The organism is Nocardiopsis sp. NPDC101807, from assembly GCF_044766605.1.
GTDB classification, from domain to species: Bacteria; Actinomycetota; Actinomycetes; order Streptosporangiales; family Streptosporangiaceae; genus Nocardiopsis; species Nocardiopsis tropica.
Genome location: NZ_JBIWMK010000014.1, coordinates 56,109 through 111,906, shown reverse-complemented (window position 1 = coordinate 111,906; position 55,798 = coordinate 56,109). Strand labels below are relative to the sequence as shown.

At 73.5% G+C, this 55,798-nt stretch carries 49 protein-coding genes, 1 tRNA gene and 1 pseudogene (1 of these 51 running past the window's edge); 21 read left to right on the top strand and 30 right to left on the bottom strand.

Annotated elements, in window-relative coordinates:
• The 6 genes and pseudogenes from ACIRPH_RS30790 to ACIRPH_RS30765 form a co-directional block, all read right to left on the bottom strand.
• Positions 1 to 245: pseudogene (locus tag ACIRPH_RS30790) on the bottom strand (hypothetical protein); the annotation flags it as partial.
• 41 nt (positions 246 to 286) lie between these two features.
• Entirely contained in the window at positions 287 to 463 is a 177-nt protein-coding gene (locus tag ACIRPH_RS30785; RefSeq protein ID WP_402920837.1) for a hypothetical protein, read from the bottom strand.
• Positions 464 to 656: 193 nt separating this feature from the next.
• Complete coding sequence (locus tag ACIRPH_RS30780) at positions 657 to 1,844, bottom strand: helix-turn-helix domain-containing protein (protein WP_402920834.1); 1,188 nt, start codon at positions 1,842 to 1,844, stop codon at positions 657 to 659.
• Positions 1,845 to 2,071: 227 nt separating this feature from the next.
• The gene (locus ACIRPH_RS30775; protein ID WP_402920831.1) at positions 2,072 to 2,836 is read right to left on the bottom strand and encodes a protein kinase; all 765 of its coding nucleotides are present in this window, start codon (positions 2,834 to 2,836) and stop codon (positions 2,072 to 2,074) included.
• A gap of 19 nt (positions 2,837 to 2,855) precedes the next feature.
• On the bottom strand, positions 2,856 to 2,990 hold the full coding sequence (locus tag ACIRPH_RS30770) for a hypothetical protein (RefSeq protein ID WP_402920828.1): 135 nt from the start codon (positions 2,988 to 2,990) through the stop codon (positions 2,856 to 2,858).
• 279 nt (positions 2,991 to 3,269) lie between these two features.
• A complete protein-coding gene (locus tag ACIRPH_RS30765; protein WP_402920825.1) occupies positions 3,270 to 3,461 on the bottom strand; it encodes a hypothetical protein in 192 nt (63 codons plus the stop codon).
• A 294-nt stretch (positions 3,462 to 3,755) separates the two neighbouring features.
• Between ACIRPH_RS30765 and ACIRPH_RS30760 the strand changes: the two genes are divergently transcribed.
• Complete coding sequence (locus ACIRPH_RS30760; RefSeq protein WP_402920822.1) at positions 3,756 to 5,399, top strand: alpha/beta hydrolase; 1,644 nt, start codon at positions 3,756 to 3,758, stop codon at positions 5,397 to 5,399.
• Positions 5,400 to 5,671: 272 nt separating this feature from the next.
• Here ACIRPH_RS30760 and ACIRPH_RS30755 read toward each other — a convergent pair whose 3' ends face one another.
• The 5 genes from ACIRPH_RS30755 to ACIRPH_RS30735 all read right to left on the bottom strand — a co-directional run bounded on the left by ACIRPH_RS30755 (position 5,672) and on the right by ACIRPH_RS30735 (position 9,876).
• Positions 5,672 to 6,256: a septum formation family protein gene (locus tag ACIRPH_RS30755; RefSeq protein ID WP_402920820.1), complete on the bottom strand. Its 585-nt coding sequence runs from the start codon at positions 6,254 to 6,256 to the stop codon at positions 5,672 to 5,674.
• A gap of 231 nt (positions 6,257 to 6,487) precedes the next feature.
• Positions 6,488 to 6,970 (bottom strand): septum formation family protein, encoded by a 483-nt coding sequence (locus ACIRPH_RS30750; protein WP_402920817.1) that lies wholly within the window; start codon positions 6,968 to 6,970, stop codon positions 6,488 to 6,490.
• A gap of 432 nt (positions 6,971 to 7,402) precedes the next feature.
• Positions 7,403 to 7,475: transfer RNA gene (locus ACIRPH_RS30745), tRNA-Lys, on the bottom strand.
• A 138-nt stretch (positions 7,476 to 7,613) separates the two neighbouring features.
• Positions 7,614 to 7,799, bottom strand: coding sequence for a hypothetical protein (locus tag ACIRPH_RS30740; RefSeq protein ID WP_267946203.1), 186 nt, complete (start codon positions 7,797 to 7,799; stop codon positions 7,614 to 7,616).
• Between the two features lie 151 nt (positions 7,800 to 7,950).
• On the bottom strand, positions 7,951 to 9,876 hold the full coding sequence (locus ACIRPH_RS30735) for a BTAD domain-containing putative transcriptional regulator (protein WP_402920813.1): 1,926 nt from the start codon (positions 9,874 to 9,876) through the stop codon (positions 7,951 to 7,953).
• A 198-nt stretch (positions 9,877 to 10,074) separates the two neighbouring features.
• Between ACIRPH_RS30735 and ACIRPH_RS30730 the strand changes: the two genes are divergently transcribed.
• Positions 10,075 to 11,061, top strand: a complete 987-nt coding sequence (locus ACIRPH_RS30730; protein ID WP_402920810.1) for a MurR/RpiR family transcriptional regulator — start codon at positions 10,075 to 10,077, stop codon at positions 11,059 to 11,061.
• 76 nt (positions 11,062 to 11,137) lie between these two features.
• Positions 11,138 to 12,136: an N-acetylmuramic acid 6-phosphate etherase gene (locus ACIRPH_RS30725; protein ID WP_402920807.1), complete on the top strand. Its 999-nt coding sequence runs from the start codon at positions 11,138 to 11,140 to the stop codon at positions 12,134 to 12,136.
• Positions 12,137 to 12,479: 343 nt separating this feature from the next.
• On the opposite strand, the gene ACIRPH_RS30720 is transcribed toward ACIRPH_RS30725, so the two are convergent.
• Positions 12,480 to 14,048, bottom strand: coding sequence for a DUF885 family protein (locus tag ACIRPH_RS30720; RefSeq protein ID WP_402920804.1), 1,569 nt, complete (start codon positions 14,046 to 14,048; stop codon positions 12,480 to 12,482).
• Between the two features lie 132 nt (positions 14,049 to 14,180).
• Here ACIRPH_RS30720 and ACIRPH_RS30715 point away from each other — a divergent pair, with 132 nt between their 5' ends.
• The gene (locus ACIRPH_RS30715; RefSeq protein ID WP_402920801.1) at positions 14,181 to 15,005 is read left to right on the top strand and encodes a vancomycin high temperature exclusion protein; all 825 of its coding nucleotides are present in this window, start codon (positions 14,181 to 14,183) and stop codon (positions 15,003 to 15,005) included.
• 341 nt (positions 15,006 to 15,346) lie between these two features.
• On the opposite strand, the gene ACIRPH_RS30710 is transcribed toward ACIRPH_RS30715, so the two are convergent.
• The 3 genes from ACIRPH_RS30710 to ACIRPH_RS30700 all read right to left on the bottom strand — a co-directional run bounded on the left by ACIRPH_RS30710 (position 15,347) and on the right by ACIRPH_RS30700 (position 18,560).
• Positions 15,347 to 16,786 carry a hypothetical protein gene (locus ACIRPH_RS30710; protein WP_402920798.1) on the bottom strand — a complete coding sequence of 480 codons (1,440 nt, stop codon included), beginning with the start codon at positions 16,784 to 16,786 and terminating at the stop codon, positions 15,347 to 15,349.
• A 227-nt stretch (positions 16,787 to 17,013) separates the two neighbouring features.
• Complete coding sequence (locus ACIRPH_RS30705; protein ID WP_402920795.1) at positions 17,014 to 17,619, bottom strand: vancomycin high temperature exclusion protein; 606 nt, start codon at positions 17,617 to 17,619, stop codon at positions 17,014 to 17,016.
• A 317-nt stretch (positions 17,620 to 17,936) separates the two neighbouring features.
• Positions 17,937 to 18,560 carry a DUF1707 domain-containing protein gene (locus ACIRPH_RS30700; protein ID WP_402920792.1) on the bottom strand — a complete coding sequence of 208 codons (624 nt, stop codon included), beginning with the start codon at positions 18,558 to 18,560 and terminating at the stop codon, positions 17,937 to 17,939.
• An 801-nt stretch (positions 18,561 to 19,361) separates the two neighbouring features.
• On the opposite strand from ACIRPH_RS30700, the gene ACIRPH_RS30695 reads away from it, so the two are divergent.
• Positions 19,362 to 21,179, top strand: coding sequence for a UvrD-helicase domain-containing protein (locus ACIRPH_RS30695; protein WP_402920790.1), 1,818 nt, complete (start codon positions 19,362 to 19,364; stop codon positions 21,177 to 21,179).
• A 239-nt stretch (positions 21,180 to 21,418) separates the two neighbouring features.
• Here the strand turns inward: ACIRPH_RS30695 and ACIRPH_RS30690 are convergent, their stop codons facing one another.
• Together ACIRPH_RS30690 and ACIRPH_RS30685 are read right to left on the bottom strand one after the other, a co-directional pair.
• Positions 21,419 to 22,912 carry a DUF6114 domain-containing protein gene (locus ACIRPH_RS30690; protein ID WP_402920787.1) on the bottom strand — a complete coding sequence of 498 codons (1,494 nt, stop codon included), beginning with the start codon at positions 22,910 to 22,912 and terminating at the stop codon, positions 21,419 to 21,421.
• A 4-nt stretch (positions 22,913 to 22,916) separates the two neighbouring features.
• Positions 22,917 to 23,564 (bottom strand): DUF6230 family protein, encoded by a 648-nt coding sequence (locus tag ACIRPH_RS30685; protein WP_402920784.1) that lies wholly within the window; start codon positions 23,562 to 23,564, stop codon positions 22,917 to 22,919.
• A 212-nt stretch (positions 23,565 to 23,776) separates the two neighbouring features.
• Here ACIRPH_RS30685 and ACIRPH_RS30680 point away from each other — a divergent pair, with 212 nt between their 5' ends.
• Positions 23,777 to 25,681 (top strand): GMC oxidoreductase, encoded by a 1,905-nt coding sequence (locus ACIRPH_RS30680; protein WP_402920781.1) that lies wholly within the window; start codon positions 23,777 to 23,779, stop codon positions 25,679 to 25,681.
• Between the two features lie 328 nt (positions 25,682 to 26,009).
• Here the strand turns inward: ACIRPH_RS30680 and ACIRPH_RS30675 are convergent, their stop codons facing one another.
• Positions 26,010 to 26,795: a MerR family transcriptional regulator gene (locus ACIRPH_RS30675; protein WP_402920778.1), complete on the bottom strand. Its 786-nt coding sequence runs from the start codon at positions 26,793 to 26,795 to the stop codon at positions 26,010 to 26,012.
• A gap of 188 nt (positions 26,796 to 26,983) precedes the next feature.
• Between ACIRPH_RS30675 and ACIRPH_RS30670 the strand changes: the two genes are divergently transcribed.
• The 6 genes from ACIRPH_RS30670 to ACIRPH_RS30645 all read left to right on the top strand — a co-directional run bounded on the left by ACIRPH_RS30670 (position 26,984) and on the right by ACIRPH_RS30645 (position 33,215).
• Positions 26,984 to 27,895 carry a diiron oxygenase gene (locus tag ACIRPH_RS30670; RefSeq protein ID WP_402920775.1) on the top strand — a complete coding sequence of 304 codons (912 nt, stop codon included), beginning with the start codon at positions 26,984 to 26,986 and terminating at the stop codon, positions 27,893 to 27,895.
• 293 nt (positions 27,896 to 28,188) lie between these two features.
• A complete protein-coding gene (locus tag ACIRPH_RS30665; RefSeq protein WP_402920772.1) occupies positions 28,189 to 29,040 on the top strand; it encodes an SDR family NAD(P)-dependent oxidoreductase in 852 nt (283 codons plus the stop codon).
• Between the two features lie 11 nt (positions 29,041 to 29,051).
• Positions 29,052 to 29,963, top strand: a complete 912-nt coding sequence (locus ACIRPH_RS30660) for a diiron oxygenase (RefSeq protein ID WP_402920769.1) — start codon at positions 29,052 to 29,054, stop codon at positions 29,961 to 29,963.
• A gap of 326 nt (positions 29,964 to 30,289) precedes the next feature.
• Positions 30,290 to 31,861, top strand: coding sequence for a flavin-containing monooxygenase (locus ACIRPH_RS30655; protein WP_402920767.1), 1,572 nt, complete (start codon positions 30,290 to 30,292; stop codon positions 31,859 to 31,861).
• The gene (locus ACIRPH_RS30650; RefSeq protein ID WP_402920764.1) at positions 31,845 to 32,195 is read left to right on the top strand and encodes a DUF4873 domain-containing protein; all 351 of its coding nucleotides are present in this window, start codon (positions 31,845 to 31,847) and stop codon (positions 32,193 to 32,195) included. The genes ACIRPH_RS30655 and ACIRPH_RS30650 overlap by 17 nt, the downstream gene beginning before the upstream one ends.
• Positions 32,196 to 32,318: 123 nt before the next feature.
• Positions 32,319 to 33,215, top strand: coding sequence for an alpha/beta fold hydrolase (locus ACIRPH_RS30645; protein WP_402920761.1), 897 nt, complete (start codon positions 32,319 to 32,321; stop codon positions 33,213 to 33,215).
• 32 nt (positions 33,216 to 33,247) lie between these two features.
• Here ACIRPH_RS30645 and ACIRPH_RS30640 read toward each other — a convergent pair whose 3' ends face one another.
• From ACIRPH_RS30640 to ACIRPH_RS30625, 4 genes are all read right to left on the bottom strand, one after another.
• The gene (locus ACIRPH_RS30640) at positions 33,248 to 33,799 is read right to left on the bottom strand and encodes a PIN domain-containing protein (protein WP_402920759.1); all 552 of its coding nucleotides are present in this window, start codon (positions 33,797 to 33,799) and stop codon (positions 33,248 to 33,250) included.
• Positions 33,800 to 33,811: 12 nt separating this feature from the next.
• A complete protein-coding gene (locus tag ACIRPH_RS30635) occupies positions 33,812 to 34,282 on the bottom strand; it encodes a helix-turn-helix domain-containing protein (RefSeq protein ID WP_402920756.1) in 471 nt (156 codons plus the stop codon).
• A 203-nt stretch (positions 34,283 to 34,485) separates the two neighbouring features.
• Positions 34,486 to 35,844, bottom strand: coding sequence for a four-carbon acid sugar kinase family protein (locus tag ACIRPH_RS30630; protein ID WP_402920754.1), 1,359 nt, complete (start codon positions 35,842 to 35,844; stop codon positions 34,486 to 34,488).
• 221 nt (positions 35,845 to 36,065) lie between these two features.
• Positions 36,066 to 37,178 carry a Gfo/Idh/MocA family oxidoreductase gene (locus tag ACIRPH_RS30625; RefSeq protein WP_402920751.1) on the bottom strand — a complete coding sequence of 371 codons (1,113 nt, stop codon included), beginning with the start codon at positions 37,176 to 37,178 and terminating at the stop codon, positions 36,066 to 36,068.
• A 215-nt stretch (positions 37,179 to 37,393) separates the two neighbouring features.
• On the opposite strand from ACIRPH_RS30625, the gene ACIRPH_RS30620 reads away from it, so the two are divergent.
• The 3 genes from ACIRPH_RS30620 (at position 37,394) to ACIRPH_RS30610 (ending at position 40,803) form a co-directional block, all read left to right on the top strand.
• Complete coding sequence (locus tag ACIRPH_RS30620) at positions 37,394 to 38,749, top strand: ABC transporter substrate-binding protein (RefSeq protein WP_402920748.1); 1,356 nt, start codon at positions 37,394 to 37,396, stop codon at positions 38,747 to 38,749.
• Between the two features lie 81 nt (positions 38,750 to 38,830).
• Positions 38,831 to 39,808, top strand: a complete 978-nt coding sequence (locus ACIRPH_RS30615; RefSeq protein WP_402920745.1) for a carbohydrate ABC transporter permease — start codon at positions 38,831 to 38,833, stop codon at positions 39,806 to 39,808.
• Positions 39,805 to 40,803, top strand: coding sequence for a carbohydrate ABC transporter permease (locus ACIRPH_RS30610; RefSeq protein WP_402920742.1), 999 nt, complete (start codon positions 39,805 to 39,807; stop codon positions 40,801 to 40,803). Before ACIRPH_RS30615 ends, ACIRPH_RS30610 begins: the two co-directional genes overlap by 4 nt.
• A gap of 64 nt (positions 40,804 to 40,867) precedes the next feature.
• On the opposite strand, the gene ACIRPH_RS30605 is transcribed toward ACIRPH_RS30610, so the two are convergent.
• The 5 genes from ACIRPH_RS30605 to ACIRPH_RS30585 form a co-directional block, all read right to left on the bottom strand.
• Complete coding sequence (locus ACIRPH_RS30605) at positions 40,868 to 41,794, bottom strand: fructosamine kinase family protein (protein ID WP_402920739.1); 927 nt, start codon at positions 41,792 to 41,794, stop codon at positions 40,868 to 40,870.
• A gap of 23 nt (positions 41,795 to 41,817) precedes the next feature.
• The gene (locus tag ACIRPH_RS30600; RefSeq protein ID WP_402920736.1) at positions 41,818 to 42,345 is read right to left on the bottom strand and encodes a low molecular weight protein-tyrosine-phosphatase; all 528 of its coding nucleotides are present in this window, start codon (positions 42,343 to 42,345) and stop codon (positions 41,818 to 41,820) included.
• A 71-nt stretch (positions 42,346 to 42,416) separates the two neighbouring features.
• Complete coding sequence (locus tag ACIRPH_RS30595) at positions 42,417 to 42,851, bottom strand: response regulator (protein WP_267946228.1); 435 nt, start codon at positions 42,849 to 42,851, stop codon at positions 42,417 to 42,419.
• Between the two features lie 29 nt (positions 42,852 to 42,880).
• Entirely contained in the window at positions 42,881 to 44,848 is a 1,968-nt protein-coding gene (locus tag ACIRPH_RS30590) for an ATP-binding protein (protein WP_402920733.1), read from the bottom strand.
• Positions 44,845 to 46,104: a PP2C family protein-serine/threonine phosphatase gene (locus tag ACIRPH_RS30585; RefSeq protein WP_402920730.1), complete on the bottom strand. Its 1,260-nt coding sequence runs from the start codon at positions 46,102 to 46,104 to the stop codon at positions 44,845 to 44,847. Before ACIRPH_RS30585 ends, ACIRPH_RS30590 begins: the two co-directional genes overlap by 4 nt.
• Positions 46,105 to 46,610: 506 nt before the next feature.
• Here ACIRPH_RS30585 and ACIRPH_RS30580 point away from each other — a divergent pair.
• From ACIRPH_RS30580 to ACIRPH_RS30570, 3 genes are all read left to right on the top strand, one after another.
• Complete coding sequence (locus ACIRPH_RS30580; RefSeq protein ID WP_402920727.1) at positions 46,611 to 47,297, top strand: heme oxygenase (biliverdin-producing); 687 nt, start codon at positions 46,611 to 46,613, stop codon at positions 47,295 to 47,297.
• Positions 47,298 to 47,368: 71 nt separating this feature from the next.
• Positions 47,369 to 48,028 (top strand): TetR/AcrR family transcriptional regulator, encoded by a 660-nt coding sequence (locus tag ACIRPH_RS30575; RefSeq protein ID WP_402920724.1) that lies wholly within the window; start codon positions 47,369 to 47,371, stop codon positions 48,026 to 48,028.
• 150 nt (positions 48,029 to 48,178) lie between these two features.
• Positions 48,179 to 48,448, top strand: coding sequence for a hypothetical protein (locus tag ACIRPH_RS30570; protein ID WP_402920721.1), 270 nt, complete (start codon positions 48,179 to 48,181; stop codon positions 48,446 to 48,448).
• Here the strand turns inward: ACIRPH_RS30570 and ACIRPH_RS30565 are convergent.
• A complete protein-coding gene (locus tag ACIRPH_RS30565; protein WP_402920718.1) occupies positions 48,429 to 49,403 on the bottom strand; it encodes a PolC-type DNA polymerase III in 975 nt (324 codons plus the stop codon). The two genes, ACIRPH_RS30570 and ACIRPH_RS30565, sit on opposite strands and share 20 nt — an antisense overlap.
• Before the next feature lie 328 nt (positions 49,404 to 49,731).
• Here ACIRPH_RS30565 and ACIRPH_RS30560 point away from each other — a divergent pair, with 328 nt between their 5' ends.
• Both ACIRPH_RS30560 and ACIRPH_RS30555 read left to right on the top strand, forming a co-directional pair.
• Positions 49,732 to 50,694: an asparaginase gene (locus ACIRPH_RS30560; RefSeq protein WP_402920715.1), complete on the top strand. Its 963-nt coding sequence runs from the start codon at positions 49,732 to 49,734 to the stop codon at positions 50,692 to 50,694.
• Between the two features lie 41 nt (positions 50,695 to 50,735).
• The gene (locus ACIRPH_RS30555; RefSeq protein WP_402920712.1) at positions 50,736 to 52,004 is read left to right on the top strand and encodes an NAD(P)/FAD-dependent oxidoreductase; all 1,269 of its coding nucleotides are present in this window, start codon (positions 50,736 to 50,738) and stop codon (positions 52,002 to 52,004) included.
• Here the strand turns inward: ACIRPH_RS30555 and ACIRPH_RS30550 are convergent.
• Positions 51,988 to 52,179, bottom strand: a complete 192-nt coding sequence (locus tag ACIRPH_RS30550) for a ferredoxin (RefSeq protein WP_402920709.1) — start codon at positions 52,177 to 52,179, stop codon at positions 51,988 to 51,990. The genes ACIRPH_RS30555 and ACIRPH_RS30550 overlap by 17 nt on opposite strands.
• Positions 52,180 to 52,600: 421 nt before the next feature.
• Here ACIRPH_RS30550 and ACIRPH_RS30545 point away from each other — a divergent pair, with 421 nt between their 5' ends.
• Positions 52,601 to 54,865 carry a DUF4153 domain-containing protein gene (locus ACIRPH_RS30545; protein WP_402920706.1) on the top strand — a complete coding sequence of 755 codons (2,265 nt, stop codon included), beginning with the start codon at positions 52,601 to 52,603 and terminating at the stop codon, positions 54,863 to 54,865.
• Positions 54,866 to 54,971: 106 nt separating this feature from the next.
• Here ACIRPH_RS30545 and pip read toward each other — a convergent pair whose 3' ends face one another.
• Positions 54,972 to 55,798, bottom strand: the 3' portion of a protein-coding gene (gene pip, locus ACIRPH_RS30540) for a prolyl aminopeptidase (RefSeq protein ID WP_402920703.1). Its footprint extends 133 nt past the window's final position; 827 of the gene's 960 nt are visible here — the last part of the coding sequence; its start codon lies beyond the right edge, outside the window; it ends in the stop codon at positions 54,972 to 54,974.

The window sequence follows — 55,798 nt, the reverse complement described above, 5'->3', positions numbered from 1 at the left end:
GCGACGCCGACCAGGAACGGGTTGACGTCGACGACCACCCGCACGGTCCCGCCCGGGTCCCCGGAACGGGTGTGCTTGCGGGCGTTCGACACCAGCGCTTCGGCCACCAGGAAGACCGGTTTCCTCGCCCGGCGGGGGACCACGGTGGGCACCCAGGCGGCCAGGGCGGTGCAGCCGCGCTCGTGGCCCAGGAGGATGCCGTGCCGGTGGGGCTCGCAGAACCCGATCCGGTGCGGGTACGGCACAGCGGGTTCAATGTCTGCACTGCCCAGATCCGTGTCGGGCCTCACCGGCCCGCCTCCACGATCCGCTCACGCAGTTCCTCGGCTGTGGCCGCGGACAGCCGGGTCGGGGCACCCTCGGTGTCGACGCGGCGGGCACACCAGTCCCTGTTGGTCCGTTGCGCGCTCAGCGCTCGCCAGATGGTCCACTCGCCCGCGAACTCCCCCTGGAGAGCATCCATCCTTTGGGAATCCGGGTCGGGAGCGGACTCGGGCCAGGAAACGTACATGCACCGAAGCCGCTCGCACTCAGTGCCATCTGTCGCGACGGGGGACGGCGAAGCCCCCGATGAGGTGTCCATGCGTCCACGATCACGATTCCGGTGCCCACTGGTGTTCCAACGAGAAACATTCCACGCTTGACACCGGGACCGCTCATCCCATTCGTGTCAGCAGCCCGCGGAGCCTCTCCGGCACATCCCGATGGGAGTCGGCCAGACAGCGGGCGGTCGCACGCGCCATCGGGTGGTACCGGACCATCTGGGGGGCGTCCTTCTCAGCTGTGAGAAGCCGTTCGAGGGCCTGCCTCCGATCTCCCAGCTCCATTCGTACCCGCGCCATGTCGATGCCGTGGTGAGCCCGCCGTTCCGGTGCCAGTGACACCAGCATCGCCTTGCTGATCCGCGCGTCCCTCCTGGTGGCGTCGTCGTAGTCCCGCAGCTCAGCGGAGATCGCCGCCCCGTGGATCACCAGATTCCCTGGGTTGAAGTCCGTCCCGTGTTCGTCCAGTGAAGGCCGCCCGGCACGCTCGCTGACCTCCTCCGCCTGCCCGAAGTGCTCCCACGCCGACGAAGCGTCCCCGTTCCGCGCCGACACGATCGCCGCCCTCAGGTGGAGCGACCCCAGGACCTCCACCGCGTCCGCACGGGATAGGTCCACCTGGGCCATGGAGCGCCGCAACAGCTTGACGGCGGGCGCCCATGCAGCCACAGCCATCATCAGCAGTGCCCGACGATGGGTGACCATCAACGGAAGGTGTGGGTCCTGGGAACGCAGCGCTGAGACGGCAGACCTCTCCTGGACCATGGAGGCGAGATCGGTGAAACCGAGGCGACGGGTGAGGGAGGCCGTGATGGAGTGGGCGGTGTGCAGCATCCGCCAAGCGCTCGGCTCGTCTTCCTCGTAGGCGTGCCACATGAGCTCTGCCAGCAGGGCGGGGAGGCGGGCTCCGAGCTTCGCGTGCTGGGAGGCGTGCCGTAGCCGCTGCGCGGTCGCCAGTTCGGCGGCGAGTGCCGCGATCGGACGCGGAGGTCCATCCAGATCGGGAGCGACATCGGTGACTGTAAGGACTCGCCGGATTTCGGACAGGGGTGCGTACACCGCCCGGTCGGGCTCGGTCTCCTCTTGGAAGGGCTGCCCGTACAGGCGCGCGGGGTCCACTCCGAGGGCAGCGGACATAGCGGCCACGAACGCACCTGTCGGGGCTTTGTGACCGGCTTCGACCTGCGCGATGAGGGAGCGGGAGTAGTTACTGCGACCTGCGAGTCCATGCTGGGTCAGCCCGCGCAGCTTCCTTGCACGCGCGACCCGTCGGCCGATGGTGTCCGGGGCATCCTGGCTCACGTTCGCCCTGCCCTTCCTGTTGCGATGCTGGCTCCAGGGTACGGCGGGGCTTTTTGCATGTCAGGTGTGCGACAGGTTCGTGACCGCCCCGCCTTGGACCTCCTTCCCCCTTCTCCCACACCACACCGGACCCCGCCGAAGCAGTCGTGGGGGTCCGGTTTCGTGTTCAGCGGGTTCAGGCTGCCCCGGCGGTCGGGTGCATCACCAGGGCCGAAGGCCCCACCCTCCTACCGGCCGCCCAGGTGTTCCGCCCACGCCTCAGCGGCCACCAGCATCGCTTTCAACCACTCCTCCTCCGGCCTCATCTCGACCATCCACTCGTGCAGGCGAACGTTGGCACGGGCGAACGCCCTCGCGCTCTCCGGCGAAGACGCCTTCCACGCCTCCAATTGCCCCACCCACCCCTCGGCGGACTCCGGGGAGTGGTGGGCGGAAACGAGTTGGACAGCCAGGTCCGTGGGCATGATGATCGGCGCCCCGTGCGTGGGCCACGCCCAGTCCAGGAGCCACGTCCCACCCTCGGAGAGGAGGAAGTTGTGTCCGTGAACGTCGGTGTAGGTCAACGCGTCCCCGCGCAGAAGGGCCTTCTCCTCCTCGGTGGCGAACCGGTCCCACCGGGTCTCCTCCCACCCCCGGGCCACAGCGGGCAGGGGGATCTCCGACACCCTGTTCAGGGCCTCCACGACCCGGCCAAGGTCGGGTGAGCCCGGCCGGAAGTCGGCCGGCCTGCCCTCGATGGCGTCGAAGCCCATCACGAACCAGTGCTCGTCCTCGGCCTGCCATCGCATCGTCGGGGTGACGTCCCGGACGAACGGGTTGACGGTCGCTTCCCGGTGGGCGGAGTCCAGGCGCCCGCCGGGCCGGTTCGGGACCCCTTTGACGAAGAACTCGCCCTGCTCGCTGCTGATGATGGCTGTGGTGCTCCAGCTGTAACTTTTACCAGCGGGGCGGACCCGGCTGATGTCCCCGGTGTGGGGGCGGATGAGGTCCATGAACGGGACCGTGGTGTCCTCAGTAGCGGGGGTCGCACACGCTTCCGGGGCTTCCGGGGGAGCACCAGTGGTCTGGTTCGCAGGTGATGATGGTGTGTTCGTCATCGTCGTCCGGTCCCTTGGCTTCTTGGATGGCGGTCCTGGCGTTGCTCATGTCCGGGCCGGTCAGGACGGGCAGGGCCGGTGCTGTTCCCGGGGAGGTTTTCCGTGGACCCGAGAAAGGGCAGAGCCGGACTCCGGACGCCCCGGGCGTGCCTGCCCCAGTGGCCCGGGAGGTCCGTGGTGGATCGGACACGACAGTGGGCCTCGCGGCTCGGGTGGCAGAACCCGCACCACGGTAGCCACGCCACAGCTGGGACGGCAGGGAAACAACGAAAGGAGCCGACGCCCACGGGGGCGTCGGCTCCTCGGGTTCCGCCTGGACCGCCGGTCCTCAGGAGGCTGCGCGGTTGAACTGCAGCCCCCCGGAGGCGCCCGGGTCTCCCCCGCCGAAGAGGATCGCGTCGACGACCTGCTGCGCGTAGGCGACGTACGGAAGACCGTCGAGGTCGTGGGCGGCGGCGGGCGCGGCGGACGCCCCCAGGACGACCGTGCTCAGGGCGAGGGCGGCGAAGGTCCGGCGCATGGGACTCCTCAGTAGTGCAGTGATCGGTTCCGACACTCGCGTTGATCCCCTGCCCAGGAGCACAGCAACCCTGTGACCTGCGAAGAAGAAAACCGCGGCGTCTCCCCTCCCCCGGATCGGGGTCGGCCGGCGTCTCCCCTCCCCCGGCGCGGGGCGTGACTGTCCGCATCCGGCCATGGACCGAATCCATGACATTCGTCAATGTCGCCCCCGTACGTCCGGTTCGTACCGTGGTGCCTCCGAAGCACACGACCCCGTTCCCCCGGAACGAGACCGAAAGCGGAGGCCACCCCTGTGCGCCGAGCACGCACGATCCCCTTGGCCGCGAGCGTCCTGACGGCCGCCCTGACCACCTCACTCGCGGCGGCGTCACCCGCCGCGGCCGATCCCGCCGCCCCCGCCCCCGCAGCCCCCGCCCTCGCGCGGTTCTACGACCAGGACGTCGCGTGGGCCCCCTGCACCGAGGCCGAACTCCCCGGCCTGGAGTGCGCCGACATCGAGGTCCCCCTCGACTACGCGGACCCCGATGGCACGCGCATCACCGTGGCCGTCAGCCGCGGGACCGCCTCCGACGCCGAACGGCGGCGCGGCATCCTCCTCACCAACCCCGGAGGCCCCGGAGGCCACGGGCGCGCCGTCCCCCTCTCCCTCGCGGACAACCCCGGAGCCGGCTGGGCCCTCGGGGACACGCGCGCGGCCGAGGTGTACGACATCATCGGCATGGACCCCCGCGGCACCGGCGCGTCCTCGCCCCGCATGAACTGCGGAGCGGACCCGCTGCCCTTCCTCACCCGCCCGACCGACGCCGAGTTCTCCGCCCTGACCAGGGCCGCGATCGACTACCAGCGCACCTGCGAGCGCACCCAGGGCGACCTGCTGCCGCACATGAGCACCGCGAACACCGCCCGGGACATGGACGTCATCCGCGCCGCGCTGGGCGAGGAGAAGCTCAACTACCTGGGCGGCTCCTACGGCACGTACCTGGGCGCGGTGTACGGCACCCTCTTCCCCGAGCGGATGGACCGCAGCGTCCTGGACTCCGCCACCCGCCCCGAAGGCGTGTCGCGCGACGCCCTCATGGGCCAGGCCCCGGCCTACAGCGCCAACATGGACCGGTACACGGCCTGGCTCGCCGAGCACGACGACCTGTACGGCTTCGGTACCACCGCGGACGACGTGCGCGAGACGCTCGACGCCACCTCCGCGCGGCTCCGGGAGGAGCCGCTCGGCGAGGACTCCCCCATGCCGGGGTACGAGAACAACTACTTCGACATGGACATCGGCTTCCACGCGCGACTCCAGGCCTCGTGGGACGCGTTCGCCTCGTTCCAGTGGTTCCTCGTCAACGACGAGCCGCTGCCCGAGGGGTACGAGTCCCTGAGCATCGCCTACAGCACCGTGGCGGGCGACATCGTCACCCCGGACCTCCAGACCGCGGTCCTGTGCGAGACGGAGTGGCCCACCCGGCTCGGCGTGTACCGGGAGGACACCCGCGTGTACCGGGAGGAGCACCCCTACGGGAGCGGCGCGTGGTGGGCCTCCCCCCAACCGTGCGGGTTCAGCACCCTCGACCGGCCCGAGCCCGCGGTCGACGCCGAGCGCGACGGCTACCCGCAGGGCCTGGTCATCGCCGGTGAGCTGGACGCCAACACCCCCTACGAGGACGGTGTGGCCATGGCCGAACGCCTGGACAACCCGCTGGTCACGGTGGCCGGGGACGGCGGGCACGGCTTCTACCACTCCTTCGGCCTGCCGTGCGTGAGGGACGCCGTGGACGCCTACCTGGTGGACGGCGAGGCCCCGGCCGACGTCACCTGCCAGGGCCTGCCGCCCGCGGAGCCCGCCCCCGCGGCCGAGACCGCCGAGGCGTTCGCGCAGGAACCGGCCGAACCCGCCGCCCCGCTGCTCCTGCCCGCCACGGGCGGCGCCGGGGTCTGACCGGGACCGGTCCCGGGGGCGGCCGGCGACCTCCCCCGGAGCACGCGAACGGCCCGCACCGTGCGGTGCGGGCCGTTCGTCATGCGGTGCGGACCGGGACCGGTAGGGCCGGGTCCCGTGCTCGTCGTGCGCCTGCCGGAGGCATGTCCGGGGCCGTGGACGAGGTCCGCCGGGAAGGATCCTGTGCTTGTCGCGGGGTTCGTCGCAGTTGCCCGCGACAAGGACAGGAGCCGGGTCGTGCCGCCGGACCGGAGCGCTGTCCGGTCCCGGCGCTAGTAGCCGGCGCCCTCGAGGGTGCCCTCGACCTGTCCGGCCATGTCGTAGGCCAGGCAGAGGACCTCGCGGTCGCCCAGGTTCCAGCCCTCCTCGACGGGGTACAGCGGCGTGTAGTCGATGCCGGACTCCGCCCACGCCATGCCGACCCAGGCGTCGAAGGCGTCGCGGCAGATGGTGTCGGCGGCCTCCTGGACGGCGGTGTCGCCCGGGTACTCGCCCGACTCCGCGATGTCCTCCACGTGGTAGACCTCGTAGTCGTGGGGCTCGGCGCAGTCGATGATGGGAACCTCGGAGATCTGGTCGTCCGTGTTCTGCGTCATCTCGTTCAGGCAGTCGCCCAGACCGACGTTGAAGACGTCCGTGTCGGAGGCGCCGGCGGGCTCCTCGGACTCCACCGGCTCCGGGGCGGGGGTCTCGGGCGTCTCGCTGGTCTCGACCGGTTCGGGGGAGACCTCGGTCCCGCCGGTGAGGGCGGGGGGCAGCAGGGGAAGCTGGCCACATGCGGAGAGGGACAGCGAGGCGCCGACGGCCAGGATCCCGATAGTGATGCGGCCGAGCAGCGGGCGGCGCGTTGCGGACATGAGTAGTACTCCACCAGTTCGAGGGTTGCTTGCTGCCGACGTGGGGGAGGGTCGGCGACATGTATCAAGATGCACGTCACACGGAGAAGGTTTCAGCCCAAGACGGGGCGAATCAGAATTTTTAGATTCTCCGGTCGCGACGTGCTCTCCATCGCCGCAGGTGAACGGCGGCACGGGACGGCGCGGGCTGGAGCAGGGCCCGTCACCGGAAGGCGTGCGGTACGCGGGGATCTAGCGGTTGGCGCCGGAGAGGGTGCCGGTGACCATCTCACCGTCGGTGAACAGGTAGCAGGCGACCTCGCGGTCGTCCAGCTGGTTCCAGCTCTCCTCGGTCGGGTAGAGCGCGCCGGCGTAGATCTCGGACTCGTCGTAGGAGACGCCGACGAAGTCGGTGAAGTTGTCGCCGTAGCAGATCTCCTCCGTGGAGGCGTCGACCGACTCCGTGCCCGGGAAGTCGCCCTCGGGCAGGTCCTCGGTGTAGTAGACCTCGGCGTCGTGCTCCTCGGTGCACTCGACCAGGGGGATGTCGCTGACCTCGCCCGTGGCGAAGGCCGCGTTCATCTCGGACTCGACGAAGCAGTCGCCGACGCTGATGTCGAAGACGTTGCCGCCGCCGATGAGGGAGGTGATGGCGCCGCAGCCGCTGAGGGCGAGGGCGGAGCCGATGGCGAGCGCGGACAGGCCCGTGGCGCGCAGGACGGGGGAAACAGACATGGGGATTCTCCGGGGTTGGTGCAAGGGGTTCTTGCCTCTCCGAGAGAGGCGGCAGAAACGCAACATTTCCCCACCAGGGGGTTTATGTCAATCTCATTAGAGAGGTCACCTCATGAGACCGAACGGTCACGTTGTGCACCGCCTGAGCTGCGATGCCGTGACCCGAGGGGGATTTCGGGCACAGAATGCAGGAGACCATCCGGCTACGACAGTTCGAGGTGCCGCACATCACCGCCGGTCGCCGCCGGAGTCGGCGGACCGTCCCCCGAAAGGGACGCCGTTCCGCTCGGGACTCCAAGGGGACAGAATGCGTCAGCGCGAATTCGGGGAGTAGGGAAAGGAGGGAGCGGAAGGGCACTCGCGAATCTCGCGAATGCGGTCCCGGGAAAGCACGAAGGCCCCGATCGGAATCGATCGGGGCCTCGGATCGTGTGCGTCATCAGGGACTTGAACCCCGAACCCGCTGATTAAGAGTCAGCTGCTCTGCCAATTGAGCTAATGACGCCCGCCGCTCCCGGGTGTCGGACCGTGGCCCGTACCCCCTGGCGACGTCGTTAACTCTAGCAGGACCGCGGGGTGGTCGCGAACCGGTTCCGGAGCGACCGGCGGGCCCGCCCCGTGCCGCCAGAGCCCGACAGAGGTCCTAGGAGAAGGCCAGGACCAGCGCGACGACCACCGCGATCGCCAGGACCACGCCGACGCCCGCCAGCACCAGCGGCAGGATCGGGCGGCGCGCGGGCTCCTCGGGCTCCGGGTTCTCGTCGACGAAGCGGCGGAAGTGCTGGGTGTTGCCCGCCGGGTCCAGGTTGGGATCATTGTTCTGTGTCATGGGGTTGACACTAGCGACTCGTGCGACCGCAGCGGACCCCCGTAGACAAATCCGACCGATTTCACCACCGGTGCTTGGTTTTCCGTTCGCGCCGCGTCTCCGGGACGCCACGCTCCGCCCACCTCCCGGCCAACCGCAGGGCGGATGGTCCTCATCCGGGTGAAAGCCGAACGTAAGACGCCTGTCCCACACTTGTGCCGGGCGGGTCCGCTCCGACCGGTACTTCCCCGCGGCCGTGGCGTCCCGTCCCGGGCCCGGTACGCAGCACGGCGGCCATCCGGGCCGTGGGAGTGACGCCGCGTGCCGGGTCCGCCTCCTCCAGGCTCCGCACCAGCTCCGAGCCGGACGCGTGCGGGTTGGTGTCGAACCAGGCCACGGCCATCCGCAGCGGCAGCGGCAGGTATCCCGACAGGTGGGCGAGGCGCCGCAGCACCGTCTCCCTGCACCGGTCCGCGCCGATCTGCGAGCGGAGCAGTTCGACGGCGGCCCCCGGCGGCAGCGCCCCCACCGGGAGCGCGCGGAGCCCGTCGCGCACCAGCAGGTCGGTCAGCCAGTTCCGGCTGGTGACCACCGCGGCGCAACCGGCGCCGCCGGGCAGCAGGGGCCGCACCTGGCGGCTGGTGGCCGCGTTGTCCAGGATCAGCAGGACGCGTCTGCGCGCCAGGAGCGTGCGGACGCGGGCCGCGGCGTCCTCGGTGTCCAGGGCGCCGGCGCCGTGCCACTCCGAGGACAGGGAGCGCACCAGCCGGCGCAGGACCTCGGCCGGGTCGCGCGGGGAGCCGTCGCCGTCGCGCAGGTTGACGTACAGCTGGCCGTCCGGGAAGTGCGGCGCCGCCGCGTGCGCCCAGCGCAGGGCCAGGGCGCTGCTCCCCGCCCCGGCCGGGCCGCGCACGAGCACGCTGCCGGGGGCTCCCCCGCGCGGGTCGACGAGACGGTCGAGTTCGGCCAGTGCCCCGTCGCGCCCCACCAGGACGGCGGGTGCGGCGGGCAGCTCCGAGGGCGTGACGGAGCCGGGCACCCTGGCGGGGGGCCGGACCGGGTCGGGGGCCGGTTCCGCGTCCCGGACGCACCGGCCCGCGGGTCCCCCCGGTTCCGCGTCCGCGCCGGCGCAGGCCCCGGCGCCCCCGGCGGGCGTCCCCTCGCCGCGGACCAGGGCCCGCTGGCGCGGGATGCGCGCGAGCGGGTCGCGGTGCGCGTCGTGCCCCGGGGGCCGCGCGGTCCCGTGCTCCGACGGGGGGTCCAGGTCCCCGCGCAGGATGCCGTGGAAGGTCTCCTGGAGCTCGCGTCCCGGGTCGGCGCCGAGGCGCTCGACCAGGGCGTCGCGGGTGCGCGCGTACACGCGCAGGGCCTCGCTGGGACGGCCGCTGCGGTAGAGGGCGATCATCTGGACGCGGATGAGGGGCTCGCGCTCGGGATGGTCGGTGGCGATCGGCCGGATCTGGTCGGCCACCCGCTCGTGGTCACCGCGCGCCAGGGCCCCGCCGAAGCCCTCCTCCGCGGCGCGCAGCAGCTCCTCGGTGAGGGGCGGCACGTCGCGGGAGTGCAGGACCGGGCTGGCCACGTCGGCCAGGACGGGGCCGCGCCACAGGCCCAGGGCACGGATGAGGAGTTCGGTGCGGGACTCGCGGTCGCCCCGCGCCGCGGCGTCGGCGGCGCTCCCGACCAGTGCCCGGAAGCGCAGGAGGTCGGACTGCTCCTCCGCGAGGTCGATGCGGTAGCCGCCGTTCCCGCCGCGGATGAGCGGCGTGCCGCAGTGGTGCTCGAACAGGGCGCGGGCACGGGCGACGTGGACCTGGAGGGCGCTGCGGTTGGCCTGGGTGGGCGGGGCGCCCCAGATCCGCTCGACGAGGTGGGCGGTGGGGACGGTGCTCCCCGCGTTGAGGAGGAGCGAGGCGAGCAGGGCGCGGCGCTTGTCCCCGCGCAGGTTCAGCGGCACGCCCCCGACCTCGACGCCGAACTGCCCCAGCAGCCCCACGTGGAGCCCGCCGGCCCCGCGGTCGACCGGCCGTGCGCCGGCCGTCGCACCGCTCCCGGCGGCCGATCCGGACCGCCGTCCTTCCGGGTCGCTCGGCGACACGGCACCATCCCCCCTGGCGGGTTGCGCGCGTGACGGATGAGCCGCGACGCCCCCGCCCCCAGGGTGCCGCCTGAGCTGGGATCCCGCAATCGGAGGGTGGATACTTGCTGCCGCGACCGTCCCTTGAAATCCTTGATTCTCCCGCTTTTTCCCTCCACCGCGTTGACTCTGCACCACGACCGAAAGAAACTTTCCTCCATGGCGCAAATTCCGAAGCCTTCGGGCGACCGACCGGAGACCGGGGCGCTCTCCGCCTCGCCCGTCCCCACGACGGTGCTCCGCATACGGTCGCTCCTGCCCTCCCTCGCGCCCGCCGAGCGCCGGGTCGCCCAGCGCGTCATCGACGACCCCGAGAGGGCCGCGGCCTCCTCCATCACCCAGCTCGCCAAGGACTGCGCGACCTCCGAGGCCACGGTGATCCGGTTCTGCCGCACCATCGACTTCAGCGGCTACCGGGAGCTGCGCCTGGCGCTGGCCACGGAGGCCGGGCAGGCCCGCGGCGCCCGCTCCGGCTCCCCCGAGCTGTCCAGCGACATCAACCCCGACGACACGCTCGTCACGGTGGTCCAGAAGATCGCCTACACCGACGCACGCGCCGTCGAGGAGACCGGGGCGGCCCTGGACGTGGACGTCCTGCGCACGGTCATCGACACGATGGCGGGCGCGCGGCGCATCGACGTGTACGGGGTGGGGGCGAGCGCGTTCGTCGGGGCCGACCTCCAGCAGAAGCTGCACCGGATCGGGATGACCTCGTTCGCGTGGTCCGACGCGCACGTCATGCTCACCAGCGCCGCCCTCCTCGACGAGCGGGACGTCGCCATCGGCATCTCCCACTCCGGTTCGACCATCGACACGGTCCAGGCGCTGACCGAGGCGGGCAGGCGCGGGGCGCGGACCGTCGCCATCACCAACTTCCCCCGGTCCGCGATCGGGTTCGCCGACCACGTGCTGACCACGGCGGCGCGGGAGACCACGTTCCGGTCCGGGGCGACGGCGAGCAGGCTCGCCCAGCTGACCGTCGTGGACTGCCTGTTCGTGGGCCTGGCCCAGAGCCGCTACACCGACAGCCGCACAGCGTTGGAGACCACCTTCGAGGCTGTGCGGGGCCTGCGGATCAACGACGACCGCAGACGCCGCCGCGGGGACTCCCCCGGCGGCAGGAGCACCGACGGAAACGACGACTGACCGGCACGCGTCGGCCCCGCCGCCCGGTTTCCCCGGCGGTGGGCCGGGCGCGGCCCTACGGAAAGGAACGGCACGGGTGCGGACCGAACAGGAGAGCGCGGTACACGGCGGCGGGGAAGACGTCCCCCGGCCCCCCGGCGACCCGGAGGGCGGTGGGGCCGTGATCGTGCGCGCTCCCACCGAGGAGCGCAACTCCGGCACGTACGACATCGACCTGCTCCCGGCGCTCGACATCCTGCGGCAGATCAACGCCGAGGACACCACGGTCCCCGCGGCCGTGGGCGCGGTCCTGCCCGAGCTGGCGCGGGCCGTGGAGCTGGGGGTGGCCGCCCTGGAGAGCGGGGCGGCCATCCACTACTTCGGCGCGGGCACCTCGGGGCGGATCGCCGCGCAGGACGCCGCCGAGCTGCCGCCGACGTACGGCGTGCCGGCCGAGTGGGTGGTGGCGCACCACGCGGGCGGCGGCGAGGCGCTGTCGCGGGCCGTGGAGGGGATCGAGGACGACTGGGAGTCGGGCCGGATCGACGCCGCGGGCGTGTCCGAGGGCTCCCTCGTGGTGGGGCTGGCCGCGAGCGGCCGCACCCCGTACGTGGGGGGAGCCCTGGAGGCGGCCCGCGAGAGGGGGGCGTCGACGGTGCTGATCAGCGCGAACCCCGGGGCGTCGCTCGCCTCGTCCGCGGACGTGCACGTGGGCGTCTCCACGGGCGCGGAGGTGATCGCCGGGTCCACGCGCATGAAGGCGGGCACGGCGCAGAAGCTGGCCCTGAACGCGTTCTCCACCGCGGTGATGGTGCGCATGGGCCGGACGTTCTCGAACCTGATGGTGGGCGTGGACGCCACCAACGGCAAGCTGCGGGGCCGGGTGGTGACCATCCTGACGCAGGCCACCGGCCTGGGCGAGGAGGCGTGCGCGGAGGCCCTCAACGCGGCCGGCGGCGACACCCGGGTGGCGCTCGTGTCCCTCCTGGCCGACGTCGACGCGGCCGGTGCCGCGCGGGCCCTGGGCTCGTCGAAGGGGCGGGTGCGCGACGCCCTCGGGAAGCTGGGGGCGCCGGGCCCCGCCACCCCGGAGTAGGCCGGGAGCGACTCGCGGCCGCCCCCGCGGGGCGGCCGCGGGCCCGGGGACCGGGGTCGTGGCCCGGGGACCGGGGAGCGGGTCCGGGGGCCCACGACCACGGGAACGGTGCCTTGGGGCCGCAGGCACGAGGCCGGGGTCTGGACCGGGACCGGTGTCCCGAAGGCCGGTGTCCTGAAGGCCGGTGTCCCGGAGGCCGGCGTCCCGGACGCGGGGCGGGTCCGGTCACCGCGGCCCGCCGGCCGTCCACAGGCCCCGGGAACGTCTGGCGGCCGGGACGTCCCACGCCCTACCGTGGAAATCGGGGGGTCCCCCGGCCCCTCCGCGCAGCGCTGCCCGGCCGCTAACCGCGTTCGAGGGCGGTGCCGATGAGCCCGATCGGCGGGGAGCCGAGGTCGAGCAGCGCCCGGTGGAACCTGGGCAGGTCGAACCCCTCCCCCCACTGCTCGCGGGCGCGCTCGCGCAGCGCGAGGATCTCCAGCTTGCCCCAGGTGTAGCGGCCGTAGGTGGGGTCGAAGGTCGCCCGGCGGGCCTCGGAGAGGGCCGCGGGCCCCTGGAGGGGGGTGTCCTCGGCGAAGCGGGCGGCAGCCTCCTCCACCGTCAGGCCGCCGGTGTGCATGCCGATGGCCACCGACAGGCGGGTGACGCGGATCAGCGCCTCCACCCACACGCCGACCTCGTAGTGGTCCGCGGTCCACGCGGGGTCCCCCAGGCGTTCGGCGGCGTACTCGCCGAAGCCCTCCTCCAGGCACATCTCCTCGGCGTAGTGCGCCCACCCCTCGGCGAAGGTCATCGAGTGCAGGGTGCGGCGCACCTGGCCGGGGGCCCTGCGCAGCGCGCGGCCGTGGGAGAAGTGGCCCGGCGCCACCTCGTGCACGCTCACGGCGGGCAGGGTGGTGTGGCTGAACATCTCCAGCCACTCGCCCGCCTCCTCCTCGCTCCACGCCTCGTCCGGCGGGGTGATGAAGTAGAAGGAGGGGCTGTCGGCCTCCCACGGGCCCGGCCACGCCATCATCGCGGTCGCCCAGCGCTGCGAGGGCGGGGAGACGTCCACGCGGCACTCGCCGTCGTTCCACGGGGCCAGCCCGCGCTCGGCGGTGAACTCGACGGCGAGCGCGGTCCAGCGGCGGGCGGCGTCCAGGACCCCGTCGGCGGCCGGGTACTGCCGGGTGAGCTCGCGGGCGAACTCCATGGGGTCGCGGCCCGGGGCCATCCGGCCGGTGGCCCGGGCCAGGGCCGCCCTCAGGCGGTCTCGCTCGGCGTCGGCGCGGGAGGCGAGATCGGCGAGGTCCACCTCGACCGCCTCACCGGTGCCCATCAGTCGGCTCAGGGCGTCCGCGCCGAGCCGGGCGCTCTCCGGCCCCTCCCGGACGGCTCGCTCCATGTGGTCGACGAGGCGGGCGTGTGCCGCGAGGGCGGGTTCGAGGACGTCGGCGGGGATGTCGTCGGGGAGGCCGTCGGCCACGCCCCTCACCGCGGCCAGGAGCGCGTCGGCGAGGGGGGCGGGGACCCTGTCCAGGGAGGCGACGGCGTTGTCGACCACGCGCGGCCACTGGGCCAGGTGGGTGATGCGCGCGGCGTCGCGCTCCGCCTGGGGCGCGTACTCGCGGTCGTAGCCCGAGACGTCGAGCTCGCCCAGGTGGTGGAGGGGGTTGGAACGGTGCAGCTGGAGTTCGCCCAGCTCGTAGCGGAGACCCTGCTCGAACGCGGCCAGGTGGGCCTCGTCGTGGGCGTCGGCGACGGGGTCGCCGCCGAGCCGGGACAGCGCGTCCCGGACCCCGTCGGGCGACGTGTCGGCGACCCTGCCGTCGTACTCGTGCATCCCGGAGCCCTCGCGCATGCTCCCGGGCATGAGGTCGGCGAGGGCGCGCAGTCGCGGGGACAGGTCGGCGTGGTGCGGCTGTGAGGACATGCGGCGACTCTAACGGGGTGTCCGGGCGGCGCACAGCCGGGTTTTCCGCCCGGCACGATTCGCCCGCGAGGTCGCCCCGCCCGTCCCACCCTCCGCCGGAACTCTCCGGCCGTTCCGGGCGTCTTCTCAGGCGTGACGACCTCAGATCCCGCCGCGTCCGGCGCCTCCGCACCCGACGACGCCGAGCGGGAGCCCTCCGCCCCCGGGCACGCCGCCCCGGCCCCCGACGGCTCCCCCGGCGACGGCGCCTCCGTACCGGGGGCCGGCGACACCGGCCGGAAGACCCGTCCCGAACGGCGCCGGCGCCCCCTGCGGCGCCTGGCCCTGCTGGCCGTGTGCGCCGTGGTGGCGGGCTTCCTGCCGTTCGTGTGGCAGGTCGCGAGCACCTCCGGCGACCGCCACACCGCCGAGGGGGTGCCCGAGCGACCGGTCGCGCTGGTGCTGGGCGCGGGGGTGCGCCCCGACGGCCTGCCGTCCCTGCTGCTGGCCCGCCGCCTCGACACCGCCGCCGAGCTCTACTTCGCCGGGAAGGTGGAGGCCGTGCTGGTGAGCGGCGACAACAGCGTCGACCACTACAACGAGACCGACACGATGAGCGACTACCTGGTGGCCGCCGGGGTTCCGGAGAACCGGATCGCGGGCGACTACGCCGGGTTCTCCACCTGGGACTCGTGCGTGCGCGCGCGGGAGGTGTTCGGGGTGGAGGAGGCCACGGTGGTCACCCAGGACTTCCACCTGCCGCGCGCGGTGCGGCTCTGCCGGGACGCGGGGATCGATGCGGTCGGGGTGGCCGACTCCAGCCTGGAGGAGCGCAGGTTCGCCACCGTGTACGGGTGGGTCCGCGAGGTGCCCGCCGCGGTCGCCGCGCTGGGCACGGCGGTGTTCCGCCCCGACCCGACCTTCCTCGGGGGCTACGAGACCGCCGTGGACGACGCCCTGGCCGCCGACGCGGAATGACGCCCGGGGCCGCGCCGGTGGCCGGGGCGGCCCCCGGGCGGCGGCGCCGGCGTGGGTGGTGCGGGGCGTCGGGGGCCTTCCGGTCCGGTGGTGGACGTCGCAGTCCGCACCGGTACCGGAGGCCCTCCTCGCGTGTGTCGGGCGGGGCGGGTGTCACCGACCTCCGTGGTCGGTACGCCCGGGGCGTGTTCCGTGGACGCCGTCCGTCGCGAGCGGCGCATCCGGTGCGTTCATCGCAAGGCCGACGAAGGAGTCAGGGCGGGGTCCTGTCGACAGAGAAGAACGCCGCGAAGGGCGTACCGGGGCGACGCGCAGCAGGACGAGTGTCCGCGGAACACGCCCTAGCGTCCTCCGCCGAAGAGGCGTCCGAACAGGCCGCCCTGGGCGGGGGCCTGGGGAGCGGGGGCCGGGGCCTGTGGCGCCTCTTCCTCCTCCGGCTCCTCCTCGTGTTCCACCCCCACCAGGGCGCAGAACTCCTCGGCGTCCTCCGGCAGCGCCCAGGCGGCCAGCGTCGCGGTGAACTCCCCGTCCTCCCACGCGGAGGCGGGCAGCTCGGCGATCGCCCACAGCACCTTGAGGGTCTCCTCGTCGTACTCGGCCCGGGCGTGCTCCTCGGCCGTGTGCCCCTTGCTGCGGGGGCCCAGGACGATCTCCAGGCCGACGCCGGTCACCAGGGCGCGCGAGTCGGCCTCCTCCTTGATCAGGCCGGGCAGCATGTCCAGGCGCAGCCGCCGCGCGCGGCCCCCGGCGCGGCCCAGCGCCAGGAAGCCCAGGACCTGCGGCGAGCGCCCGCCGCAGTGCGGCCACGACTCGTTGAACAGGCCCGCGTAGCCCATCGAGGTCCCGCCGCCGCGGCCGATGCGGCGCAGCGCCTCGCGGGGGGTGTCCTCCCCGTGGATGAGCACGAGCGCCACCGACGCGGCGAAGGAGTTGTAGAGGTTCCCGCCCGCCATCTGGTGGGTGAGGGCCACGGTCGTGTCGATGTCGGCGGCGTCGGCCACCAGGCCCAGGGCGAACAGCTCGGCGGGCAGCGGTTCGCCGCTGTCCAGCCCCCCGCTCATGACCTCCCGCAGGCTCGTGGGCGCCTGCGGGGCGGGGCGCAGGTCCTTGGCGAGCAGGACCTGGGAGGCTCCGGTGATCTCGGAGGCGATCCGCTCGGAGTCGTCGGTGAGGAAGGCGAGCAGGTAGCTGACCCACTCCCCCGCACGGTCCAGGCCCCCGCGGTTGAGGCCGCCCTTGAGGAGGGTGACCAGGTCGGGGACGCGGGCGAGGACGGCCTCGTAGGTGTCCAGCTCGGCCTGGAGGATCGCGGCGCCGTTCGGCTGCTCCATGACGGCGAGCCGGTTGCGCATGCGGAGGTGGTGCTGTTCGTCCGGGGCCTCCTCGGCCCAGGCGCGGTACTGCTCCCGCACCTTCTCCACGTCGTTGGACGTCGCCCACGCCACCTCGTCGCGCCACTGGCCGAGGTCGCGGACCTCGGGGAGGCGGTCCTCCGGGTGGCCGGCGACCAGTTCGAGGAGCAGGCTCAGGGGACGCCAGCGGTCGGTGGGCGGGGTGCCCTCGGCGCAGGCGGTGTCGACCAGGAAGTCGACAACCCTGGGCGCGGCGACGTGCCCGGGCGCGGGGAAGTGGACGAGGTCGTGGAGGTCCGAGAGGGCGCTGTCGCTCCCGGCGAGCTCGGCGAGCAGGCCGGGGACGCGCTCGCCGCCCTCGGGGAGGAGCGCCGTCCAGTCCACGCTCTCCGCGCCGTCGTGTGGGTCGTTGTCCGTGGTCGCGTTCATGGGCCCGATTATCCCGGCTCAGCCGGATCGCGCGAATCGGCGGCGGCGTCGACCTTCTCACGCCCCCGCGGGGAACTCCGGCCCTCCTCCGGGTCGAGGGGGCCGTACCCTTCCCGCGCCCCGGCGGGGGACCCCCGCCGGGGCGCGGTCACGCCTGCGGGTGGGGTGTGAGTGCGTGTCCGGTCACGGCGGGTGCGGGCCGCCGGTGCCCGGGACTGCGGGTCCGGTCACGCCTGCGTGTGCGCGGGCGCGGGGCGCAGCACCGCGTCGCGCAGGGCCTTGACGGCTGCGCCGACCTCACGGGCGTAGCCGATGAGGGTGGAGCGGCGGCGGGCGCCGAGGCTGGGGTCACCGACCCCGACGGCGTCGATCCCCGCGGCGCGGGCGAGGGCGACCGTGCGGGGCAGGTGGAAGGACTGGGTGACCATGGTGGCCGCGCGGACGCCGTGCAGGTCGCGCACCCGGACGCAGGTGTCCCAGGTGCGGTAGCCGTACCGGTCGGCCTCGATCCGGTCGGCGGGCACGCCGTGGCCGACGAGGTAGGCGGTCATCGTGTCGGTCTCGTGTCCGGAGACCTCGCGGTTGTCCCCGGAGACGATGATCCGCCCGACCCTGCCGTCCTCGTAGAGGCGGACGGCCAGGTCCAGGCGGCGGGCGAGCAGGGGCGAGGGGCCGTCCTTCCACGCCGCGGCGCCCAGGACGACGGCGACGGGCCGGTGCGGGACGGCGCCGGGGTCCTTGCGGCGTCCGGCGCTGGCCAGGTAGGTCCAGGCGTAGGGGGCCAGTGCCAGGGCGCACGCGCCCGCTCCGACCCCTGCGATCCACCAGCCCACGCGTGCCGCCTCTCCGGTTGTCGGCGCGCCCCGCGGCGTGCCGGACCCATCATGGCGTACGGCCGGTCACGGCCGGACGGGGAGTCGCCCGGACGGGACCGGGGGACGCAGGTACGGCCGGCGCGGAGGACGGCCCGGGCGCGGGTACGGCCAGGCGCACGGGGACGGCCGGGGCCGGGACGCGGGTACGGCCGGGGCGCGGAGGACGGGGCCTCGGGGAGCCGCGGTGACGACCTGTACGGGGGCCGCCGGGCAGGGCGGCGGGGATGGCGGGGGCGGCGGGCCGGGCTCGTCGGCCCGCCCGTGGGAACGCCGGGTCAGGCCCCTCGGCCGCCCCAGGAGAAGGGGCGCTTGTAGCGGACGCGGAGGCCCCCGCCCTGGCACCCGCCGGTGACGACGAAGTGCGGTGCGCCCTGCTTGCGCATGGAGTCGACGTCGGAGCGCAGCGTGCCGAACCAGGAGGAGTCGCAGTCGACCGAGGCGGTGGCGCCCTCGGGGAGGATCAGGTCGGCGCTGCCCCACGAGGTGTCGACGTAGACCTCGGTGACGGGACTCGTGAGGACGGCCTCGCGGAAGTCGAGCCGGGTGGAGCCGTACTTGTTGTACACCTCGATCCGGTGGGGGACCTCCCATCCGCCCTTGCGGACGATGGAGCTCCCTCCGGCCCTGAGGACCATGGGGTCGCCCTGGGGCTGGGCGACCACCCCCGGGACCGTGCCGGGGACCGAGGGCAGCGGGGCCGCCGCACCGCCGGGGGAGGGCAGGTCGGAGGTGAGCGGCTCGAGGTCGGCGTAGGTCTTGGCCGCGTAGGTGGCGTTGAGCCGTTCGTCCAGCTCGTCGAGGGTGATCCGGCCCTCCGCGGCGGCTTCGCGCAGGACCTCGGAGACCTGGTCGCGCTCAGCGTCGGATATGCGCATCCGGCTCATGTCGTTGGGGGCCACTGTGCTCGTCCCGGTCCTTTCCGCTCTTTTGTCACCACCACGGTAGAGCATGGGGTGTGACGGTCGCGGAGCCGAGCGGCGCCGGGGTCGCGGGGTCGGCGAAGGTTGGCCGTGCCACCCGCTTTGGAGAGGGCGGGGACTGGGTACCGCTTCTCTAGAGCGGTCCGGGAACCAGAGCGGTTGAGGACTCTGCCGGGGTAGGACGGACCCCGGCAGAGTCCTGAACCACACGTGGTTTCCGCCCCCCGTGCGCTCTACGATCTCGCGCGGGGCGCCGTCTGCACAGAGCGTGTCCGAAACCGGCCACAACGTGTACCCCTCCCGCCGGAGCGGGCCCGCTCCCGCGTCGGTCCCACGTTCCTCCCTCCCGCCGGGTTTCGGTCATACCCTTCCCTGACGACAGTTCTTCCTCACTGTCCCCACAGATCCCACTCCGAGCTGGCAGTCTCACCCTCTGTTCCTTATTTTCGGTCAGGTACATAAACCTACTTTCGGACACCAGCCCTTCACACAGAACCGCAGGTCACGGAGCCCGCGCCGGGACCCCGCGAAAAAACCCACCCGGAAGCTCGAACGTGCTTGCGCAAAACGCCTTCTGAACAGGGCATACGTGGGACCCGAAAACTCCTCCCAACTCGGCGGCGATCGACCCCGGAGCGGCGTTTGCCCAAATTCGCCGCCGAGCATGTTTCAAGTGAACGCGACGGTCGCCCGACCGGCTTCCCCTCGCGCGACACCATCCGCTCCGACCTCCTCAGCACCGCAGACACCACTTGGTCGAAGACCGGAGGAATCCACGACGTGTCCGCCCTTGCGATCGCCCCGACGTTTCTCAGCGACTTCACCCGCCTCACGCCCGACGTCCAGCTCGACACCCTGGCCGTGATGCGCGCCTGCCAGGCCGGGGACGACCCCGACCTGGAGGCCGTCGCCGGCGCCGCCGACCCGCGCGTGCGGGTCGTCAGCATCGCCCCCGACTGGACCGGCGTCGTCGTTCCCGACCCCGACGGGGAGGGACGCGGCGAGCCCGGAGAGGACCGCCCCACGGACGGTACGCACTACCGGCTCATCACCGTGCGCCCGCGCGACGAGGCGCTCCGCTTCGCCCGCGGCCTGCGGCCCGAGGTCCTGGCGTCCCCCGGGGCCGAGGCCGTCGACCCCACGCCCGCCGGTCCGCCCGAACTCGCCGACGCCCTCGCCGCGCCGTTCGACCAGTGGCAGATCACCCTCCACCCCGACCAGCACCGGATCACCGAGGCCCGCTTCAAGGGGTCGGCCCAGATCACCGGGGGCCCGGGGACGGGCAAGACCGTGATCGCCCTGCACCGCGCCGCCCACCTGGCCGAGCGCGACGCCGCCGCCCATCCCGGGGACCCCCGCGAGTCGGTGCTCCTGACCACCTACAACCGGGCCCTGGCCCTGTCCCTCTCCGAACGCCTCGACCAGCTGCTGCCCGACCCCGGCGTGCGCGCGCGGGTGCGGGTGGCGACCATCGACAGCCTCGCCCGGTCGGTCGTGCAGTCGCACAGCAGTGTCGCGCCGCGCATGGTCGGCCGGGACGAACTGGCCCAGCGGTGGCGGGCGGTGGCGCTGGCCGACGGGCTGCCCTTCTCCGGCCGCTTCCTGGTGGACGAGTGGGAGCAGGTCATCCTCGCCAAGGGACTGGAGCTGCTGCCGCAGTACATCCGCTGCGAGCGCAGCGGCCGGGTGCAGCACCTGGCCCCGGAGCACCGCCGCCAGGTGTGGGAGACCGTGCGGCGCTACGTCGGCGCCATGCGGGTGGAGGGGCTGTGGTCCTACCCGCAGCTCGCGGCCGAGGCCGCCCGCGTCCTGGGCCGTGGAGCGCCGCTGTTCCGGCACGTGGTGGTGGACGAGGCCCAGGACCTGCACCCGAGCCAGTGGCGGATGCTGCGCGCGGCGGTCCCGGAGGGCCCGGACGACCTGTTCGTCGTCGGCGACCCGCACCAGCGGGTGTCCGACAACCGGGTGTCGCTGGCCTCGCTCGGCATCAACGTGCGCGGGCGCGGCCACCGGCTCCGGACGAGCTACCGCATCACCCAGGAGATCCTGGACTGGAGCATGCCGGTCCTGGGCCGCCGTGCGGCGCTGGGCATGGACGACAACGCCGACACCCTGGCCGGGTACCGGTCCCTGCTGCGCGGGCCCGCGCCGGTGGTGCGCGGCTGCGACGGCCGCGCCGAGGAGCTCGCCGCCCTGGGCGACCGGGTGCGGGCGTGGCTGGCGGCCGGGGTCGGGCCGGACGAGATCGCGGTGGCGGGGCGCAACCACTGGGTGGTGCGCGGCGTCGCCAAGGAGCTGGAGGCCAGGGGGATCCCGACCGCGCCGCTGGAGGACGGCGGCGACGCCGCGGCGGTGCGCGTGGGGACGATGCACCGGCTCAAGGGACAGGAGTTCCGCTGCGTGGCCCTGGTCGGGGTCAGCGACCACCTCCTGCCGCCCAAGGCCGCGATCGAGGCGGCCGACGGCGACCAGGTGGCGCTGGAGCAGGCGTTCCAGCAGGAGCGGACGCTGCTGTTCGTGGCCTCCACACGGGCCCGCGACGCGCTGTACGTCTCCCACGTGGGCCGGGCCAGCCGCCTGATCACCGACAACTGGTAGCCCGCGGTACCGGCGGGGCGTCGCCGTCGGCGGCGCCCCGCGCCCGTGCGCGCCCGACCGGGCGCGAGCGCTTCGGACCGCTCCGCGCCCTGGGCGGCCCGCGCCCGTGCCCGCCGCTCCCGCCGGAGCGGGCGGGGGCCGTCCAGGCCGGGACGGCGCTGACCCCGCCCGGGGGGCCGGTGGGGGCACTGTCCCGCGCGGCGCCTCCGGGGGCGTTCCGGTCCCGGAACCGGCCCCCGTCAGCCGCCTCCGCCGTACTGCCCGTTGAGGTTCGGGATGGTCATGCTGTCGGTGGCGGCCATGGGGTTGTCCACCTCCACGTCGGTGACGATCATGAACGGCAGCAGCAGCGGGGGCGGGAAGTCCGGCGTGAAGGTCAGCGGGATCCCCAGGAGCCGCACGTGCATGCGCGTGATGTGCAGGCGCACGTCACCGGTCAGGTTCATGGCGGGCAGGCCCAGGCTCATGCGGGTCCCCCCGTCCTCGAACCACAGCTCGCCGTCGTCCACGTCGGCCTGGCGCATGCTGAGCATGATGTAGCGCTTCGGACCGTCGGCGGTGGGGCACTCGACGACGCCGTCGTAGCGCGCCCCCCTCATGGTGAGCGTGTCGGCGGTCAGGCCGGACGTGCGGACCGAGCCCTGGAAGCAGTCGTAGTCCTCGTCGACGGGGACCTCGGGGAGTTCGCCCTCGTCCCGTGCCGCCCGGCAGGCCTCCACGGCCTCCAGGAACTCCTCCTCCGACCCCGCCAGCGCGGACTCCCCGGAGAGCAGTTCGCAGGCCGCCGGGTCGGCACCGGACCCCTCCTCCGGCTCCTCCTCGGGCTCCTCGTCCTCGCCGGGCTCCTGGGGCTCCCCGTCCTCGCCGGGGTTCTCGCCCGGGTCCGCGGGGTCGCCGGACGGCCCGGCGGAGGGTTCCTCCGAGGGCTCCTCCGAGGGGTCGTCCCCGGGCTGCTCCTCCCCGCCGCCCGGCGGGGTGAACCAGTCCCAGGGCCAGCCCAGGGTGGGCGCGGGGGCGCCGGCCAGCACCACCGCCGCGGCCAGCGGCAGGGCCAGGGCGGCGAGCGGCCCGGTCCTCGTGCGCGGGTCGGCGACGCCGTCCTCCCCCGAGGGGCCGGCCGCGTCCCGGGGGACGCCGTCGCCCCCGGCGGGCGCGTCCGCGGCGGGCGGGCGGTCGCCACCGGCGCCGTCGCCCTCCCGGGTGGAACCGGTCCCCGGGCCGCCCTCGGCGGACGCGGGACCGGAGGCGTCGCCCTCGGCGGACAAGGGACTGGAGGCGTCGATATCCGCGGACCCGGGACCCGAGGCGTCGGCCGCCCCGGCCCGGCGGCGCCTGCGGGAACGGCGGCGAACGCTGGGGGCCCACGCGAACACGAGGGAACCGCCGACGATGCCGAGCAGCATCCCGATGACGAACCCGCCGAAGTTGGAGGTCACGAAGGAGACCAGGGCGAGAGCGAGCCCGACCAGGCCGAAGAAGACGTGCTGGGCCGGCTGGAGCCAGCTCAGCGCTCCCAGGGTGATCAGCAGCGCCGCGATGAGGGCGCCGGACACCCCGGCGATACCCGCGTAGACGATCAGGTCGATCGGGAGGATCAGGCTCTGCGCGGCCGGCGCCAGCAGCAGCTCGACCCCGGCGGCGACGAGGAGGACGCCGCCCCAGAACGGGCGGCTGCGCCGCCAGTCCCGGAAGCGTTCCCGTCCCGTCCGGAGGAGGGTGGGTGCGTGGGTCATGGCATCAGAAGCACTCGTGGGCGCCGGGCCTGATCGCCAGGCTCAGGCCGGACAGGCGCAGTGAGCCGGACGTGACGGCCCACGTGGTCATCTCCATGTCGGAGACGGTGATGGTGTCGGCCTGGAGGCCGAAGCCGCCCGCGGGGCCCTGGCCGTTGTCGGCCCTGTCCAGCGTGCTGGCGTCGCGGCCGATCTCGATGGCGCCGAACTCGGCGTTGCCCTGGAGCTGCTCGATGTCGATGACGAGGTTGGTGCCCTCGACGGGCGTGGTCTCACCGGCGTTGATGACGAGGGTGGCCTCGCCGATCGGCAGGTCCCAGAGGGAGGACATGCACAGGTTCGTCAGTTCGGCCGTCTCGACCGAGGAGAGCCCGACCGGCCGGGCGGAGCCGTCCACCGAGGTGGCGACGTCGCCGAACTGGGTGAACCCGTTTCCGGCGAGCTGGTCGGCGGACATCTTGAAGCTGTCACCGGAGACCGCGAAGGACGCGGCGAGGAGGCCCTGGGTGGTCATGCCCCCCAGGACCGCGGCGGCGGCGAGACCGGGGACCACGACGAGCGCGAACCTGCGCCACAGGGTGCCGCCACCGGATTCGTGCTGCTCAGGCGCGTCCCGAGGCGCCTCCGGCGCCTCGTCGGAAGCCTTGGGCATGAGTACCTCCAGTGTTCCGCCGCCGGGGGCGGCGAGGGGGAGCGAAACTTGCGCCGGAGCACGCCACGCGTGTTACATGGAACACACCCTACTCGGCGGTAGTGACGAACATTACAATATCGAATGTCACATTTCTAGATGGCACATTCAATGTTGCGGACTCGTATCCGGCGCACTACGAGGCCCGCGACTGACCCGAAGAGAGATCAGCCGTGCCCCCAGAGCGCAGAGCAGAACCGTCCGCCGCCGCCCCCGAGGAGGACCCCCGCTTCGACTACGACGTCATCGTCGTGGGGTCCGGGTTCGGCGGCTCCGTCAGCGCCCTCCGCCTCACCGAGAAGGGCTACCGCGTCGGGATCCTCGAAGCGGGCCGACGCTTCACGCCCGAGACGCTCCCGGCCTCGTCCTGGGACCTGAAGAACTTCCTGTGGGCCCCGCAGGCCGGCCTGTACGGCATCCAGCGCATCCACCTGCTGCGCGACGTGATGATCCTCGCCGGGGCCGGGGTGGGCGGAGGCTCCCTCAACTACGCCAACACCCTCTACCACCCCATGGACCCGTTCTTCGAGGACCCCCAGTGGGGGCACATCACCGACTGGAAGACGGAGCTCGCCCCGTTCTACGACCAGGCCCGCCGCATGCTCGGCGTGCGCACCAACCCCACCGTCACCCCCTCCGACGTGCACCTGAAGGCGGTCGCGGAGGACATGGGCGTCGGCCACACCTTCCGCCTCACCCCCGTGGGCGTGTGCTTCGGCGACGGGGAGGACGGCGACGGCTCCGAGGCGGCCCCCGGAGGGTCCGTGGGCGACCCCTACTTCGGCGGCGCGGGCCCCGAGCGCCGGGCCTGCACCGAGTGCGGCGAGTGCATGACCGGCTGCCGCCACGGGGCCAAGAACACACTGACCGAGAACTACCTGTACTTCGCGGAGCGCGGCGGCGCCGACGTCCACCCCCTGACCACCGTCGAGCGCGTCCGCGAACTGCCCGGCGGCGGCCTCGCCCTCGACACCCTCCGGACCGACGCGCCCCGGCGGCGGGAGAACGCCCGCACGTTCACCGCGCGCGGGGTCGTGGTGGCCGCGGGCACCTACAACACCCAGACCCTCCTGCACCGGATGCGCGACTCGGGGCTCCTGCCCCGCCTGTCCGCCAGGCTCGGCACCCTCACCCGCACCAACTCCGAGGCGCTCGTGGGAGCCATGAGCAAGCAGGTGCCGCCCCCGGAGGACCTGACGCACGGCGTGGCCATCACGTCCTCCATCCACCCCGACGAGAACACGCACATCGAGCCGGTCCGCTACGGCAAGGGCTCCAACGCGATGGGGCTGCTCACCGCCATGCAGGTGCCCGGCGGCGGGCGGATCCCGCGCTGGCTGCGGTTCCTGGGGCTGGCGGCGCGCCACCCGTACGTGTTCGCCCGCAGCTTCTCCAACCGCCGCTGGTCGGAGCGGGTGATCATCGGCCTGGTGATGCAGTCGCTGGACAACTCGCTGACCACCTCGGTCCGCAGGGGGGTGTTCGGCGGCCGCAAGAGGCTCACCTCCCGGCAGGGGCACGGCGAGCCCAACCCGACGTGGATCCCCAAGGGCCAGGAGGCGGCGACCCGGCTCGCCGAGCGCATCGACGGATTCCCCGGCGGCACCTGGGGCGACGTGTTCGACATCCCGATGACCGCGCACTTCCTGGGCGGCTGTCCGATCGGGGACAGCCCGGAGAGCGGTGTGATCGACCCCTACCACCGGCTGTACGGGCACCCGGACATCCACGTGGTGGACGGGTCGGCGGTCACCGCGAACCTGGGCGTGAACCCGTCCCTGACGATCACCGCGCAGGCGGAGCGGGCGATGTCGATGTGGCCGAACAAGGGCGACGAGGACCCCCGGCCGGAGCAGGGCGCCGGCTACCGCAGGGTCCGGCCGGTCCTCCCGCGGTCCCCGGCCGTCCCCGCCGGGGCGTTCGCCGAGCTGAGGTTCGGCACGACGCTGCCCCTGACGGTGGTGGACGCCTCCTCCCCCGCCGGCGAAGAGGTCGAGGCGAAGGTCGAGGCCGTGGCCGCGGAGGTCGCGGAGACGGTGGAGGCGGCCGGGGGCTCCGGGGACGGCGAGCGGGGATGAGCGCCGGCGCGGGTCCGGACCCCCCGGTCCGGACCCGCGCCGGCCGCCCCGCGTGGGCGGCCCGGCGTGGGCGGCCCTGCGTGGGCGGCCCGGCGTGGGCGGCCCTGCATGGGCGGCCCGGCGTGGGCGGCCCTGCATGGGCGGCCCGGCGTGGGCGGCCCTGCGTGGGCGGCCCGGCGCCCACACGGGGTCCGGTGCGGGCGCCGGGCCCGCCGGAGGCGTGGAGGGGGCCTCCCCGGAGGCTCTTCGGGGGGCGGGGGTGTGTCAGGGGGAGGGGGCGAGGGTGTCCCAGGGGTGGCGGGGGCCGGGGAGGGGTCGGGACGGACCGTCAGGAGGGGCCCGTCAGGCCCTCCGCCCGCGGACGGCCCCCCTGCTCCCGCTCCAGGTGCTCCATCGCCAGGGCGAAGTGCTCGCCCATGACGGTGGTGAGGTTCTCCGCCATCGCCTGGGCGAGGACCGCGTCCACGGCCTGCTGCGCGAGCGGGCGCACGCGCCGGATGAGTTCGGCCATCTCGGCGGTCTCCTCGCTGCGGACGACCGTGCCGGGGGCGTGTTCGGCGATGATGTGCTCGGAGACGAGGCGGACCATGTGCTCGGCGACGCCGCCGACCTTGTCGCGCAGGTTCTCGGCGATGTCCAGGACCGATCCCACGCTCATGCCGAGCTTGACGAGCTCGGCGCCCGCGTGCAGCAGCCGGGGGCTGGGGACCCTGAAGCGCAGGCCGTCGCGTTCGAGGACACGCAGGTCGAGGGCGCGCTTTATGGTCTTGGGCGTCACGCCCTTGCCGAAGAGGTCCCGGAGTTCCCCCAGCGTGACGTAGTCGGCTATCTCGTCGCTCCAGGCGTCCCCTATGGCCGACTCGAAGCCGAGGATGTCGGAGAGGTCGCCGCCGCGCTCCCAGACCCGGAACATCTCACCGATGTTGGCGAACGTGTAGCCCCGCCGCAGCAGCTGGCCGATGAGCCGCAGGCGTGCCAGGTGGGCCTCGGAGTAGATGCCCACGCGGCCCTCCCTGCGGGGAGGAGCGAGCAGACCTCGGTCCTGGTACACCCGGACGTTGCGGACGGTCGTGTCGGCAAGCCGGGCGAGTTCGTCAATGCGGTATTCGGCCATGGGTCCAGCCTAGAGACCCTCCCGAAGGTTACCCGTCAGTAAAACCGCGCCCCCGGGCCATTGCACCATGACAACGACCATTGTAACGTTTCCGAAACGGGGGTGAGGGGCGTCACACGCCCGCCCGTCGCGACGCCCCCGCCGCCCCCGGCGGGGCCCCGCCCCGCGCTCCTTCGAGGAGGGACCACGTGTCCGGACACACCGCGAAGACACCCCGGCCCACCGACCGGGAGGACATCGCCGAGCGCCTGCTGCGCGGATCGGCGAAGGCCTCCTTCGACCCGCTCGTCGAGATCGACTGGGACGCCCCCGTCGAGGACCTCTGGGGGATGCGCCCCGAACGGGTCTCCCTCTACGGCACCCACCTGTGGGACCGGCTGACCGACGCCGAGCGCCGCAGGCTCAGCCGCCTGGAGATGGCCAGCACCATGGCCACCGGCATCTGGTTCGAGACGATCCTGATGCAGATGCTCGTCCGCCACGCCTACCACAACGACCCCACCACCAACCACGTCCAGTACGCCTACACCGAGATCGCCGACGAGTGCCGCCACACCGTCATGTTCGCCAAGGCGGTCGGGAAGCTGGGCTCCCGCGCCTACCGCCTCGACCCCGCCGCGCACTTCCTCGGCCGGGTCTTCAAGACCCTCGCGCACGGCCCGCTGATCTTCGGCGGGGCGCTGTTCGTCGAGGAGATCCTCGACCAGCTCCAGCGGGAGATGATCCGCGACGAGGAGATCGAGCCCGTGGTCCGCGCCACCTCCCGCATCCACGTGATCGAGGAGGCCCGGCACATCCGCTACGCCCGCGAGGAGTTCCACCGGGACTGGGCCGCCCGCGGCCCCCTCGACCGGGCCTACAGCCGCGTCGTCCTCGGACTGGTGGCCTACTACTCCGCCACCCGCCTGGTGCACGGGAAGGTCTACGCGCAGCTCGGCCTGGACCCCCGGGAGGCCGCGCGGACGGCCCGGCGCAACCCCCGCTTCACCGACAGCAAGACCCACCTGGCGCGCAAGGCCGTGAGGACGCTCGGCTCCGCCGGGGCGATCTCCGGCCCCGGCGCGCACTTCTGGCGCAGGGCGGGGCTGCTCGGGCGCTGACGGCGTCCGCCACCTCCCCCTCCCCCTCCCCCTCCCGCCCCCGGCGCCCCCGCACCGCCGCGGCCGGGACCGGCGGCCGACCGGCGTCCGCGGCCTCGGAGCCGCGGGCACCGGCGGGCACCGGCGGGCACCGGCGGGCACCGGCGGGCACCGGCGGGCACCGGCGGGCACCGGCGGGCACCGGCGGGCACCGGCGACGCCGAACCTACCCGCGAGTAAATTTCCAACCTGAACCCATTGCATTGTGACAATGCTCGTTGTAACGTTCCGGCAATGACTGTGGAGGAGATCACATGACGCCCCCCTCGCCACGCCACCTGCGCCGGCTGCCCGGCCGGAACGCCGTCGTCACCGGCGCCTCGGGAGCCTTCGGCAGCGCCACCGTGGCCGTCCTCCGCCACCTGGGCGTGAACGTCGTCGGCATCGACCGCAAGCCCTCCCCCGGCGTCATCGGCTGCGACGTCACCGACGACGGGCAGGTGCGGGACGGCGTCGCGGAGGCCGTCGATCACCTCGGCGGACGCCTGGACCTGCTCGTCCACTACGCGGGCGTCGGCCCCTCCGTGGACATCGGCCACGCCCCCGACTCCCACGCCCACCAGGCGCTGGAGGTCAACCTCCTGGGCACCTGGCGGGTGACCGCGGCCGCGATGCCCTCCCTGCTCGAGAGCAGGGGGCGGATCATCGTCACGTCGTCGCTGCTGGCCAACCTCCAGCTCCCGCTGGCGGGCGCCTACACGGTCTCCAAGCGCGCGGTCGCCGCCTACGCCGACTGCCTCCGCGCCGAGTACGGGACCCACGTCGGCGTGACGACCGTGTTCCCCGGCTACGTCGACACCCCCATCCACGACAGCTCCCGGGCCACCGGCGCCTCCCTGGACGGCCTCGTCCCCGCCGAGCGGACGCAGGACACGGTGATGGCCGTCGTCCGGGCGGCCGCCGCCCGGCGCGCACCACGCGACGTGGCCTCCACGGCCCTGGGCACCGCCGCCCTGCACCTGACCAGGCACTTCCCCGGCGCCACCGAGCGGATCGTCTCGCTCCAGCTCGGACTGCTGCTCGCGGACGGCGCCTTCGACGGGGCGGAGATCGCCCGGGGCCTCCACGCACGCCACGGCGGCCCCGCCACCCAGAACGCGTCCTGAGGAGGGACAAGATGACCGCGGAGACCACGGCCAAGCCCCGGCTCACCGACCGGGAGGACATCGCCAAGCGCCTGCTGCGCGGATCGGCGAAGGCCTCCTTCGACCCGCTCGTCGAGATCGACTGGGACGCCCCCGTCGACCCCGGCATGTGGGCCATCCGCCCCGAGCGGATCTCCCTCTACGGGACGTACCTGTGGGACCGGCTCTCCGACGCCGAGCGCAAGGAGCTCTCCCGCCTGGAGGTCGCCAGCGTCGCGACCATCGGCATCTGGTTCGAGACGATCCTGATGCAGATGCTCGTCCGCCACGCCTACCACAACGACCCCACCACCAACCACGTCCAGTACGCCTACACCGAGATCGCCGACGAGTGCCGCCACACCGTCATGTTCGCCAAGATGGTGCAGAAGCTCGGCTGGGAGGCGCACCGGCTGGACCCGGTCACCTACCACCTGGGCCGCGTCTTCAAGGCCATCGCGCACGGCCCGCTGATCTTCGCGGGGGCGCTGTTCGTCGAGGAGGTCCTCGACCAGCTCCAGCGCGAGGCCGTGCCGGACGAGCAGATCCTCCCCCTGGTGCGCTCGGTCGCGCGCATCCACGTGGTGGAGGAGGCGCGGCACATGCGCTACGCCCGCGAGGAGTTCCAGCGCGACTGGGTCACCCGCGGCCCCCTCAACCGGGCCTACAGCCGCATCGTCCTCGGACTGGTGACCTACTACTCCGCCACCCGGCTGATCAACCCCAAGGTGTACGCGCAGGTCGGGCTCGACCCGAAGGAGGCCTACGAGGTCGCCCGGAAGAACCCGCACTGGATCGGCACCAAGACCTGGGCCGCGCGCAAGGTGGTCGGCACCCTGGGCACCGCCGGGGCGATCACCGGACTGGGACGGTACTTCTGGCGCAAGGCCGGGCTCCTCGGCTGACGCGCCCCGAGGCCGCCGGCACGGCCCGCAACCCGCGGGCAACCCTCCGCCGGACCCTCCCCGCCGCCGGACCGCCGCGCACCGCGGCCGGTCCCCGGCCCCGCAGACCCGCCGCCGGAGGACGAAACGCGCCACGTCCTCCGGCGGTGGCCCCGACCCCCCGGGGGCGAAACGCGCCACGTCCCCGGGGACCGCACCTCCCGGGGGCGAACGCGCCTCGCCTCCGGGCGGCGACTCCCCCGGGGGCGTACGCGCCACGCCCCCGGGGGCCCATCCCCGCCTCGGGCTGCGCCGCCCCGGGCCGGTTCGCACGAAGGGACCAGAACGTGACCGAAACACCCCCGCACTTCCGGGTGGCCGTCATCGGGTCGGGATTCGCCGGCCTCGGCATGGCCGTCCGGCTCAAGCAGGCCGGTCTGGACGACTTCGTGGTCCTGGAGCGCGCCGACGACGTCGGCGGCACCTGGCGCGACAACGACTACCCGGGCGCCGCCTGCGACGTCCCCTCCCACCTGTACTCGTTCTCGTTCGCGCCCAACCCGCACTGGAGCCGCACGTTCTCCCCCCAGCCCGAGATCTGGGAGTACATGAAGCGGGTGGCCGGGGAGCACGGCGTGGACCGGCACGTGCGCCACGGCAGCGACGTGAGGTCCGCGCGCTGGGAGCCCGACGGCAACCGCTGGCGGATCACGACCGACAGCGGCACGGTGACCGCCCAGTTCCTGGTGAGCGGGGCCGGTCCCCTCGCCGACCCGTCCTACCCCGACATCAAGGGCCTGGACTCCTTCGAGGGCAAGCTGTTCCACTCCGCGGAGTGGGACCACGGACACGACCTCACCGGCCGGAGGGTCGCGGTGATCGGCACCGGGGCGTCGGCCATCCAGTTCGTCCCGCGGATCCAGCCCGAGGTCGGCGCCCTGACCCTGTTCCAGCGGACCGCCCCGTGGGTGATGTTCCGGCACGACCGCGACATCACCGGGATCGAGAGCTGGCTGTACCGGACCTTCCCGATCACCCAGCAGATCGCGCGCAAGAGCATCTACTGGGGGCGGGAGACCTACATCCTCGGCTTCGCCAAGAACCCGAGGCTGCTCACCGTCGTGGAGCGGCTCGGCAGGGCCAACATCGCCCGCAGCGTCAAGGACCCCGCGCTGCGGGCCAAGCTCACCCCGGACTTCCGGGCGGGCTGCAAGCGCATCCTGATGTCCAACGACTACTACCCGGCGCTGGCCAGGCCCAACGTCGACGTGGTGACCGACGGCATCACGGAGATCCGCCCCCACGCGGTCGTCACCCGGGACGCGTCGGGCCGGGAGACCGAGCACGAGGTCGACACCGTCATCCTCGGCACCGGCTTCCACGTCACCGACCCGCCGATCGCCCAGCGCATCCTCGACGCGCGGGGCCGCTCCCTGGCCGAGCACTGGGGCTCCGACGTGCGGGCGTTCCGGGGCACCACGGTCGCCGGCTTCCCGAACGCCTTCGTGCTGGCCGGGCCGAACACCGGGCTGGGGCACACCTCCCAGGTGTTCATGATCGAGGCGCAGATCCGGTACACGATGGAGGCGCTCAAGTACCTCTGCAAGCACGGGCTCGACCGGTTGGACGTGCGCCCGGAGGCGCAGAGGGCCTACAACGACAGGGTGGACGAGTCCATGGAGGGCACCGTGTGGGTGTCCGGCGGCTGCGACAGCTGGTACCTGAACGAGGAGGGGCGCAACACGACGCTGTGGCCCACCTTCACGTGGGACTTCGCGCTGCGCACCCGCTGGTTCGACCCGCACAACTACGACCTGAGGGTGGACCGCACGCGCGGCGCCCGCCGCCCCGCCGTCGCGGCCGGGGGGCGGGCGGTCGGCGGACCGAGAAGGAGGAGGGCCGATGAGCGGGTTCGGTGACGACGAGGAGGAGTACCGGGGCACGGTCACGGTCGTGCTGCCCGGTCCGGCCGGCGGGGAGGACGGCGCCGCCGTCGAGGTGGACGCCCACCTCGCGGGCAACTTCTCCCCCCTGACCGGCGACTACCGGTGGCGGGGCCGCCTGGCCGCGAGCCCCGAGGTGACCTCGGCCTTCCGGGAAGGCGCACGCACCGTCGTGGTCCGCACGCCGGACGGGTTCGAGGGCACCGGCGACCTCGGCGAACCCAACCTGTGGGGAGGCCACCCGGTCAACGGGGCGGGCTCCCCTCCCTTCGCCGTCCCCCGGATCGACGTCGACGAGCTCGACGCCTGATCCCCCGAACGTCCCCCCGGGCCACGCGCCGACCCGGGGGGACTCCCCCGCGGCGCGACCGCCGCCCCGTCCCCGCCCCGGGGCGGCGCCCCCGAGGCACCCCTTGAGCGAGAGGCAACCCCGATGGCCATCCGACACGTGGGCCGCGCCCGCGAACTCCAGGTCCGCTCCGCCGACGGCACACTGCTGCACGCCGAGGTCCGCGGCCCCGAGGACGGGCCGACCCTGGTCCTCGCCCACTGCTGGGCGACGTCGCTGGCCTCGTGGGGGCCGGTGGTGCGCGAGCTGGACCCGAACCTGCGCGTGGTGCTCTACGACCAGCGCGGACACGGGCGCTCGCAGACGCCCCTGACACGCGCCGGGTACAGCACGGACAAGCTGGCCGACGACCTGTGCGCCGTGCTGGAGGCGACCGTTCCCGAGGGGCGCCGGGCCGTGGTCGCCGGTCACAGCATGGGCGGGATGACGATCATGGCCGCCGGGGGCCGCCGGGTGTTCCGGGACAGGGCGGGGGCCGTGCTGCTCACCAACACCGGGTGCACCCAGCTGCCGAAGCGCTCCACCGCCATCCCGCTGCCCGGACCGCTGGGCGCCCTGGGCGCGAGGGCGTTCCTCCAGGCGCCGCTCCCCCTGGGGCCGGCCAACGCGGTGAGCGCACGGGCGCTGAAGTTCCTGGTGATGGGCAAGGAGGCGGATCCGCGCATGGTCAGGCTGTGCGCGAGGCTGGTGCACGCGTGCGGCGGCGTGCCGCGCGGCCGGTGGGGCGGGGTGATGAGCGGGCTGGAGCTGGACGACACGGCGCGGCGGATCTCGGCGCCGACCGTCGTGGTGGCGGGCACGCAGGACAAGCTGACCCCTCCGTGGCACGCGCACCACATCGGCGGGCTGCTCCCGAACTGCGAGGAGGTGCGGGAGGTCCCCGGCTCCGGCCACATGGGCCCGCTGGAGAACCCCCGCGTCCTGTCCGACCTGCTGGAGAAGCTCGCCGTCGACCACCTGCGGGCGGAACTCGCCGCCTGAGGCAGGTCGTCCGGACCGGTTCCCTCCGAGCGTCACCGGAGGTGCCGACGCGCCTGCGCGGCGAACCGGGGCGTCCCCGCCCGCTCCGGCAGGGCGAGGACCCCGGGGACCGTCGTCGGCTCCCTCCGGTAGGAGGCGGCCTGCGCCTCCAGTACGTCGAGCGTCAGGCCCGGATGGAGGTCGAGCTGGTCCAGCAGGAACTCGTCGGGGTGCAGGGCGACCAGGTCGTACGGCTTCAGCGCGGGTTCGGGGAAGTCACGGAGGTTGAAGGTGACGACGGCCTCGGCGTTGGCACGCACAGCGGCGGCGAGGACGTGCCTGTCCTTCGGGTCGTTCTCCATCCCGGCGACGAGCGTCTCGTAGCCGCGCACCATCGCGTCGGGAAAGGCGCGGTTCATCTGGTCGATCCTGCGGTCCACCCTCTCCGGAGCGATACCGCGCAGAACCAGGTTCCGGCCGAGCTCCTCGAGGACGTCGGCCGACCACAGGGGGCGGTAGGCCCCGGCCACGGCGAGCCGGAGAAGGGTGTCGCAGAGGTAGGCGGGATAGAGCACACAGGTGTCGACGAAGGCGGGAAAGGCCATGGCTGACCGCTGTCACCTGGTGTTCTGGGGGGTCGGGGTCACATCGTAGAGCCCGGCGTCCTCGGCGTCCGCCGCCATCTCATCCAGGACCCGTTCGCGTTCCCTCCGGGTGGCCTCCTGGTACTCCAGCACATCGCGGAGCAGGACCCGGCGGTGGCGCCCCCTCATGCTGTGGGGGATCTCCCCGTCCTCGAGCAGGCGCACGAGGGTCGGCCGCGAGACGCCGAGCAGCTCGGCGGCCTCCTGCGTGGTCAGCATCGTGTTGTGGGGGGCGATGGAGATCGCGAGGCCCTGGGACAGAGCCGACACGACGTCGCGCAGGACTCCGTAGAGCTCGTCCGGGATCTCCAGCTCGGAGCGGTCGGGCCCGACCAGGCGCGCACGGGAGGCGGTCCCCGGCTCCGCCAGTCCCCTGGCGAACCGCACCAGCTCGGAGCGGTCGTTCGGCGGAAGGAGCGTCCGCTCGCGCAGTGTGCTCGTCATACGACCACACTACCCGTAATCGAAAAAAACGAAAGCCCTGCGGGCGGAACTCGCCGCCTGAGGCACGGCCGCCCCTGCCCGCGGGCCGAGCGTCACCGGAGGCGCCGACGCGCCTGCGCGGCGAACCGGGGCGTCCCCGCCCGCTCCGACAGGGCGGGGACCCCGGGGACCGCCGGGGGAGGCGCGGGCCCCGGCCGGGCGGGTCAGAGGTCGCGGGGCAGGGCCGGGACCACGTGCTCCGACACCTCCGAGTGCACCTGGTGCAGCCGGGTCTGCACGGCCCGCCGCAGCTTGGCCAGGCACTCGACGAGGGTGATGTCGTCCCCCACCAGACCGCCCTTGGCCACGATCGGGGTCCCGTCCAGCGGCCCTCCGCTGAGGTGCCCGTGCACCGCGAGGGGCACGACCTCGCCGCCGACGTCGAAGGCGTGCACGTCCAGCTCGTCCAGCAGGCTCGCGACCAGGTCCCCCCCGGTCAGGTAGAGGCCGCTGGGCAGGGCGTGGGCGCCCGTGGTGTCGGCCACGTCGTTGACGACGTCGGCGACCAGGCGGGCGATCCGGCCGGGCAGTTCGGCCCGCGCCTGGGCGGGCATCGCCCGCACCCGTTCGGCCGGGGTGACCAGCCTCAGCACGCACAGCTCGGGGAACCCCGAGGACGTCAGCTGGTCGGTCAGCTCCGCGGCGACCTCGTCCTCGTGCCCGCTCCCGGGGTCGGCGAGGGCCACCGCGTCCACGTCCACGAAGCGCACCGCTCCCGTGCGCGCCACCGTGGCCAGCTGCCGCCGGGTCAGGTCGGTGGTGCTGCCGACCACGCCGAGCAGCGGTCCGCGCGACCCCGCCTGGCCGCGCAGCCGCAGCGCGTACGCCAGCAGGGCGCCGGTCGGCCCGGGGTCGACGGACACCCACACGACCCCGTCCCGCTGGTGGGCCTCGGCGGCGGCCTCCGCGATGTCGGTGAGGTGCTGCTCGGTACTCGCGTCGCAGACCACGACGGGCTCGTCACCGGCCAGGAGCTCCGAGGTCAGCATCGCGTGGGTGACCTGCCGGACCGGGACGTGCCGCACGGGGAGGTCGCACTGGGCGGCGAGGATGTCCGCGACGACGCTGGTCGTCATGGGGAAGAGGGGGTCCACCGCCAGCTCCGTGCGTTCCAGCGGCAGCCCGTGGAGCAGTTGCAGGCCGTCCTCGGTGATCCGGCCGGACGCCGGGAAGGCGGGGCTGAACAGCACCCGCACCCGCGTCCCCGCGGGCACCCGCTCGCGGACCGCGTCGTAGGCGGCCTCCAGTTCGGCGCCGATGTTGCCGCGCAGCGTGGAATCGGTGCGCTTGACCACCAGACCCACCGGCCACACGGCTTCGACGACGTCGGTGACCAGGTCCGCGGCCTGGTCGGCGGGGACGTGCCGGCTGTCGAGGTTGGCCACGACCACGTCGTAGTCCCCGGCGACCTGGCTCACGTGCTCGGGGGTCACCGTGGCCACGCGCATCCCGGTCCGGGCGAACCTGGCACCGGTGGCGTTCGCGCCGGTGAGGTCGTCTGCGACCACGAGGACCTGGGCCACGACACGTCTCCTTCGGTCTTCGGGGCGAAACCCTGGGGCAACCTCCCCCCAACATAGGGCCACGGGGAGGGGCCGCAGGCCCGTGACGCCGCCGGGGGACCCGGCCCGCCGTCCGCGCCCCCGGGGCGCGGTCCGGGGGAGGAAGGCGCGTCCCCTCCCCCGCGCCGGGTCCCGTCCTCCCGGCGCGGGCGCGGCCGGCGGCCGCGTCCGCGGGGCCCGCCCTAGAGGTCGACGACCGCGCGGGTGCGGGCGCTGCGCCTCGCCGCCTCGATGACCTCCAGGCCGTGGACGACCTCGTGCAGGTCCACCGGCAGGGGCTCCCCCTCGCCGACCGCGTCGCGCACGCCCGCGTAGAACTCCGGGTAGGCCCCGCGCGCCGACGGCACGCGGCGGGTGTCCCCGTCCACCCCGAGCACGCCCCACCGCTCCTCGGGGACCACGCCCCAGTCGGGGGCGTCGGGCCGCTCCCCCGCCGCCAGCCGGGCCTCCTGCCCGTCCATGCCGTGGCTGGTGAAGGCCCCGTGGTCGCCCAGCACCCGAAAGCGCGGTCCGCCCTGGCCGGTGAGCGCGCCCATCCACAGGTGGGAGCGCGTGCCCCGGACGTGTTCGAGCGCGAGGAACACGTCGTCGTCGGCTCTGACCCCCTCACGGAGGGCGTCGACCTCGGCGTAGACGGAGCCGACCGGGCCGAACAGGTTGACCGCCTGGTCGATGAGGTGCGGTCCCAGGTCGTAGAGCAGGCCCGCCCCGGCCTCCACCCCGCCGGCCTCCCGCCAGGTCCCCTTCGGCCGGGGCCGCCAGCGCTCGAACCGCGACTCGAACCGGTGCACCCGGCCCAGGGCCCCGTCCTCGATCAGGTTCCACAGGGTGAGGAAGTCGGCGTCCCACCGGCGGTTCTGGTAGACGGTGAGCACCCGGTCGAGCTTGTCCGCCAGGTCGGTGAGCTCCCGCGCCTGCCGCGCGGTGAGCGCGAAGGGCTTGTCGACCACGACGGCCATCCCGGCCTCCAGCGCCGCCCGGGCGAGGGGCGCGTGGGTGTCGTTGGGCGTGGTGACGACGGCGATCTCGTACCGGTCGGCGTCGGCCCACAGGTCGGCGACGGCGGAGTAGACGGTGACCCCCGGGTACCGCGCCTCGACGGCGCTCCGGCGGCCCGGGTCGCCGGTGACGACGGCGGACAGCCGCAGCCCCGGGACCGCGTCGACGAGGGGCGCGTGGAAGACCTCCCCGCCCTTGCCGTAGCCGATGAGGGCGACGTGCAGCTCGGGCCCGTCGTGCCCTGGGGCGCCGTTCCCCGGCGTTCCCCGGTCCGGTCCATGGGGTGCGTCAGCCATGTCCCCAATCTAGGGCCTCGCCCGACGGAAAACCGGTTTGCCCCCTCCGAACAGCACGTTTCGCCATTGTTACGAAAGTCTTTGCAAAATATGTAGACATTTGCAGAGAAGGGGGCTTGCATCTCTTCCAGGTATGCCATGGGTCACACGACCCCCACGGGGGCGGAGCCCGGCCGGCGACGCCCCCGACAGATGACCAAGGGAGAACCACCCCCATGCCGAGACCAGACTCCAGGGTCCGCCGCCACCTGTCCGCGGCGGCCGCGGCCGGAACCGTCCTCCTCGTCGCCTCCGGGTGCGGATTCCTCAGCGGCGAGGGCGGCGGCGGGACGGTCGACACCTCCGACCTCGACTGCTCCCCCTACGAGCAGTGGGCCGACACCGGGGGCACCGTCGACGTCTACGCCTCCATCCGGGACATGGAGGGCGACCTCCTGGAGGAGTCCTGGGCCGAGTTCGCCGCCTGCACCGGGATCACCGTCCAGTACGAGGGCAGCGGGGAGTTCGAGGCCCAGCTGCCCATCCGCCTCGACGGCGGCAACGCCCCCGACCTGGCCTTCATCCCCCAGCCCGGCCTGCTCCAGCGAGCCGCCGCCGACGGCCACGCCGTCCCGGTCGCCGACGGCGTCCGCGAGAACGTCGAGGCCGGCTGGAGCGAGGACTGGCAGGGCTACGCCACCGTCGACGGCGACCTCTACGGCTCCCCCCTGGGCGCCAACATGAAGTCGATGGTCTGGTACTCGCCGACGTACTTCGCCGACAACGGCCACGAGGTCCCCGAGACGTGGGACGAGATGATCGAGCTCAGCGACACCATCGCCGAGTCCGGCACCAAGCCGTGGTGCGTGGGCTTCGAGTCCGGCGACGCCACCGGCTGGCCCGGCACCGACTGGATCGAGAACGCGCTCCTGCGCACCTCGGGAACCGACGCCTACCACGACTGGATCGCCCACGACATCCCCTTCGACGCGCCCGAGGTCGAGGAGGCCTTCGACCTGGCCGACGGGATCATCCGCAACGAGGACTACGTCAACGGCACCTTCGGCGGCGTGGACAGCATCGCCGTCACGTCCTTCCAGGAGGCCGGCCTCCCGCTGCTCGACGGCGGCTGCGCCATGTACCTGATGGGCTCGTTCTACGGCGCCCAGTTCGAGGACGACGTCGAGGTCGGTGAGGACGCCGACGTCTACGGGTTCGTCCTGCCCCCCATGGAGGCCGGCGCAGAGGTGCCCATCATGGGCGGCGGCGAGTTCGTCGTGGCCTTCGACGACCGGCCCGAGGTCGTGGCCATGCACGAGTACCTGTCCTCCGGCGCCTTCGCGAACAGCCGCGCCTCCCTGGGCTCGTGGGTCTCCGCCCACCAGGACCTGGACCCGGCCAACCTGGCCGACCCCACGGACCAGTTCACCGCCGAGGTCCTCAACGACCCCGACACCGTCTTCCACTTCGACGCCAGCGACGCCATGCCCTCGTCCGTCGGTACCAACGTGTTCTGGACCGGCATCATCGACTGGATCACCGGCAGCTCCACCGGAGACGTCCTGGAGACCGTCGAGTCCGCCTGGCCGTAACCCCCTCCCCCACCCCCGCACGGGGTCCGGCCCGGTCCCGCCGGACCCCGTCACCCCTCCTGGTACCGACAAGGGGTCTCCATGGAGTACTCGTTCCTGTCCGAGCTTCCCAAGATCGTGTGGATGCTCATCGGGATCGCCTCCTTCCTGGCCGTCATCGGGCTCCTGCTCGTCCTCGTGGACGTGCCCCGGACCCGACGCGACCGCTGGCAGGCGTTCCTCTTCCTCGCGCCGGCGCTGATCCTCCTCGTCGGAGGACTGGTCTACCCGGCGCTGCGCACCACCGTGCTGTCCTTCCACGACCGCTCCGGGGAGGAGTTCGTGGGCCTGGCCAACTACGTGTGGATGTTCCAGCGCCCGGAGATCCTCCTCGTCCTGCGCAACACCCTCCTGTGGGTGGTGTTCGCCCCCGTCCTGGCCACCGCCATCGGCCTGCTCTACGCGGTGCTCATCGACCGCTCCCGGTTCGAGTCGGTCGCCAAGTCCCTCGTGTTCATGCCGATGGCGATCTCGTTCGTCGGCGCGAGCATCATCTGGCGGTTCGTCTTCGCCTACCGGCCCGCCGACCAGGAGCAGTACGGCCTGTTCAACCAGATCGTCGTGTGGCTGGGCGGCGAGCCGCGGTTGTGGCTGCTCGAACAGCCCCTCAACACCTTCCTGCTGATCCTGGTCCTGATCTGGGTCCAGGCCGGGTTCGCGATGGTCGTGCTGTCCGCGGCCATCAAGGCCATCCCCTCCGAGACGGTCGAGGCCGCGCGCATCGACGGCGCGGGCGCGTGGCAGCTGTTCACCCGGATCACCCTGCCCTCGGTGTGGCCGACCGTGCTGGTCGTGCTCGTCACCATCACCGTGCAGACCCTGAAGGTCTTCGACATCGTCCGCACCATGACCGGCGGCAACTACGGCACCAGCGTGATCGCGAACGAGATGTACAGCCAGGCCTTCCAACAGGGACAGACCGGCCAGGGGTCCGCGCTCGCGGTGTTCCTCTTCGTCCTGGTCGTCCCGCTGGTGGTGCTGCAGATCCGCCGCACCCGCAAGGCGAGGGAGCTCTCATGACCCCGACGAAGAACCCCCCGCGCCCGGGCGGCGCGACGGGCACCGGAGCGGGGCGCGGCCCCCGGGGCGGGCGGGGGCCCCGGCCCGCCGGCGCCGCGGCCCGGGTGCGCCGCAGGCTCAGCGGCTCGGCCGCGGGCCTCGCCGCGCTCGTGATCGCGGTGGTGTGGACGCTGCCCACGGCGGGCCTGCTCATCTCCTCGTTCCGCCCGGCCGAGCAGATCCGCACGACCGGGTGGTGGACGTTCCTCTCCTCCCCCGACGTGACCCTGGACAACTACCGCGACGTGCTGTTCGGCTCCGCGAACGACGGACGGCTCGCCAGCCACCTGGTGAACTCGTTCGTCATCACCCTCCCCTCCACGGTGTTCGTGCTGGGCGTGGCCGCGCTCGCCGCGTACGCGCTGGCGTGGATCGACTTCCGCGGCCGGGACTGGCTCTTCCTGGGCATCTTCGCCCTGCAGATCGTCCCGCTGCAGATGTCGCTGGTGCCGATGCTGCGGTTCTTCTCGCAGGGGGTCTCGGTCGGCGGCGTCCAGGTGCTGCCCGCGTGGGAGCTGACCGGGGCGATGGCGTTCACGAACGTGTGGGTGGCGCACGCGGTCTTCGGGCTGCCGCTGGGCGTGTTCCTGCTGCACAACTTCATCTCGCAGCTGCCGAAGTCGCTGTTCGAGGCGGCCAGGGTGGACGGTGCGGGCCACGGCCGGATCTTCCTGCGGATCGTGCTCCCGCTCATCACCCCGGCCCTGGTCTCGCTGGGGATCTTCCAGTTCCTGTGGGTGTGGAACGACCTGCTGGTGGCCCTGATCTTCACCGGCGGGGACACGGCGACCGCGCCGCTGACCGTCCGGCTCGCGGAGCTGGCCGGAACGCGCGGGGAGGCCTGGCACCGGCTCACCGCGGGCGCCTTCGTGTCGATGGTCGTGCCGCTGACCGTGTTCTTCCTGCTCCAGCGCTACTTCGTGCGCGGACTGCTCGCGGGGAGCGTCAAGGGCTGACGCGCGCCGGGCACCGTCCGCAGGGGCGGTGCCCGCCGGCCCGCGGCTCCCCGGGCCCCGGCCCTCAGCCGCCCCGCAGGGCGGCCCGGGCCGTCTCCAGGGTCGTCGTCCGGTAGGCGGCGCCGAACAGGCACACGTGCACGAGCAGCGGGTGCAGCTGGTGCAGGGCGACGCGGGAGCGCCACCCGTCGGCCAGGGGCGCCACCTCGTTGTAGGCGTCCCTCACCCGTTCCAGGTGGGGCAGGCCGAACAGCGCGAGCATGGCGAGGTCGGCCTCCCGGTGCCCCCCGTGGGCCGCCGGGTCGATGAGCACCGCGTCCCGGGCCCGCCACAGCACGTTGCCGTTCCACAGGTCTCCGTGGATGCGGGAGGGCGGCTCGGGGTCGCCCGCCAGGTCCGCGACCGAGTCCACGACCTTCTCCACGGTGCGGCCGTCCCCGGGGGTGAGTCCGCCCTGGTCCAGGGCCTGGCGCAGGTAGGGGCGGAGCCGCTGCTCGGCGTAGAAGCGCGGCCAGTCGTAGGAGGGGGTGTTGTCCAGGGGGAGGGGGCCCACGAAGCCCGGCCAGTCGGCCCCGAAGTGGTCGGCGCCGGTGAGGTGGGTGCCCGCGAGACCGCGGCCCAGGCGCTCGGCCGCGCCGGCGGTGGGCTCGCACTGCTCGACCCACGGGAGGACGAGCAGGCGGTCGTCCCAGGCCATGACCTCGATGGCGGGCGAGCCGAAGGCGCGCCCCAGCCAGTCGAGTCCGCGCGCCTCGGCGACGAGCACACCGCTTCCCGGGGCCCCGCGCACCAGGGACTTGACGAAGAGGCGGGTGCCGTCGGTGAGCTCGGCGAAGGAGATCTCCCAGTCGTGGCTGCTGCCCGCCCGGGCGGCGCGCCCGACCTCCCTGCCGAGCAGGGTGGTCAGGCGTTCGGCCATGGTGCCGTGGACGGGGTCCCGGCGGCGGCCCTCCCGGGGCCCCTCGCCGTCGTCCCCGCCGAAGGCACACATGATCGGTTCCCCCTCCACCCGCGCTACCCCCGCAGCCGGGTGACGAGCTCGCTCGTGAGGCCCTTGGCCGCGGCCTCCACCATGTTGAGGACGGCGGTGAAACCGTCGTCGCCGCCATAGTAGGGGTCGGGCACCTCCGGGTTGGGGCCGCCGCCGGGCGCGAAGGACCGGTAGAGGCGCAGCCGCGACATGTCGAAGCCGTGCTCGTCGCCGTGCTCCTCGACGAAGCGTCTGACCTCGTCGAGGTTGTCCAGGTCCATGACCAGGACCAGGTCGCGTGTGGCCAGGTCGGACGGGTCGAACTGGCGGGCGGTGTGGTTGGTCAGGTAGCCGTGCACGCGCAGCGTGGACGCGGCGCGCGGGTCCATGTCCCCGCCCACGTGCCAGTGGCCCGTGCCGGAGCTGTCGACCTCGACGAGGTCTCCCAGCCCGGCGCGTTCGAGGTCGGCGGTGAGGACCTTCTCCGCCATGGGCGACCGGCAGATGTTGCCCAGGCACACCACACTGACACGGTAGGGACCAGCGGGATCACGGGGTTCCGGCAAGCTCATGCCCCAACCGTAACGAAAAACGGGTGCGCTCACCCGCTCCCCCTCCAGCGCGTCCGCTCCGTCCCCCGGTGTCACCCCTTGGGCAGGCGCACCACGGTGACGAAGAAGTCGTCGATCTGGCGGACCACCTTGATGAACTGGTCGAAGTCCACCGGCTTGGGCACGTAGGCGTTGGCGTGCAGGCGGTAGCTCCGCAGCACGTCCTCCTCCGCCTCGGAGGTGGTGAGCACCACGACGGGGATGTGCGCGAGGTCCTCGTCGTTCTTGACCTCCTCCAGCACCTCCCTGCCGTCCTTGCGGGGGAGGTTGAGGTCGAGGAGGATCAGGTGCGGACGGGGCGCGTCGGCGAACTCCCCCTCACGGCGGAGGAACCGGAGGGCCTCGACGCCGTCGGAGACCACGTGCAGGCGGTTGCCCAGCTTGTGTTCCTCGAACGCCTCCTTGGTCATCAGGACGTCCCCTGGATCGTCCTCGACCAGCAGCACCTCGATGGGATGCACCAACATGACCTCGCTCAAACTTCCAGACCCCTGACTCAGGGCCCCACCCCGTGGTCGGGGGGAACCGTACCGCCACCGGCGGCGGGCCGGTCGGATCGCCCGTCCCCGGACCTGTCGTCCGCGTCCGTGCTCTCCGCTCCGGTGTCGCCGTCGCCCGTGGGCTGTCGTGCGGCCGTCGGCACCGAGGCCTCGGGGGTGTCGGCCTCGGCGTCCTCGGTGCCCTCGTCTCCGATATCGCCGGGAACGCCTCCGGCGGTTCCCGTCTCCAGGGCCGCCGTGTCGTCCTCGTGTTCGGAATCCGCGGGCAAGGACCAGCATATGCGGGTTCCGGTCTGCCCGGAGTCGCCTTCGCCGGAGGTTTCGGCCCCCTCGGGGGTCTCGGAGCCGGTGTCGAGCCAGATCCTGCCCCCGTGGAACTCCACGATCTTCTTGCACATGGCCAGGCCGATGCCGGTGCCGGTGTACTTCTCCCTCGTATGCAACCGCTGGAAGATCACGAAGATGCGCTCGGCGTACTGCGGTTCGATCCCGATCCCGTTGTCGGCACAGCAGAACACCCACTCGTCGCCCTGGCGCTCCACCCCGAGGTGGACCCGCGGGTCCTCGTCGCCGCGGAACTTGACCGCGTTGCCCACCAGGTTGAAGAACACCTGCGTGAGCAGGGTGCGGTCGCCCTGCACGGTCGGCATCGGATCCCAGGTGACCTCGGCGCCCACCTCCTCCAGGCGGGTGGACAGGCTGCTCAGGGCGTCGTCCAGGGCGGCGTCCAGGTTGACCGAGGCGAAGTTCTTGGTCCGCCCGACCCGGGAGAACGCCAGCAGGTCGTTGATGAGGGTCTGCATGCGCTTGGCGCCCTCGACGGCGAAGTCGATGTAGGAGTCGGCCCGTTCGTCGAGCTGCCCCTGGTAGCGGCGCTGGAGCAGCTGGCAGAAGCTCGCCACCTTGCGCAGCGGCTCCTGGAGGTCGTGGGAGGCGACGTAGGCGAACTGCTCCAGCTCCAGGTTGGAGCGGCGCAGCTCCTCGGTCTGGTGCTCCAGCAGCGTGGACTGCTCCTGGAGCTTGCGCCGGGCGGACGCCACCTCGTCCAGGTCCTGGACGATGCGCTCGCGCATGGAGTCGACGTCCCGGCCCAGCCGGACGATCTCCGGCGGCCCGTGCAGGGAGATGCGGTGGGCGTAGTAGCCCTCCGAGACCTGGCGCATGTGCCCGGCCAGCTCCTCCAGGGGACGCAGCACCCACTGCTGCAGCATCACCCACAGGAACACCGACAGGAACACCACGACGAGCCCCACCAGCACGAGGAGGGCGACGACCTGCTGGGTGGCCAGGGTCAGCCCCTCCCGCGCCTGGTCGATCTCGCTCTGGAGCTGCTGGGTCGTGGCGTCGGCGATCCGGGACAGGTCCAGGAACAGCATGCGGCCGCGCTGGAGGTCCTCCCGGGAGATCTCCTGGCCGTTGCTGACCTGCTCCAGCGCGGGCTCGGCGAACTCGTCGGTCCACAGCCGACCCGCGGCGAGCAGGTCCTCGACGTTGGACGCGACCTCCGGGTTCTCCTCGGCCAGCTCGGAGAGGGCCGCCTGGTTCTCCGCCAGCGTCAGCTGGGAGGCGATGTAGGGCTCCAGGAAGTCCCGGTCCCGCGTGAGGATGTAGCCGCGCAGGGCGTGGTCCTGGCTCAGGTAGGACGAGTGGGTCTGGTCGACGGAGCTGACCGCCGGGGTCAGGGAGTCGACCTGGAGGGCGAGGTTGTCGCGGGCGTTGAGGGCGGCCAGGGTGATGACGGACACGGCCACGACCAGGACGACGGCGACGACCGTCAGGAGGCTGGTGACCCGGCGGCGCAGGCTCCACGACTCGTGGGCCGGGCGCGAGCGCTCCCGGTCGGCCCCGTTGACGAACTGGCCGCCGCCGATCGAGACGCCTCCGGGCAGACCGGGGCCGGGGTCCGTCCCGGGTCCCTCCGTCGTGTCGGTGTCCATGGCCGTTCCCTCCCGGGTCGGGCTCACTCCAACTCTCCGTGGGTGATGAGCAGCATCGCCACGTCGTCCTGGAGCGGGCCGCCGTTGCTGCGTTCCGCCTCGTCCACCAGGTGTTCCGGCAGGCGGGCCAGTGAGACGCCCTGGTCCAGGACGCCGGTGACCATCCGGCGCAGGCCCGCGACCTCCAGGCGCTCGGGCGGGCCGCCGTCGTAGGCGTCCACGAGGCCGTCGGTGTAGAAGAGCACGCTCGCCCCGACGGGCAGGACGACCTCGTCCGTGGCCGTCTCCTCCACCGGGAACACGCCCAGCGGGGGCTGCGGGGTGACCCGCGTCTCCTCGACCGCGCCGTCCCGGACGATCATCGGCGGCGGGTGTCCCAGGACGCGGAGCCTGACCCGGTCGTCGCCGGTGTCCAGGCTCGCCATGCACAGCGTCGCGTACATCTCCTCCTGGGCGCGTTCGCTGACCAGGATGGCCTCCAGGTTGGGCAGCACCCTGGCCTCGTCGACCCCGCCCATGATGAGGGCGCGCCACGCGATGCGCAGGCTGACCCCGAGGGCGGCCTCGTCGGGGCCGTGCCCGCTCACGTCGCCGATGACGACGTGGGTGGTGCCGTCCTTCTCGACCGCGTCGTAGAAGTCCCCGCCGACCAGGGCGCGCTTGCGGCCGGGCCGGTAGTAGGCGCGGTGGCTGAGCGGCGAGCGCTGGAGCAGGACCTGGGGCAGCAGACCGCGTTCGAGGCGCATGTTCTCCCGGGCGCGGATGCGCGCCTCGCGGAGCTGCCGTGCGCCCTCGTCGGCCCGGCGGCGCTCCAGGGAGTAGCGGAGGCTGCGGCCGAGCAGGGAGCCGTCGACCTGCCCCTTGACGAGGTAGTCCTGGGCTCCGGCCGCGACCGCGGCGACGCCCTCGTGTTCGTCGTCCAGCCCGGTGAAGACCACGACGGCGGCGGCCGGCGCGCCCTCCAGGATCTCGCGGAGGAGTTCCAGGCCGTGGGCGTCGGGCAGGTTCAGGTCGAGCAGGACGCAGCCGCGGAAGCCCTCCAGGTGCTCACGCGCGTCCGCCAGGGTGGAGACCCAGGTGATGCGGGTGTTCAGGGCTGTGTCGGCGAGCAGTTCCTCGGCGAGGAAGGCGTCGCCGGCGTCGTCTTCGACAAGCAGGACGTCAAGCGATTCGACGGTGGCCTCCACCCGGTCGTTGAGGACGGCGTCGTCACCCAGGGAGGCGCCGCCGTGGGGGGCGGCGCCGTTGGCGGGAGCGGCCTGTGCCGCCCCCTCACCGATCACCGTCCGGGGATCGTGCCCTGTTCTCCTGGTATCCACTCATCGCCTCTGGTCTGCCGGTCCGCGGGGGCCTGCCCCGCCCGGCGCGCCGAGGGATCCCTCGGTGCTTCCCGGCGGTTCGGACCACACGACACACAAACGATAATCGCCCCGGCGACCTGTTGACCAGCAGGCGTAACGAGACACATCCGACGCCGACGGCCGGAACCGCCCCCGGAGCGGCCTCCCGGAGGGCCGCGCCCCGGGTCCCGGGCGCTCGGTGCGACGCCGCCCCGACCACCGTGCAGAACCGGCATATGCGCATGCAAGGGCACGTGCAGGACGTGACCGCGCCACACCGGACCCCCGTGTCGCGCGGCGGGCGGGAGAGGGGGCGGGGCGAACCCGGGGGCACGAGGGGCGCGGGGCCGGATTTTTTCACGACAGACCGTCATATCCGTCTTGACAGCCCCTCCCACCTAAATGACATGATGTCATAAAGTTTCCGACACGGAAGGCGGACAGCGCAGATGAGCGCAACGGCCGAGGCCCCCCCGACGGCCGCACCCGGCTCGCCCGAGCTGTTCTCCGAACGGCTCAAGGCCGCGACGTGGGGCGACCACCGGGCCGCCGAGGACCACGGGTTCACCCGGGCCCTCCTGGACGGCACCCTCCCCCTGGCCGGCTACACCGAGATGGTCGCCCAGCACTACTTCGCCTACGCCGCGCTGGAGGAGGTCGGCCGGAGACTGGCGGACGACCCCGTCGCCGGAAGGTTCCACTACCCCGAGCTCGAACGGCTCCCCGCGCTCGTCCGCGACCTGGAGCACCTGCTCGGCGCCGACTGGCGCGAACGGATCTCGCCGGGTCCGGCCACCCGCACCTACGCGGCGCGGATCGAGCAGATGGCCGACCACCCCGAGGGGTTCGTCGCCCACCACTACACGCGCTACATGGGCGACGTGTCCGGCGGGCAGTTCATCCGCCGCGCCGCCGCCGGGGCCTACGGCCTGTCCGACGGGGCGGGCGTCGCCTTCTACGTCTTCGACGCGCTCGGCAGCCTTCCCCGGTTCCGGGCCGGGTACCGCGAGCGCCTCGACTCCCTCGACCTGGACGAGGCGGCCGCCGCGCGCCTCGTGGCCGAGACCCGGCTCGCCTACCAGCTCAACACCGAGGTGTTCGCCGACCTGGGCCGCGTCCACGCCCCGACCGCCTGAGGGACCGCCCACCGCCGCCCCCGGACTCCCGGCCATCCCGGTCCGGCCACCGGACATGCCACCATAGGGGGATGCCCAAGATCACGGCACCGACCATCGCCGCCCACCGTGCCCGCACACGGGAGCGCATCATGGAGGCCGTCGACCACCTGATCCGGAGCCAGGGGATCGACCGCGTCTCCATGACCGACGTCGCCAACTCCGCCGGCATCACGCGCACCGCCCTGTACAACTACTTCCCGGACAAGCCCGCCCTGCTCCTCGCCTTCACCGAGCAGGTCAACAGCGCGTTCGTGGAGCGGTACAGGCGCGAGCTCCCCTCGGGCGTGTCCGCGGCCCGGAGGCTGTCGGCGTTCGTCCGCCTCCAGCTGGAGGGCATCATGGCGCACCCGCACCCGCCCGCCGCCGAACTCGGCGCCAGCCTCGGCCCCGACGCCTACCAGGCGCTCGCCGACCACGTCGCCCCCATGCACCGCCTGCTGACCGAGATCCTGGAGGAGGGGACGTCCGCCGGCGAGTTCGAGCCCCTGCCCGCGGAGCCCGTCGCACGCCTCACCCTGTCGATGGTCGGCTCCCAGCGCCTCCCGCTCGTGAGCGGCGAGATCGATCTGGACGAGACCCACGCCCTCGTCACCCGGTTCGTCCTCCGCGCCCTCGGGGTGGAGCCCGAAACCATCGACACCGTCCTCCCGAAACCCTCCCCCGCAGCCACGCAGAGCGAGATCCTGTAAGCACTGAGTCATAAGGGCTGGTCCGTAAGAGGACCCTGGACAGGGTGCGGTCGAAACAGACTCGCCACGGCATCTCGGCATCGGTAAGAATCGGTCACCCGCCCGCCCCTCGCGGGCGGGCGGCCCTCCGACCGAGAGCGAGGCCCCGACGTGTCACTCGTCCTGCTCGCCGTCGGCACCGTCCTGGTGTCGATCGCGCTCTTCAACAAGCTGCCCCACTACGTGCCCGGACGGCTCCCGGCCCCCGGGGCCGGCCGCACCGCCGCCGAGGGGCCCGTGGCCACCGCGCGCCGCACGGGGACCGCTCCACGCGTCCGCCTGGAGTCGGCCCGCCTCACCGAGCAGGGCAAGGCACTGCTGGCCACGCTCGGGGGCAGCGCCCTGATCGTGGCCTTCTTCCTCACCCTGTCCGGCCTCTGAGCGCCGCCCGGGCCACCCCGGCCCGGCGGGCGATCGCGGAACCCGTCGCCCGGCTGCCCGCCATCCGCACCAGCAGGCCCCCCGCGGCGGTGGCGGCGATGCCGCCCGTGACGGCCGCCGCCGTGGCCAGACGCTCCCGGAAGCGGGTGTCGCGCTGGGCGGCCAGCTCCGCGATCGCCCGGTCGGTGGCCCCGAAGGCCCCGCCGCAGAGCAGGGCGTCCAGCTCGCGGGGCCTCCACGTCGCCCGCCACGGGCTCAGCGGCGCCAGGCCGCCCGGCGCCGAGGCCGTGCGGGGCTTCCAGCGGACCGGCTCGACCACGCCCCACGGTCCCCGCACCGGCGCCGCCTCCGGCACGGCCAGGGTCCGGGGCGCGGGACCGTTGTAGCGCAGCTCCCCCGGGGCGTTGGCGATCATCTCGACCAGGAGCTTGGCGCAGGCGCGGGCGTCGCCCAGCGCCGTGTGCTGGCCGGTCGGCCAGTCACCGCTGAGCCGGAAGGACGCCTTGGGCAGCGAGTACCGGTCGAGGTCGATCTGGGAGCGCAGCGCGCGGAGCGTGCACAGCCCGGACTGCCCCGTCGGCAGCCCCGCGGGCACCAGCTCCGAGCCGAGGAAGCGCAGCTCGAAGTCGAGGTTGTGGCTGACCACGACCGCCCCCGAGAGCAGCTCCGCCAGCCGGGGCACGACCTGGGCGATGACGGGGGCGCCGACGGTGTCCCCCTCGCCGATCCCGTGGAACTCCCGGCCGCCCACCTCCGCGCGCGGGTCCACGAGGGTGCTGAACTCCTCGACGAGCTTGCCGTCGCCCCGGACGCGCACGACCGCGATCTCCACGATGCGCGCGCCCTCGCGCGGTTCGAGGCCCGTCGTCTCCATGTCGAGTACCGCGTACTCCAGGTCCGCCGCCCGCATTCCGACCCTGCGCCGGGTCAGCGCGCCCATCCGCAGCGTTCCCATCGTGTGCCCCACTCCTTCGTCGCGCCGTGCCACAGGCCGTTTCTCCTGGTGCGTACCGGCATCGACCTTACTCCCCGCGTCCGACAGCGAACCCCCAGCACGCGTCGCCCGGGCCGACCGTGTCCGGGGACACGGCCGGCTCCAGGGCGGAATCCCCGCCCGGCGCCCCGCCGACCGGCGGCGGGACCCGGGCCGCCGGGGCCCGGCCGTACCGGGGCGGGCCACCTGGACACACGGAAGAAAGGGAGGTTATGTAACGTTCTTACGCGTGTCCGCCCGCCGGAGGACACCCCACGAACACCGGACCTCATCGTCGAGGAGAGCCCGCATGCCCCAGAGCCCGCTGCCCGAGTACGTCCCCCTGGCGGAGGTCGTCCGGTCCGGTATGCGCGAGAGCGTCCACTACGGCGCGGTCGTCGGGCTGACGGCGTCCGGCGCCATCGCCTACGCCCGCGGCCCGGTGCACCAGCCCATGTTCCCGCGCTCCTCCGCCAAGCCCTTCCAGGCCCTGGCGTCGCTGCGCGCGGGCGCACCCCTCGCCGGCCCCTCCCTCGCCATCGCGGCCGGCAGCCACGGCGGCGAGGACTTCCACGCGGACGAGGCCAGGAGCATCCTCGCGGCCGCGGGCCTGACCCCCGACGCCCTCGGCTGCCCGCCCGCGGTCCCGGGCGGCTCCGGGGCACGCACCGCGTTCGTCCGCGCCGGGCGCGAACCCGAGCGCCTGCTCATGAACTGCTCGGGCAAGCACGCCGCCATGCTGGCCGCGTGCGTCGCCCGCGGGTGGAGCACCGGCGACTACCTCGACCCGGACCACCCCCTCCAGGTGCTCGTCCGCGAGACCACGGAGGAGGTGTGCGGCGAGGAGGTCGCGCACACCGCCGTGGACGGCTGCGGCGCGCCCCAGCTCGCCGTGACCCTGGCCGGGCTGGCCCGCGGCCTGTGGCGGATGCGCACCGCGCCCGGGGACGGCCGCGAGCGGGCCGTCCTGGACGCGATGAGCGCTCACCCCGAGTACGTGTCGGGCCCCGGCCGCGTGGACACCGACCTGATGACCCGGATGCCGGGCCTGGTCTCCAAGATCGGTGCCGACGGCGTCCTGGTGCTCTGCGCGGCCACGGGCGAGACCGTCGCGGTCAAGATCAGCGACGGGGACGCAGAGGAGCGGGCGCGTACCCTGGTCGCACTCGACGCGCTGCGGACCCTCGGTGTGGACGTCTCCCCCGTCCAGGACCGGCTGCGCGTGGACGTCCACGGCGGTGGCGCCCCCGTCGGCGAGGTCCGCCCACTCTGACGTCCCCCTCCCCGGGAGGGGCCACCGAAAGGCACAGCACCGTGCGGGACACCCTGAACGAGATAGTCGTCGTCGGCGCCGGGATGGCGGGGCTGCACGCGGCCGAGGCGCTGCGCGCGCAAGGGTTCGAGGGGCGGCTGACGCTCCTCGGCGAGGAGGCGCACCGCCCCTACTCGCGCCCGCCCCTGTCCAAGGAGGTGCTGACCGGCGTCGGCATGGACCCCTCCGGTGGGGGCCCCGGGTGGCTGGCGGGCCACCGCGCCCTGCGCCTGCGCGACGACGCGGCCGTCGACGCCCTCGACCTGGACCTGCGCACGGGCACCCGCGCGGTCGCCCTGGACCCCGCGGCCCGCGAGGTGACCGTCTCCGGTCCGGGCGGCGCCGCGGGGACCGTGCGCTACGACGGCCTGGTCATCGCCACGGGGGCGCGGGCCCGGCGCCCGGACACCGACCTGGCCGGGGTCCACGTGCTGCGCACCCTCGACGACGCCGAGGCGGTGCGCGCGGCGTTCGTCCCCGGGGGCCGCCTCGTGGTGGTCGGCGCGGGCTTCGTCGGCGCGGAGGTCACCGCGAGCGCCCGCGCCGCGGGCATGGACGTGACCCTGGTGGAGGCGGCGGCGACGCCGCTGACCCGCGTGGTGGACCCGCGGATCGGCGGGCTCCTCACCGAGCTGCACCGGGAGAACGGGGTCGACGTGCGCCTCGGCGTCGGCGTGGCCGGGTTCGAGGGGGACGGCCGGGTGGAGAGGGTCCGGCTGGCCGACGGCAGCGCCGTGGAGGCGTCGCTGGTGGTCGCCGGGATCGGCGTGCACCTGAACACCGAGTGGCTGCGCGGGTCGGGGGTGGAGCTGCTCGCCGACGGGGCGGTCGCGTGCGACCGGTACTCGCAGACGGCGGTGCCGGGCGTGTACGCGGTCGGCGACCTCGCGAACTGGCCGCACCCCCGCTACGGCGGCCGGATCCGGCTGGAGCACTGGACCAACGCGGGCGAGCAGGGCGAGGCCGCGGCCCGCAACCTGCTCGCCGGGGAGGGGCGCACGCCCTTCACCCCCGTGCCCTACTTCTGGTCGGACCAATACAAGATGAAGCTCCAGCTGCTGGGGCAGGGAGCACCGGCCGATCAGGTCGCCTTCGTGCACGGTTCACCGGAGGACCGAAAGTTCGTGGCCTTCCTCGGCCGGGGCGGCGTGCTCACCGGCGTGCTGGGGCTGCGGTCCACGCCCCGGACGATGCGCTACCGCGGCCTGCTGGAGAAGCCGACGACGTGGGACGAGGCCCTGGCCGCGGCGGGGGTCACTCCGGCACGGTGACGGCCCGCTCGGGGCACGACCGCTCGGCCCGGCGGACGCCCTCGTGGGACCCGGCCGCGGACTCCTCCGTCAGCAGGTACAGGAAGTCGTCGTCGCGGACCTCGAACACCTCCGGCGCCGCGCCCATGCACAGGGCGCTGCTCTCGCACCGGTCGTCGTCGATCTCGACCCGCATGCTCGTGTGCTCCTCGCGTGGCCGGTCCCGGGACCCGAGCCCGAGCCGCCCCCGGACACCCGCCCCGCCGCGCGGCGCGTCCGGCACGCCCCTCGCGGCGTTCTCCTCCGTCGGCGGGACCCCGCCCCGGCCCCTCCTCCGGCCTTGCGGATGCGCCGCTCGCGACGGGCGCATCCACGGAACACGCCCCGGTCCGCCTCCCCGGCCGGGGAGGGCCCGTCGCCCCAGGGGCCGAGGCGATCCGCCCATACAGCCCCATACAGAACTTGAGGGCACGGGTCGGGCATTCGGTGAACCGTGGACGCCCTCCGGCTGTCCCACTGTCACGACAGCACGGGCCGTCCGGGCCGTCGCGGGGAGGGGTGGCATGCCGAGCGAACACACGGCCGGCGGGGGCGTGCGGGGTCCCGGCGGAGGGTCCGTGCCCGGACCCTCCGCCGGGGCCTCGCGCGAGCCCGGGGACGCGTCCGGGGCGGACGGTCGGCCCGGGTACACGGCCCACCCGCACCCGGCGTATCCGCCGCACGACCCGTACCCCGCCCGGAACCGGCAGAGCTACGCGCAGCTGTACCAGCAGGACTTCTGGGGGGCGAGGCCCCGGATCCCCCTGCCCGAGGCGCCCGTGTGGCTCCCCCTCGCCCTGCTCGGCGTGGGCGTGGTGGCGGCCTTCCTGGCGACGCTCGACCGCCCGGGGCTCGGCATCGTGATCACGGGAGCGGTCGCGGGCCTGACCGCCCTGACCGCCCTCGCGGCGCGTCCCCCCGTCCCGGACGGCGCCCCCGGCGGGGAGCCGGACGGGCGCGCCTCCGGGGCGCCCCCGGAGGCGGACGTCCCCGCCGCACAGGAGCCGGGCGGGTCGCGGGGGCCCGGGACCGGCGGGGAGGGCGGGACCCCCCGCTCCGGGGAGTCGCGCCCCGACGCCTCCGGCGCGGGGGACGTCGAAGCCGTGCATGACGGCTCCGGGGACGCGGGGACGGGGGCTTCCGGAGGACCGGATCCGGAGCACGCACAGACGCACGCCACAGCCGTCGCGGCGGGGACGGCCGGCACCGCACAGGAGACCGGGGACGCCCGGGAGGACGCGGACGCCCGAGAGGACGGCGCCGCGCAAGGGACCGGAGACACCCGGGAGACCGGGAACGCGCAGGCACCGGAGGACGCCGACGCCCAGGAGGACGGCTCCGCCCTCGCGGCGGGGACGGCCGACACCGCACAGGAGACCGAGGACTCCCGGGAGGACGAAGCGGAGGAGCGCGCGGCCGCCGCGCCGTCCGGACCCGCCCCGTCCCCCACCGGAACGCCGGACGCCCCGGCGCCGGCCCCCGACGCCTCCGGCCCCCGCCCCGACCGCCACGCCCGCGCCTGGTCGGCGGTCTACGGCGTGATCGCCGCCGCCCTGCTCCTCACGGCGGCCCTGCGCGACGCGGGCTGGGTGCTGTTCTGGACGCTCACCTCGTCCTTCTTCTTCGCCTCGCTCGCGTTCTCCGCACGCAACCCCTCCTCGCGCGAGGGCGCGGCCGGGGTCGTCAGCGGCTCGCTCGGCCTGTTCCGCAACCTGCCCTCCACCCCCCGGTTCCTGATGGGCCCCCTGCGCAGCGGCCGCGGGCGGCGCCTGGCCGGACCCGTCCTGCTCACCACGCTCGTCACCGGCGTGCTCCTGCTCGTCTTCGGCCTGCTGTTCTCCTTCGCCGACGCGGTCTTCGCGAGCTACGCGGCGCGGTTGTTCGAGGGGGCGTTCTCGGGGAACACGTTCTACGACGGGTTCTCCCGGCTGTTCGCGACGCTGGCGACCGTGCTGTTCACCGGGTCCGCCGTCCTGGCCGCCAGGCGCCGCCGCGCCCCGGCGGGGAACGCCCCCGCCCGCTCCACCGGGGCCGGGCCCGCGTCCCCCTCGCTGCCCGTCTGGGTGTGGACCATCCCGCTCGGCGCGCTGGTCGCCCTGTTCACCGCGTTCCTCGGGGTGCAGGCCGTCGCCATGTTCGGCGGCGACGACCACGTCCAGCGGGTCGCCGGGGTCACCTACGCCGAGTACGCGCGCCAGGGCTTCTTCCAGCTGGTGGTCGTCAGCCTGCTGGTGCTGTGCGTCATCGCGGTCGCCGTGTACGTCCTGCCGTCCCGGCCCGCGGCCACCCGGACACTGCGCAACGCCCTGCTCGGGCTCCTGTGCGTGCTCACCCTGGTCATCCTCGCCTCGGCCATGATGCGGCTCCAGCTCTACATCGACACCTTCGGCCTGACACGGCTGCGGATCAGCGCGGAGGCGTGGATCCTGTGGAGCGCCGGGGTGTTCGGACTGGTGATCGCGGCCGGGGTGCTCAACACCCTGGGCCGCGGGGCCGCCTGGCTGCCCCGGGGCACCGCGGCCCTGGCCGGCGTCGCCCTGGCGGTGTTCGCCTACGGCAACCCCGACCTGCGCATCGCGGAGAGCCACCACGACCTGGAGCTGGCGCGGGTCGACACGTGGTACCTGCGGGAACTGTCCGCCGACGCCCTGCCCGCCCTGGCGGAGCTGGAGGGCGGCGACCGCGGGTGCGCCCTGGCCGGGATCGCGCACCGCCTGGACGACGGGGACGAGGGCCTCGCCTCGTGGAACCTGTCGCGGCACCGGGGCCGCGCGCAGCTCGCGCTGACCGGCCCCGCCGACGACGTCCCGGCCCAGGAGGGCCCCTGCCGGGCCCGCTACTGAGCGCGGCCCCGGAGCGGGATCCCGCGGGGCGGGGACCCCGACCCGGGACCCCGGTTCACGGAACCGGCCGCCCGGGGCCCCGTGACGGGCGCCCCGGGCCCCGGGCTCACTCTCCGGCGAAGCGGTCGGTCGCCTCGATGAGGCGGTCGAGGATGCCCGGCTCGCTGAAGGCGTGACCGGCGTCGTCCACGATGTGGAACTCCGCTTCGGGCCACGCCTTGTGCAGGTCGTAGGCGGTGCGCACCGGCGTGCACACGTCGTACCGGCCCTGCACGATCACGCCGGGGATGTGCCGGATCGCCCCGGCGCCGTCCACGAGCTGGTTCGGCTCCAGGAACCCCTTGTTGACGAAGTAGTGGTTCTCGATACGGGCGAACGCCAGCGCGTACTCCTCGTCCGCGTGGTGCTCCCGCAGGGACGGGTCGGGCAGCAGCGTCACCGTGGACCCCTCCCACACGCTCCACGCGCGGGCCGCCTCCAGCCGGACCTCCCGGTCGGGGGAGGCGAGGCGCCGCGCGTAGGCGGCGACGAGGTCGTCGCGCTCCTCCTCCGGAACGGGCGCCAGGTAGGACTCCCACAGGTCCGGGAAGAGGTTCGAGGCGCCCTCCTGGTAGAACCAGCGCAGCTCCTCGTCCCGGAGCGTGAAGATGCCGCGGACGACGAGCTCGCTGACGCGCTCCGGGTGCTTCTGCGCGTAGGCCAGTGCCAGGCAGCTCCCCCAGGAGCCGCCGAAGACCTGCCAGCTCTGCGCGCCGATCATCTCGCGCAGGCGCTCCATGTCCTCCACCAGCGCCCAGGTGGTGTTGGTGGACAGGTCGGTGTCCATCTGGCCCGCGTGCGGCGTGGAGCGGCCGCAGTTGCGCTGGTCGAACAGCAGGATCCGGTACCGCGCCGGGTCGAACAGCCTCCGGTGGTCGGGGACGCAGCCGCCGC

Bases quoted from the DNA above. Each gene is read 5' to 3' on its own strand.
- ACIRPH_RS30550 (WP_402920709.1), bottom strand. From the start codon at position 52,179: ATGCGGGTCGAGATCGACGACGACCGGTGCGAGAGCAGCGCCCTGTGC.
- ACIRPH_RS30615 (WP_402920745.1), top strand. From the start codon at position 38,831: ATGGAGTACTCGTTCCTGTCCGAGCTTCCCAAGATCGTGTGGATGCTC.
- ACIRPH_RS30785 (WP_402920837.1), bottom strand. From the start codon at position 463: ATGGATGCTCTCCAGGGGGAGTTCGCGGGCGAGTGGACCATCTGGCGA.
- ACIRPH_RS30710 (WP_402920798.1), bottom strand. From the start codon at position 16,786: ATGAACGCGACCACGGACAACGACCCACACGACGGCGCGGAGAGCGTG.
- ACIRPH_RS30625 (WP_402920751.1), bottom strand. From the start codon at position 37,178: ATGGCTGACGCACCCCATGGACCGGACCGGGGAACGCCGGGGAACGGC.
- ACIRPH_RS30730 (WP_402920810.1), top strand. From the start codon at position 10,075: ATGGCGCAAATTCCGAAGCCTTCGGGCGACCGACCGGAGACCGGGGCG.
- ACIRPH_RS30565 (WP_402920718.1), bottom strand. From the start codon at position 49,403: ATGGGAACGCTGCGGATGGGCGCGCTGACCCGGCGCAGGGTCGGAATG.
- ACIRPH_RS30560 (WP_402920715.1), top strand. From the start codon at position 49,732: ATGCCCCAGAGCCCGCTGCCCGAGTACGTCCCCCTGGCGGAGGTCGTC.
- ACIRPH_RS30575 (WP_402920724.1), top strand. From the start codon at position 47,369: ATGCCCAAGATCACGGCACCGACCATCGCCGCCCACCGTGCCCGCACA.
- ACIRPH_RS30610 (WP_402920742.1), top strand. From the start codon at position 39,805: ATGACCCCGACGAAGAACCCCCCGCGCCCGGGCGGCGCGACGGGCACC.
- ACIRPH_RS30665 (WP_402920772.1), top strand. From the start codon at position 28,189: ATGACGCCCCCCTCGCCACGCCACCTGCGCCGGCTGCCCGGCCGGAAC.
- ACIRPH_RS30720 (WP_402920804.1), bottom strand. From the start codon at position 14,048: ATGTCCTCACAGCCGCACCACGCCGACCTGTCCCCGCGACTGCGCGCC.
- ACIRPH_RS30690 (WP_402920787.1), bottom strand. From the start codon at position 22,912: ATGACCCACGCACCCACCCTCCTCCGGACGGGACGGGAACGCTTCCGG.
- ACIRPH_RS30600 (WP_402920736.1), bottom strand. From the start codon at position 42,345: ATGAGCTTGCCGGAACCCCGTGATCCCGCTGGTCCCTACCGTGTCAGT.
- ACIRPH_RS30640 (WP_402920759.1), bottom strand. From the start codon at position 33,799: ATGGCCTTTCCCGCCTTCGTCGACACCTGTGTGCTCTATCCCGCCTAC.
- ACIRPH_RS30660 (WP_402920769.1), top strand. From the start codon at position 29,052: ATGACCGCGGAGACCACGGCCAAGCCCCGGCTCACCGACCGGGAGGAC.
- ACIRPH_RS30765 (WP_402920825.1), bottom strand. From the start codon at position 3,461: ATGCGCCGGACCTTCGCCGCCCTCGCCCTGAGCACGGTCGTCCTGGGG.
- ACIRPH_RS30635 (WP_402920756.1), bottom strand. From the start codon at position 34,282: ATGACGAGCACACTGCGCGAGCGGACGCTCCTTCCGCCGAACGACCGC.
- ACIRPH_RS30750 (WP_402920817.1), bottom strand. From the start codon at position 6,970: ATGTCTGTTTCCCCCGTCCTGCGCGCCACGGGCCTGTCCGCGCTCGCC.
- ACIRPH_RS30770 (WP_402920828.1), bottom strand. From the start codon at position 2,990: ATGAGCAACGCCAGGACCGCCATCCAAGAAGCCAAGGGACCGGACGAC.
- ACIRPH_RS30605 (WP_402920739.1), bottom strand. From the start codon at position 41,794: ATGTGTGCCTTCGGCGGGGACGACGGCGAGGGGCCCCGGGAGGGCCGC.
- ACIRPH_RS30675 (WP_402920778.1), bottom strand. From the start codon at position 26,795: ATGGCCGAATACCGCATTGACGAACTCGCCCGGCTTGCCGACACGACC.
- ACIRPH_RS30685 (WP_402920784.1), bottom strand. From the start codon at position 23,564: ATGCCCAAGGCTTCCGACGAGGCGCCGGAGGCGCCTCGGGACGCGCCT.
- ACIRPH_RS30620 (WP_402920748.1), top strand. From the start codon at position 37,394: ATGCCGAGACCAGACTCCAGGGTCCGCCGCCACCTGTCCGCGGCGGCC.
- ACIRPH_RS30755 (WP_402920820.1), bottom strand. From the start codon at position 6,256: ATGTCCGCAACGCGCCGCCCGCTGCTCGGCCGCATCACTATCGGGATC.
- ACIRPH_RS30740 (WP_267946203.1), bottom strand. From the start codon at position 7,799: ATGACACAGAACAATGATCCCAACCTGGACCCGGCGGGCAACACCCAG.
- ACIRPH_RS30650 (WP_402920764.1), top strand. From the start codon at position 31,845: ATGAGCGGGTTCGGTGACGACGAGGAGGAGTACCGGGGCACGGTCACG.
- ACIRPH_RS30775 (WP_402920831.1), bottom strand. From the start codon at position 2,836: ATGGACCTCATCCGCCCCCACACCGGGGACATCAGCCGGGTCCGCCCC.
- ACIRPH_RS30595 (WP_267946228.1), bottom strand. From the start codon at position 42,851: ATGTTGGTGCATCCCATCGAGGTGCTGCTGGTCGAGGACGATCCAGGG.
- ACIRPH_RS30580 (WP_402920727.1), top strand. From the start codon at position 46,611: ATGAGCGCAACGGCCGAGGCCCCCCCGACGGCCGCACCCGGCTCGCCC.
- ACIRPH_RS30645 (WP_402920761.1), top strand. From the start codon at position 32,319: ATGGCCATCCGACACGTGGGCCGCGCCCGCGAACTCCAGGTCCGCTCC.